At 62.5% G+C, this 54,935-nt stretch carries 59 protein-coding genes (1 of these 59 running past the window's edge); 18 read left to right on the top strand and 41 right to left on the bottom strand.

The annotated features are described in order from the left end of the window. The 5 genes from G113_RS01115 to G113_RS01135 form a co-directional block, all read right to left on the bottom strand. On the bottom strand, positions 1–967 hold a 967-nt coding region (locus G113_RS01115), incomplete at its 3' end, for a sulfate/molybdate ABC transporter ATP-binding protein (protein WP_005891744.1). A gap of 9 nt (positions 968–976) precedes the next feature. Further along, positions 977–1,876, bottom strand: a complete 900-nt coding sequence (gene cysW / locus G113_RS01120; RefSeq protein ID WP_005891747.1) for a sulfate ABC transporter permease subunit CysW — start codon at positions 1,874–1,876, stop codon at positions 977–979. Positions 1,877–1,976: 100 nt separating this feature from the next. After that, positions 1,977–2,816 carry a sulfate ABC transporter permease subunit CysT gene (gene cysT, locus G113_RS01125; protein ID WP_005891749.1) on the bottom strand — a complete coding sequence of 280 codons (840 nt, stop codon included), beginning with the start codon at positions 2,814–2,816 and terminating at the stop codon, positions 1,977–1,979. A 284-nt stretch (positions 2,817–3,100) separates the two neighbouring features. Next, positions 3,101–3,637, bottom strand: coding sequence for an RBBP9/YdeN family alpha/beta hydrolase (locus tag G113_RS01130; protein ID WP_005891752.1), 537 nt, complete (start codon positions 3,635–3,637; stop codon positions 3,101–3,103). A gap of 55 nt (positions 3,638–3,692) precedes the next feature. Next, on the bottom strand, positions 3,693–4,694 hold the full coding sequence (locus G113_RS01135; protein ID WP_005891755.1) for a sulfate ABC transporter substrate-binding protein: 1,002 nt from the start codon (positions 4,692–4,694) through the stop codon (positions 3,693–3,695). 223 nt (positions 4,695–4,917) lie between these two features. Between G113_RS01135 and G113_RS01140 the strand changes: the two genes are divergently transcribed. The 3 genes from G113_RS01140 to G113_RS01150 all read left to right on the top strand — a co-directional run bounded on the left by G113_RS01140 (position 4,918) and on the right by G113_RS01150 (position 7,350). Next, positions 4,918–6,168, top strand: coding sequence for an MgtC/SapB family protein (locus tag G113_RS01140; protein WP_040318801.1), 1,251 nt, complete (start codon positions 4,918–4,920; stop codon positions 6,166–6,168). Positions 6,169–6,317: 149 nt separating this feature from the next. Further along, a complete protein-coding gene (locus G113_RS01145) occupies positions 6,318–6,905 on the top strand; it encodes a sugar O-acetyltransferase (RefSeq protein ID WP_005891761.1) in 588 nt (195 codons plus the stop codon). Positions 6,906–7,011: 106 nt separating this feature from the next. Beyond that, entirely contained in the window at positions 7,012–7,350 is a 339-nt protein-coding gene (locus G113_RS01150; protein WP_005891767.1) for a DUF1294 domain-containing protein, read from the top strand. Positions 7,351–7,522: 172 nt separating this feature from the next. Here the strand turns inward: G113_RS01150 and ptsG are convergent, their stop codons facing one another. From ptsG to G113_RS01170, 4 genes are all read right to left on the bottom strand, one after another. Then, positions 7,523–8,977, bottom strand: a complete 1,455-nt coding sequence (gene ptsG / locus G113_RS01155; RefSeq protein WP_005891770.1) for a glucose-specific PTS transporter subunit IIBC — start codon at positions 8,975–8,977, stop codon at positions 7,523–7,525. A 109-nt stretch (positions 8,978–9,086) separates the two neighbouring features. Next, a complete protein-coding gene (locus tag G113_RS01160) occupies positions 9,087–10,334 on the bottom strand; it encodes an ABC transporter substrate-binding protein (protein ID WP_005891773.1) in 1,248 nt (415 codons plus the stop codon). Next, positions 10,327–11,769, bottom strand: coding sequence for a sensor histidine kinase (locus tag G113_RS01165; RefSeq protein ID WP_005891776.1), 1,443 nt, complete (start codon positions 11,767–11,769; stop codon positions 10,327–10,329). Before G113_RS01165 ends, G113_RS01160 begins: the two co-directional genes overlap by 8 nt. Continuing rightward, entirely contained in the window at positions 11,759–12,463 is a 705-nt protein-coding gene (locus G113_RS01170) for a response regulator (protein ID WP_005891778.1), read from the bottom strand. The genes G113_RS01165 and G113_RS01170 overlap by 11 nt, the downstream gene beginning before the upstream one ends. Positions 12,464–12,660: 197 nt before the next feature. On the opposite strand from G113_RS01170, the gene G113_RS01175 reads away from it, so the two are divergent. Next, on the top strand, positions 12,661–12,873 hold the full coding sequence (locus tag G113_RS01175) for a hypothetical protein (RefSeq protein WP_005891781.1): 213 nt from the start codon (positions 12,661–12,663) through the stop codon (positions 12,871–12,873). A 168-nt stretch (positions 12,874–13,041) separates the two neighbouring features. Here the strand turns inward: G113_RS01175 and G113_RS01180 are convergent, their stop codons facing one another. From G113_RS01180 to G113_RS01195, 4 genes are all read right to left on the bottom strand, one after another. Next, positions 13,042–13,674, bottom strand: a complete 633-nt coding sequence (locus G113_RS01180) for an FMN-binding negative transcriptional regulator (protein ID WP_005891783.1) — start codon at positions 13,672–13,674, stop codon at positions 13,042–13,044. A gap of 166 nt (positions 13,675–13,840) precedes the next feature. Then, the gene (locus G113_RS01185) at positions 13,841–14,425 is read right to left on the bottom strand and encodes a DUF4865 family protein (protein WP_236611694.1); all 585 of its coding nucleotides are present in this window, start codon (positions 14,423–14,425) and stop codon (positions 13,841–13,843) included. A 5-nt stretch (positions 14,426–14,430) separates the two neighbouring features. After that, complete coding sequence (locus tag G113_RS01190; RefSeq protein WP_005891788.1) at positions 14,431–14,823, bottom strand: tautomerase family protein; 393 nt, start codon at positions 14,821–14,823, stop codon at positions 14,431–14,433. Continuing rightward, the gene (locus tag G113_RS01195) at positions 14,814–15,140 is read right to left on the bottom strand and encodes a carboxymuconolactone decarboxylase family protein (RefSeq protein ID WP_005891792.1); all 327 of its coding nucleotides are present in this window, start codon (positions 15,138–15,140) and stop codon (positions 14,814–14,816) included. Before G113_RS01195 ends, G113_RS01190 begins: the two co-directional genes overlap by 10 nt. Before the next feature lie 96 nt (positions 15,141–15,236). Between G113_RS01195 and G113_RS01200 the strand changes: the two genes are divergently transcribed. Then, positions 15,237–16,130 (top strand): LysR substrate-binding domain-containing protein, encoded by an 894-nt coding sequence (locus G113_RS01200; RefSeq protein ID WP_005891795.1) that lies wholly within the window; start codon positions 15,237–15,239, stop codon positions 16,128–16,130. Between the two features lie 127 nt (positions 16,131–16,257). On the opposite strand, the gene argH is transcribed toward G113_RS01200, so the two are convergent. The 6 genes from argH to argC form a co-directional block, all read right to left on the bottom strand. Next, positions 16,258–17,643, bottom strand: coding sequence for an argininosuccinate lyase (gene argH, locus G113_RS01205; protein ID WP_005891798.1), 1,386 nt, complete (start codon positions 17,641–17,643; stop codon positions 16,258–16,260). A gap of 101 nt (positions 17,644–17,744) precedes the next feature. After that, positions 17,745–18,065, bottom strand: a complete 321-nt coding sequence (locus tag G113_RS01210) for a hypothetical protein (RefSeq protein ID WP_005891802.1) — start codon at positions 18,063–18,065, stop codon at positions 17,745–17,747. Positions 18,066–18,127: 62 nt separating this feature from the next. Beyond that, the gene (locus G113_RS01215; protein WP_005891804.1) at positions 18,128–19,363 is read right to left on the bottom strand and encodes an argininosuccinate synthase; all 1,236 of its coding nucleotides are present in this window, start codon (positions 19,361–19,363) and stop codon (positions 18,128–18,130) included. A 51-nt stretch (positions 19,364–19,414) separates the two neighbouring features. Further along, positions 19,415–20,326 (bottom strand): ornithine carbamoyltransferase, encoded by a 912-nt coding sequence (locus G113_RS01220; RefSeq protein ID WP_005891806.1) that lies wholly within the window; start codon positions 20,324–20,326, stop codon positions 19,415–19,417. A gap of 21 nt (positions 20,327–20,347) precedes the next feature. Continuing rightward, on the bottom strand, positions 20,348–21,127 hold the full coding sequence (gene argB / locus G113_RS01225) for an acetylglutamate kinase (RefSeq protein WP_005891808.1): 780 nt from the start codon (positions 21,125–21,127) through the stop codon (positions 20,348–20,350). 15 nt (positions 21,128–21,142) lie between these two features. After that, positions 21,143–22,150 (bottom strand): N-acetyl-gamma-glutamyl-phosphate reductase, encoded by a 1,008-nt coding sequence (gene argC, locus G113_RS01230; protein WP_005891810.1) that lies wholly within the window; start codon positions 22,148–22,150, stop codon positions 21,143–21,145. Positions 22,151–22,439: 289 nt separating this feature from the next. On the opposite strand from argC, the gene argE reads away from it, so the two are divergent. Together argE and ppc are read left to right on the top strand one after the other, a co-directional pair. Further along, positions 22,440–23,585, top strand: a complete 1,146-nt coding sequence (argE, locus tag G113_RS01235) for an acetylornithine deacetylase (protein WP_005891812.1) — start codon at positions 22,440–22,442, stop codon at positions 23,583–23,585. Between the two features lie 501 nt (positions 23,586–24,086). Continuing rightward, positions 24,087–26,720: a phosphoenolpyruvate carboxylase gene (gene ppc, locus G113_RS01240; protein WP_005891814.1), complete on the top strand. Its 2,634-nt coding sequence runs from the start codon at positions 24,087–24,089 to the stop codon at positions 26,718–26,720. Positions 26,721–26,804: 84 nt separating this feature from the next. Here ppc and G113_RS01245 read toward each other — a convergent pair whose 3' ends face one another. Beyond that, entirely contained in the window at positions 26,805–28,271 is a 1,467-nt protein-coding gene (locus G113_RS01245) for a sensor domain-containing diguanylate cyclase (protein ID WP_005891815.1), read from the bottom strand. Between the two features lie 190 nt (positions 28,272–28,461). Here G113_RS01245 and ybaK point away from each other — a divergent pair, with 190 nt between their 5' ends. After that, positions 28,462–28,932, top strand: a complete 471-nt coding sequence (ybaK, locus tag G113_RS01250; RefSeq protein WP_005891817.1) for a Cys-tRNA(Pro) deacylase — start codon at positions 28,462–28,464, stop codon at positions 28,930–28,932. A gap of 86 nt (positions 28,933–29,018) precedes the next feature. Here the strand turns inward: ybaK and G113_RS01255 are convergent, their stop codons facing one another. The 3 genes from G113_RS01255 to G113_RS01265 are packed head-to-tail and all read right to left on the bottom strand — an operon-like array spanning position 29,019 to position 30,662. Beyond that, positions 29,019–29,756 (bottom strand): GNAT family N-acetyltransferase, encoded by a 738-nt coding sequence (locus G113_RS01255; RefSeq protein ID WP_005891819.1) that lies wholly within the window; start codon positions 29,754–29,756, stop codon positions 29,019–29,021. Then, entirely contained in the window at positions 29,746–30,183 is a 438-nt protein-coding gene (locus tag G113_RS01260) for a rhodanese-like domain-containing protein (protein ID WP_005891821.1), read from the bottom strand. Before G113_RS01260 ends, G113_RS01255 begins: the two co-directional genes overlap by 11 nt. Then, entirely contained in the window at positions 30,180–30,662 is a 483-nt protein-coding gene (locus tag G113_RS01265) for an OsmC family protein (protein ID WP_005891824.1), read from the bottom strand. Before G113_RS01265 ends, G113_RS01260 begins: the two co-directional genes overlap by 4 nt. A gap of 135 nt (positions 30,663–30,797) precedes the next feature. On the opposite strand from G113_RS01265, the gene G113_RS21945 reads away from it, so the two are divergent. Beyond that, entirely contained in the window at positions 30,798–30,929 is a 132-nt protein-coding gene (locus G113_RS21945; RefSeq protein ID WP_269077619.1) for a hypothetical protein, read from the top strand. Beyond that, the gene (pdxR, locus tag G113_RS01275) at positions 30,926–32,368 is read left to right on the top strand and encodes a MocR-like pyridoxine biosynthesis transcription factor PdxR (protein WP_005891828.1); all 1,443 of its coding nucleotides are present in this window, start codon (positions 30,926–30,928) and stop codon (positions 32,366–32,368) included. Before G113_RS21945 ends, pdxR begins: the two co-directional genes overlap by 4 nt. Positions 32,369–32,470: 102 nt before the next feature. Here the strand turns inward: pdxR and G113_RS01280 are convergent, their stop codons facing one another. Then, complete coding sequence (locus tag G113_RS01280; RefSeq protein ID WP_005891830.1) at positions 32,471–33,352, bottom strand: LysR family transcriptional regulator; 882 nt, start codon at positions 33,350–33,352, stop codon at positions 32,471–32,473. A gap of 127 nt (positions 33,353–33,479) precedes the next feature. Between G113_RS01280 and G113_RS01285 the strand changes: the two genes are divergently transcribed. The 3 genes from G113_RS01285 to G113_RS01295 all read left to right on the top strand — a co-directional run bounded on the left by G113_RS01285 (position 33,480) and on the right by G113_RS01295 (position 35,537). Then, a complete protein-coding gene (locus G113_RS01285) occupies positions 33,480–33,875 on the top strand; it encodes a CidA/LrgA family protein (RefSeq protein ID WP_005891832.1) in 396 nt (131 codons plus the stop codon). After that, entirely contained in the window at positions 33,868–34,557 is a 690-nt protein-coding gene (locus G113_RS01290; RefSeq protein WP_005891834.1) for an LrgB family protein, read from the top strand. Before G113_RS01285 ends, G113_RS01290 begins: the two co-directional genes overlap by 8 nt. A gap of 65 nt (positions 34,558–34,622) precedes the next feature. Then, on the top strand, positions 34,623–35,537 hold the full coding sequence (locus G113_RS01295; RefSeq protein ID WP_005891836.1) for a hypothetical protein: 915 nt from the start codon (positions 34,623–34,625) through the stop codon (positions 35,535–35,537). A 46-nt stretch (positions 35,538–35,583) separates the two neighbouring features. Here G113_RS01295 and G113_RS01300 read toward each other — a convergent pair whose 3' ends face one another. Together G113_RS01300 and metB are read right to left on the bottom strand one after the other, a co-directional pair. Beyond that, positions 35,584–38,031, bottom strand: coding sequence for a bifunctional aspartate kinase/homoserine dehydrogenase II (locus G113_RS01300; protein ID WP_040318804.1), 2,448 nt, complete (start codon positions 38,029–38,031; stop codon positions 35,584–35,586). A 56-nt stretch (positions 38,032–38,087) separates the two neighbouring features. Further along, positions 38,088–39,251 carry a cystathionine gamma-synthase gene (metB, locus tag G113_RS01305; RefSeq protein ID WP_005891841.1) on the bottom strand — a complete coding sequence of 388 codons (1,164 nt, stop codon included), beginning with the start codon at positions 39,249–39,251 and terminating at the stop codon, positions 38,088–38,090. A gap of 172 nt (positions 39,252–39,423) precedes the next feature. On the opposite strand from metB, the gene metJ reads away from it, so the two are divergent. Further along, positions 39,424–39,747, top strand: coding sequence for a met regulon transcriptional regulator MetJ (gene metJ / locus G113_RS01310; RefSeq protein ID WP_005891844.1), 324 nt, complete (start codon positions 39,424–39,426; stop codon positions 39,745–39,747). A gap of 121 nt (positions 39,748–39,868) precedes the next feature. On the opposite strand, the gene G113_RS01315 is transcribed toward metJ, so the two are convergent. Beyond that, entirely contained in the window at positions 39,869–40,291 is a 423-nt protein-coding gene (locus G113_RS01315) for a DUF417 family protein (RefSeq protein WP_040318805.1), read from the bottom strand. Between the two features lie 32 nt (positions 40,292–40,323). Beyond that, positions 40,324–40,863 carry a carboxymuconolactone decarboxylase family protein gene (locus G113_RS01320; RefSeq protein ID WP_005891851.1) on the bottom strand — a complete coding sequence of 180 codons (540 nt, stop codon included), beginning with the start codon at positions 40,861–40,863 and terminating at the stop codon, positions 40,324–40,326. A 113-nt stretch (positions 40,864–40,976) separates the two neighbouring features. Between G113_RS01320 and G113_RS01325 the strand changes: the two genes are divergently transcribed. Then, a complete protein-coding gene (locus tag G113_RS01325; RefSeq protein ID WP_005891853.1) occupies positions 40,977–41,816 on the top strand; it encodes an AraC family transcriptional regulator in 840 nt (279 codons plus the stop codon). 85 nt (positions 41,817–41,901) lie between these two features. Here the strand turns inward: G113_RS01325 and cysQ are convergent, their stop codons facing one another. Both cysQ and nudE read right to left on the bottom strand, forming a co-directional pair. Continuing rightward, positions 41,902–42,720: a 3'(2'),5'-bisphosphate nucleotidase CysQ gene (gene cysQ, locus G113_RS01330; RefSeq protein WP_005891855.1), complete on the bottom strand. Its 819-nt coding sequence runs from the start codon at positions 42,718–42,720 to the stop codon at positions 41,902–41,904. 34 nt (positions 42,721–42,754) lie between these two features. Further along, on the bottom strand, positions 42,755–43,339 hold the full coding sequence (nudE, locus tag G113_RS01335) for an ADP compounds hydrolase NudE (protein ID WP_005891856.1): 585 nt from the start codon (positions 43,337–43,339) through the stop codon (positions 42,755–42,757). 107 nt (positions 43,340–43,446) lie between these two features. Between nudE and yrfG the strand changes: the two genes are divergently transcribed. Continuing rightward, positions 43,447–44,115: a GMP/IMP nucleotidase gene (yrfG, locus tag G113_RS01340; RefSeq protein WP_005891858.1), complete on the top strand. Its 669-nt coding sequence runs from the start codon at positions 43,447–43,449 to the stop codon at positions 44,113–44,115. Between the two features lie 41 nt (positions 44,116–44,156). Here yrfG and G113_RS01345 read toward each other — a convergent pair whose 3' ends face one another. Together G113_RS01345 and G113_RS01350 are read right to left on the bottom strand one after the other, a co-directional pair. Further along, positions 44,157–44,768: a LysE family translocator gene (locus tag G113_RS01345; RefSeq protein WP_005891860.1), complete on the bottom strand. Its 612-nt coding sequence runs from the start codon at positions 44,766–44,768 to the stop codon at positions 44,157–44,159. A 9-nt stretch (positions 44,769–44,777) separates the two neighbouring features. Continuing rightward, complete coding sequence (locus tag G113_RS01350) at positions 44,778–45,884, bottom strand: oxidoreductase (RefSeq protein WP_005891862.1); 1,107 nt, start codon at positions 45,882–45,884, stop codon at positions 44,778–44,780. A gap of 116 nt (positions 45,885–46,000) precedes the next feature. Here G113_RS01350 and G113_RS01355 point away from each other — a divergent pair, with 116 nt between their 5' ends. After that, entirely contained in the window at positions 46,001–46,906 is a 906-nt protein-coding gene (locus G113_RS01355; protein WP_005891864.1) for a LysR family transcriptional regulator, read from the top strand. Here the strand turns inward: G113_RS01355 and tyrS are convergent. Then, entirely contained in the window at positions 46,901–48,166 is a 1,266-nt protein-coding gene (gene tyrS, locus G113_RS01360; RefSeq protein ID WP_005891866.1) for a tyrosine--tRNA ligase, read from the bottom strand. The genes G113_RS01355 and tyrS overlap by 6 nt on opposite strands. A gap of 162 nt (positions 48,167–48,328) precedes the next feature. On the opposite strand from tyrS, the gene G113_RS01365 reads away from it, so the two are divergent. Further along, on the top strand, positions 48,329–49,150 hold the full coding sequence (locus G113_RS01365; protein ID WP_005891868.1) for a helix-turn-helix transcriptional regulator: 822 nt from the start codon (positions 48,329–48,331) through the stop codon (positions 49,148–49,150). Positions 49,151–49,210: 60 nt separating this feature from the next. On the opposite strand, the gene exeN is transcribed toward G113_RS01365, so the two are convergent. The 8 genes from exeN to exeG all read right to left on the bottom strand — a co-directional run. Beyond that, entirely contained in the window at positions 49,211–49,966 is a 756-nt protein-coding gene (exeN, locus tag G113_RS01370) for a GspN family type II secretion system protein ExeN (RefSeq protein ID WP_005891871.1), read from the bottom strand. Continuing rightward, on the bottom strand, positions 49,963–50,454 hold the full coding sequence (exeM, locus tag G113_RS01375; protein ID WP_005891874.1) for a GspM family type II secretion system protein ExeM: 492 nt from the start codon (positions 50,452–50,454) through the stop codon (positions 49,963–49,965). Before exeM ends, exeN begins: the two co-directional genes overlap by 4 nt. After that, on the bottom strand, positions 50,451–51,635 hold the full coding sequence (gene exeL / locus G113_RS01380) for a GspL family type II secretion system protein ExeL (RefSeq protein ID WP_005891877.1): 1,185 nt from the start codon (positions 51,633–51,635) through the stop codon (positions 50,451–50,453). Before exeL ends, exeM begins: the two co-directional genes overlap by 4 nt. Positions 51,636–51,723: 88 nt before the next feature. After that, positions 51,724–52,737: a GspK family T2SS minor pseudopilin variant ExeK gene (gene exeK / locus G113_RS01385; protein ID WP_169510544.1), complete on the bottom strand. Its 1,014-nt coding sequence runs from the start codon at positions 52,735–52,737 to the stop codon at positions 51,724–51,726. Then, positions 52,721–53,371, bottom strand: coding sequence for a GspJ family T2SS minor pseudopilin variant ExeJ (exeJ, locus tag G113_RS01390; protein WP_040318806.1), 651 nt, complete (start codon positions 53,369–53,371; stop codon positions 52,721–52,723). Before exeJ ends, exeK begins: the two co-directional genes overlap by 17 nt. Before the next feature lie 52 nt (positions 53,372–53,423). Beyond that, positions 53,424–53,822 (bottom strand): type II secretion system minor pseudopilin GspI, encoded by a 399-nt coding sequence (gspI, locus tag G113_RS01395; RefSeq protein ID WP_236611695.1) that lies wholly within the window; start codon positions 53,820–53,822, stop codon positions 53,424–53,426. Further along, on the bottom strand, positions 53,819–54,364 hold the full coding sequence (gene exeH / locus G113_RS01400) for a GspH family T2SS minor pseudopilin variant ExeH (protein WP_005891888.1): 546 nt from the start codon (positions 54,362–54,364) through the stop codon (positions 53,819–53,821). Before exeH ends, gspI begins: the two co-directional genes overlap by 4 nt. A 142-nt stretch (positions 54,365–54,506) precedes the next feature. Then, positions 54,507–54,935, bottom strand: the 3' portion of a protein-coding gene (gene exeG / locus G113_RS01405) for a GspG family T2SS major pseudopilin variant ExeG (RefSeq protein ID WP_005891890.1). Its footprint extends 3 nt past the window's final position; only the last 429 of its 432 coding nucleotides appear in the window; its start codon lies beyond the right edge, outside the window — the gene reads right to left on this strand; it ends in the stop codon at positions 54,507–54,509.

The following is a 54,935-nucleotide window of genomic DNA, read 5'->3' on the forward strand; positions in this document are numbered from 1 at the left end:
CTTCAAATAGTGCCCCATTTGTCTCTGCGCTGCCACGCAGTTCGACTCTGATACGCGGCCCCATGGGCAGCAGGCGACTAATGGTGGCCTCCACGCCGCCGTGGGCTTCGAGAGGATGCAGTTCCAGTTCGTGAGGACGCACATAGGCGATGGCCGCGCTCCCTTGGCTCAGATCGGCGCGCCCGCCAGCGAGCAACCGATCACCGACCCCAAAACCCTGGGCCGCCACCCTGCCGTGGAACAGGTTCACGCTGCCAAGGAAGCTGTGCACGAACGCACTGGCTGGCTTGTCATAGACCTCGACCGGCGTTCCTATCTGCTCTACTTTGCCGGCATTCATCAGCACCACCCGATCCGCCACCTCCAGCGCTTCCTCCTGATCGTGAGTGACAAACAGGCTGGTGACATGCAGCTCGTTATGCAGTTCGCGCAGCCAGCGACGCAACTCCTTGCGCACCTGGGCATCGAGGGCACCGAAGGGTTCATCCAGCAGCAGCACCTTGGGTTGCACCGCCAGGGCGCGCGCCAGGGCAACTCGCTGGCGCTGACCACCGGAGAGCTGAGTCGGATGTCTATCCGCCACATGGCTGAGCTGTACCAGATCCAGCAGCTCCCTGACCCGGGCACGGATGACCGGCTCGCCGGGGCGCTCGGCTCTGGGCTTCACCCTCAAGCCGAAGGCCACGTTCTCGAACACCGTCATATGGCGAAACAGGGCGTAGTGCTGAAACACAAAACCCACATTGCGCTCACGCACATGGAGGGAGCCTGCGTCTTCACCCCGGATCAAGATGCGGCCCGTATCCGCCTGTTCCAGCCCGGCGATGATGCGCAGCAAGGTGGTCTTGCCGCAGCCGGAGGGGCCAAGCAGGGCGACCAGTTCACCATCCTTGAAGTCGAGGTTGATGTCGCTGAGCGCCGCGTATTGATTGAAATGCTTGTTCAGCTGTTGCACTTGTATGCTCATGACGACCTCTTACGGCTTGCGATGGGATGATGGGGTCCGGCCACGCAGCCGGTTAAGCAGGGTCTCCCCCACCAGGGTGAAGATGCCAAACAGGGCGAGCAGGCTGGCGACTGCAAAGGCAGCGCCGGTCTGATACTCGTTGTAGAGGATCTCGATATGGAGCGGCAGAGTGTTGGTCTGGCCGCGGATGTGACCCGAAACCACAGAGACGGCACCAAACTCCCCCACGGCCCTGGCGGTACAGAGCAGCACGCCATACATCAGGCTCCAGCGAATGCCCGGCAGGGTGACGCGCCAGAACATCTGCAGACCGCTCGCCCCCAGCATGATGGCGGCTTCCTCCTCTTCCGGGCCACGGGCCTCCATCTGCGGCAGCAGCTCGCGCACCACGAAGGGCACTGTGATGAAGGTGGTCGCCAATATGATGCCAGGGGTGGCGAAGATGACCTTGATGTCGTGCTCACTCAACCAGTCACCAAACCAGCCCCGGCTGCCGAACAGCAGCACCAGCATGAGACCGGCGATCACAGGTGACACCGAGAACGGCAAGTCGATCAGGGTGATGAGCCACTGGCGCCCCGGGAAGCGAAAGCGCGCTATGGCCCAGGCCGCGGCCAGGCCGAACAAAACGTTGAGCGGCACTGAGCAGAGGGTCACCAGGGCGGTGAGGCCAAGGGCACTCAGGGCGTCGGGATCGCTGATGGCTTGCCAGAAGAAGGAGAACCCCGGGCGCAGCGCCTGGATAAAGATGGTGGCCAATGGCAGCAACAGCAGAACGGTGAACCAGCCCAATCCCAGGCTGACCAGCAGCCATTTGACCCAGTGCGGATCCCGGGTGGGGGATTGAGGTTTGTCTGCAACGCCCACCACGCTGGGGCTCGCATCCACGGCGATTACGGATGAATTCATACTCGGCTCCCTCCAATGTGAATCCAGTGCCAGAGCGGCAAGCTTGAACGGGACAACCACAGTGTCGCCCCGGACAGCATCAGCTTTATTGTCAATGGGTTCATGCCCGGTTCCCTCCGATGCGGGCCCAGCTCCAGGCTTGCAGCTGGTTAATCAGCAACAACATGACGAAAGAGATGAGCAGCATGACCAGGGCGATGGCGCTGGCCCCTGCATAGTCGTACTCCTCCAGGTGGCTCATGATCATCAAGGGGGCTATCTCGGAGACCATGGGCAGGTTGCCGGCGATGAAGATCACGGAGCCGTACTCGCCGACCCCGCGGGCAAACGCCAGGGCAAAGCCGGTGATCAGCGCCGGGATCAAGGTCGGCAGCAGCACGCGAGTGAAGGTCTGCCAGCGGTCGGCCCCCAGACTGGCTGCCGCCTCCTCCTGCTCAGCCTCGGTCTCGCGCAGCACGGGTTGCAAAGTACGCACCACGAATGGCAGACCGATAAAGGTAAGGGCTATCACTACCCCAGCCGGGTTGTAGGCGAGGGTGATATCAAGGGGGGCCAGGGCCTGGCCTATCCAGCCGTTGGGGGCGAAGATGGCGCACAGGGCGATGCCGGAGACTGCCGTCGGCATGGCGAAGGGCAGATCGATCAGGGCATCCACCAGACAGCGGCCCGGGAAGCGGTAGCGCACCAGCACCCACGCCAGGATCAGACCAAACAGACTGTTGAGCAGGGCGGCGGCGAAGGCGGCGAAAAAGCTCAACCGAAAGGAGGCGAGTACCCTGGGGGAGCTGATCACCTGCCAGAACTCGGCGGCGCTCATATGGTTGACCGCAAACAGCAACAGTGCGGCGATGGGCAAGAGGACCAGCAAGCCCAGATAGAGCAGGCTGAACCCGAGAGTGGTGCCAAGACCTGGCAGGACCGAGTAAGAACTAAAACGCATAACTAGTCCGTTTGTTATAAGTCGTTTTCGATAGGGTGATTCTGCGCACTCCAAGCCACACAACAAACTGCCAATAACGGCTTTGCTAAGCACTTTTTTGGCTAAGCGGCGCCCGCCCATAAAAAAGACCCGCACTGTCAGATGCGGGTCAGCAAGGAGCTTGCCAAGCACTATCAAAAATCTCCTGTCCAGGGGGCTATCCATGCCCACCGCTTTATCTCTCCTCTACCGAGAACAACGGTCACACCACGCTCAACGCCCTGCAAAAGGGGGGATCCCGGCACTCAAACCGTGTCGGCGACCAACTCGGCCCGGCGATAGAGCTCGCCGAGCAGTTGCAGACCGCTGGCCCACTCCCCATGCCCGGACTGGGCATTGAGGTGACCCACCTCGCCGGCATCAAACAGCGGCAATTGCCACTGTCGTCGCCAATATTCGGCGCGCTCGAAGCTCATCCAGGGATCGCTTCGACTCGCCACCAGCTGGGCGCAGACCCCGAGGGGCCCGGCCAGCAACTCATCTGCGATACCGAAACGACCGGGATCGGCAGGCGCTACCAGAAAGAGTGAGGCGACCTTGTCCGGCTGCAACTTGCTGGCACGGATAGCCGCCAGGGCACCGAAGGAGTGAGCCACCAGATGCGCCTTGCCACGCCGGCTCCTGAGCTTGCTCGCCAGCTTGGCGCTCCACACCGTCAGATCCGGCTTGTCCCAGGGCAACCCCATCATCCTCTGCCAATGGGGAAAGTCGTGATGCCAGCGGCTCTGCCAGTGATCCGGGCCGCTGTTGTGCAGGCCGGGGACCAGTAGGATCTTGTCCATCATGTCGCTCCTCCGTTTGCTCATCCCTTGCCATCAAGGCCGTACCGGCTGGTGTTCAACGGCCCGGCTGGTAAATCTGGTCGAACAAGCCGCCCTGGGCGAAGTGTTTCTGCTGCGCCTGGTCCCAATCCCCGGCCAGCTCCTTGACGGTAAACAGGGCCAATGTGGGGAACTGGGCCGCCGTTTCCTGCTGAGCCTTCGGCTGGCTAGGGCGGTAGTGATACTTGGCGATGATGCGCTGCCCTTCGTCGGAATAGAGGTAATCGAGATATGCCTGGGCCACCGCCGTTGTGTCATGTTTCCTGGCGACCTTGTCAACCACGGCCACCGGCGGTTCGGCCAGGATGGAGACGGAGGGCACGACCAATTCGAACTGGTCGCGGTTACCCGGCTGATCCAGCACCAGCAGCGCCTCGTTCTCCCAGGCAAGCAGCACATCCCCCAGACCCCGCTCGGTAAAGCTGGTGGTAGCACCGCGGGCGCCGGAATCCAGTACCTTGACGTTCTTGAACAGCTCGCCGACAAACTGCTTGGCCCCCTCCTCACTGCCCGTGCTCTTCAGGGCATAGCCCCAGGCGGCGAGGTAGTTCCAGCGCGCCCCACCCGAGGTATTGGGATTCGGGGTCACTATGCCGACATCGGACCGCACCAGATCGTCCCAGTCCTTGATCCGCTTGGGGTTCCCCTTGCGCACCAGGAAGACGATGGTGGAGGTGTAGGGCGCGGCGTTATTGGCGAGCCGACTCTGCCAGTCGGCGGCAATCAATCCCTCCTTGGCAATGGCATTGACGTCATAGGCCAGGGCCAGGGAGACCACGTCGGCCTCCAGCCCCTCGGTCACGGCGCGGGCTTGCTTGCCCGAGCCCCCATGAGATTGACTCACGACGACCTCATCCCCCGTCTTGGCCAGCCACTGCTTGGCGAAGGCGGCGTTGTATTCATGGAACAACTCCCGGGTTGGGTCGTAGGAGACATTGAGCAGCCGGATTTCGGCGGCCTGGGCCTGACTCAGTGTCAGCAAAGAGAAGAGGGCGAAGGCGGTCTTGGTTAACGTCATGGCGATACTCCTTTATCTGGGATAAGTGCAGCATGCCCAAGCTTTGTTATGCCAAGAACCAAGAAATTACGATTTGCTTATCTCATTTCCTCATATCAAATCCGCCCCCTCTCCCCCGGACTCTGTGAGCCAGGGCCCACGGCCAGGCATGAGCTTGTGCCATCCTGAACATGGGGAGATGGCACTCGCTGCCATCAGGGTTGCCGATGAGGAGGAGCTCACCATGTGGATCAATGCCCAGCCGGTCAATGCCGCCCTGGTCTCCCTGGCCATCGGCCTCATCATCGGGCTGGAGCGGGGCTGGCAGGTGCGTCAGCTCGGAGACAACCAGCGTATCGCTGGCATGCGAACCTATGGGCTCATCGGCTTGCTCGGCGGGGTCTGCGCCCTGTTGCTGCCCACCCTGGGCCCCTGGCTGGCGCTGCTCGGCCTGCTGGTGGTGCTGATGGGCTGCGCCCTCTCGGTCTGGCTGGCCCAACGCTGGCAGGGGGAGTTCGGTCTGACCAGCTCGGTGGCCATGGTGCTCACCTATCTGCTGGGACTGATGTCGGTGTTGCTGAGTCCGAGCGAGGCGGTGGCCTGCGCCGTGCTGGCGGCGCTGCTGATGGGGCTCAAGGGCAAGATCCAGCAGGGCATGCTGTTTCTGAGTGAGACGGAGTTTCATGCCACCTTGCGCTTCCTGCTCATCTCCCTGGTGCTGCTGCCCGTGCTGCCCAACCAGGAGATGGGCCCCCTCAATGCCTTCAACCCCTTCAAGATCTGGCTCATGGTGGTGGTGATCGCCGGCATCTCGTTTTCGGGTCACTTCGCGGTGCGTCTGCTCGGCACCCGTTCCGGTCTGGTGCTCACCAGCATGCTAGCCGGGCTCGCCTCCTCCACCGCTCTCACCCTGCAATTTGCCCGGCTCAATCGTGAACAAGCAGGGCTGGAACGACTGCTGGCCAGCGGCATACTGCTGGCCGGGGCCACCATGTGGCTGCGACTGCTGGTACTGGTGCTGCTCATTCACCGGGAACTGGCCCTGCACCTCGCGCCGCCCCTGCTGATCCTGGGGGCTGTCGTCTATGGCTTTGCGTTCTGGTACTGGCGCCAGCGGGAGGCGCCCCCGGATGATCCAGTTCAGCCCGAAACCCGCAATCCCCTCGATCTCGCCACCGCCGTCAAGTTCGGCCTGCTGCTGGCGCTGATTGGCTTTCTCGCCACCTTGCTGCAAAGCGAGGTCGGCCGATCCGGTATCTATCTGCTCGCCCTGGTCTCAGGTATCACGGACGTGGATGCCATCACCCTCTCCCTCGCCCAGCTGGCCAACAAGGAGCTGGCGCTGGAAGTCGCTGCCCGCGCCATACTGCTGGCTGGCCTGGTCAACTCCCTGGTCAAGGGCGTGCTGGCTCTGGTGATAGGTGGGCGCCGCCTGGGCCTCATGGTCTTGCTCGCCTATCTGATCTCTGCCTTGCTGATCCTGCCCCTGCTGTGAGGTGCCCCGCCTCCTCATTCTCCCTCGGCACGCCGGGACGTGGATCCCTGACGTGACCCCACCCCTGGCGTATACTCCCTGCCTTGCAGACTCAAGAGGACTTAGATTATGTGTGGCTGGAGCAAGGCTTTCCCGGGGGAGACAAGAGGATGAGCGACTGGGACAAGGTACTGGCCGGGGGGCCCCTCAATAGCCAGAGCAAGGAGATAGCCGACGATCGCATCCGTGGCCAGGCCCTGCTGGCACGACTCAATGCCACCCCGGCAGGAGAGAGCGACGCGCGCCAGCGCCTCTGTGGCGAGCTGTTTGGCCACTGCCCGCCCTCTTGCTGGATAAGCTCCCCCTTCATCTGTGAGTTTGGCCGCAACATCCATGTGGGTGAGCAGACCTTCTTCAACTTCAACGTCACCATTCTGGACGTCGGCGAGGTGCACATCGGCAAGCATGTCTTGCTGGCGCCGAATGTGCAGATCTATACGGCCACCCACAGCATGGATCATCTGGAGCGGCGCAACTGGACCGCCTACAACAAGCCGGTGCGCATCGGTGATGACTGCTGGATTGGCGGTGGCGCCATCATCTGCCCCGGGGTCACCATAGGCCCTCGCTCCATCATAGGAGCAGGCGCCGTGGTGACCCGCGACATTCCCGCTGACTCGCTGGCGGTGGGCAACCCCGCCAAAGTTATCCGCAAACTCAACCCGGGTGAGCCACGTCATCCGAAGGCCACTCAATGAACCAACCGAGTGACATCCCCCCACCCGGCCTCCTGACCGTGGGCAACCCCGCCAAAGTGATCCGCAAACTCAACCCGGATGAAATCCGGGATCCGGACTTGCTGTCATGATGGGGCTGGCCCTGATCCCGCTTGGCTGGGCCAGCTGGCTTGGCGTGCAGAGCGGCCTCTGGTGGCCCCTTGGCCTGATAGTGCTGATGAGCCTGCTGACCCTGGCCGCCTACGCCTGGGACAAGCGTCAGGCGGTGCGCGGTGGCTGGCGCATTCCCGAGGCCCGCCTGCATATGCTGGAGCTGTGCGGCGGCTGGCCCGGCGCCCTGCTCGCCCGCCACTGGCTGCGTCACAAGACCCAGAAGGGGAGTTACCGGCTCCGATTCTGGGCCATCGTCTGGGGCCAGTTGCTCTTGCTCGGGCTCTGGCTCAGTCGCCCGTTCTGGCAGGTCTGACCCATCACTTGCACCAAAAAGAGAGGGCCCCACCAGCGGTGGGGCCCTCTCTTTGTTGCGGACCTTTCCATGGGGCGGATCACACCGCCAATCACCTCCATCCCGCCCTTGATATGGCCTGAGCGACGAGCAATCACTGGCCCCGGCGTACATCACTTTGATCCTGAGGCGCTTACACCGCCATTGCCGCCGACATCTCGGTCTTGATGTTGTCGGAACGGGTGCCGAAGATGGCCTGCAAGTTGTTGCCTACCACCAGCACGTCGATGGCACCCAGGGCCTTGATGCGGGCAATATCGGCCAGCTTGATGTCGTGCAGAGTGACCCTTAGCCGGGTGATGCAGGCATCCAGGTGCTCTATGTTTGCCGCGCCCCCCATGGCCTCGACCAGATCCAGTGCCAGCTCGTCTTTCTCCTTGGCGTCCACTGCCTGCAAGGCCTCGCTCTCGCGCCCCGGCGTCTTGAGGTTGAACTTCAGGATGAAGAAGCGGAACAGGAAGAAGTAGAGCAGCGCCCAGAGCGGCCCGATGATCAGGAACCACCAGGTGTTGTGGGTCTGGGGCAGATTCAGGTAGAGGAAGAACTGCAGTGCGCCATGGGCAAAGTCGGTGCTGTGCACTATGCCCAGGTAGTTGGTCAGTGCGAAGGCGACCCCGGTCAGCAGGGTGTGAACCACATAGAGCATGGGCGCCACGAACAGGAAGGCGAACTCCACCGGCTCGGTGATTCCGGTCAGCCAGGAGGTGAAGGCCGCCGACAGCATGAGGCCGCCCACCAGCTTGCGTTTCTCGGACTTGGCGCAGCTATAGATGGCCAGGGCCGCGGCAGGCAGGGCCCACATGGAGTACATGTAGCCACCGGCCAGACCACCGGCATTGGGATCCCCCTTGAAGAAGCGCACCAGCTCCCCCGTTACCACTTCCCCGGTCTGCGGGTTGGTCCAGCTGCCCAGCTCGTTGAAGAAGAAGGCGTTCCAGATGTGGTGCAAACCGGTCGGGATCAGGGCGCGCTCGACCAGACCATAGATGCCGAAGGTGATCGATTTGTTCAAGGTGCCCAGGTAGGCGGTGAACTCGAAGATGGCGGAGCCAACCACGGGCCAGATGAAGCCAAGCATGACCCCGAGGAAGATGCCGCTAAAGCCGGTAATGATGGGCACGAAGCGCTTGCCGGCGAAGAAGCCCAGGTATTCGGGCAGCTTCAAGGTGTGGAAGCGGTTGAAGAAGTAGGCCGCCAGGGATCCCATCAAGATGCTGCCGAGGATCCCCATGTTGAGGGTGGGAATGCTCATCACCTCTGTGTTGGTCTCAAGGCCCCGCAACACCACCGTCTTGCCGAGGGCCGCGTTCATGGTGATGAAGCCCACCACGGCGGCCAGGGCGGCCGTGCCGTCATTGTTGCGGGCAAGGCCGATGGCGATGCCGATCAGGAAGAGGATCGGCATGTTGCCGAAGATCCAGTCCCCCGACACCATCAGCACGCTCCAGAAGGACTCCGGCAGGAAGAGGTGCCCCTGGGCACCAAAGTTGCCTATGCCCAGCATCAGGCCGGCGGCGGGCAGGGTCGCCACGGGTAGCATCAGACTGCGGCCGACCCGCTGCGCCTGGGAGAAAAACGATCCGGACATTGCTCAATTCCTTTTTGATGGTTGTCCGGAAGATGTTACCGGGTCGGCGCGGCCCGCGAGTATCAATAGGCTATGGGATTGTAATGAAACGGTTACAAAGCCGACTTATTCACCCCTTGGCGGAGGCCGTGCGTGCCACAGCGCCGAGGCGGCGGATCACCCCTTCCCGATCAAGATCCGGCTGGTTGAAGAAGCGATAGAGCTCGCTCTCGACCGCCTTCTGATAGAGGGGATGCAACGCCATGGAATCCGCCACGCTCGGCATCAGGTTGCCGGCGGCCTCAGCCCTGTCGTAGTCGATGCGCGACAACTGGGCACAGGGATTGAAATCGGCCAGGGAGAGATCCCGGCGCACCGGGATCGAGCCCTTGGCGCGGTTGAAGGCGAGCTGGAAATCCGGGCTGGCCAGCGCCCTGGCAATCCCGAGATGGTCTTTGGGCAGGTTGGCGTTGAACATCACGAAGCTGTCCATGTTGTAGACATAGAGCCCCTGGGTGCCAGGCGCCGGCAGGCACTGGATCTGCTCGGGCACGGCCACACCTCGGGCCAGCAGATCCCCCAGCACCCAGTCCCCCATCAACTGGAAGGCGGCCTTGCCCTCGGCAAGATCGGCGGTGGCCTGATCCCAGCTCTGCTGACTCAGGGTCGGCAACACCAGCTCGCTCAACTCGCGAAACCTGTCGAGGATCTGGCGACTGGTATCACTGCCAAGCGCTGTCGGGTCCAGCTCGACGAAGGCCCGTTGGTAGTACTCCTTGCCCCCCATCCCCAAGGCCAGACTCTCGAACAGCAGGGCCACCTGCCAGGGATCGTTGCCGAGTGCCAGCGGCTTGATGCCCTTGGCCTTGAGGGCCCGCAGCGCATCGAGAAAGCCGGGCCAGTCGGTGGGCGGCGCCATGTCGAGCCGGGCCAGCAGGGCGCGGTTGACCCACATCCAGTTGAGGCGATGGACATTGACCGGTATCCCCATGTAGTGGCCCTTTATCTTGTTTACTTGGGGAGCGACCCCCAGCAGTTGCTGATCCCAGTGCTGTTCGACTGCTACTTCATCCTGGGGCTGGATGAAACCGAGCAGAGTCCAGGAGGCGATGGCCTGCCCCTCAAGCTGGGCCAGGGCGGGGGGATTGCCGGCAATTGCCCTGGCCTGGAGCACCTCCATGGCACTGTTGCCCCCGCCCCCCAGGATGGCGGCGTTCTTGAGATCGATCCCGGCCCCTTGCAGTTGCGCGGTCACCACGTCAAACGCGGCCCGCTCCCCGGGGGAGGTCCACCAGTGCAGCATCTCCACCTGGCTGGCCAGGGCACAATGCAGCGGTAGGGCCGTCAACCAGGTCAGGGCACGCAAGGGATTAATCAAGATTGAGCTCCAGCACCAGGGTCAGACCATGGGGTTGATGATTGTGAAGATGAATGTCGCCGCCGTGGATGCGGGCAATATGACGGGCTATGGTGAGGCCGAGCCCGCTGCCGGGCAGGGCCCGGGTCGAGGCCACCCTGAAGTAGGGATCAAACACCCGCTCCATCAGCGCCGGACTGATGCCCGGCCCCTGATCACTGAATGCGATCCTCACCTTGTCCCCCTGGCGCGCCACCTGCACCGAGAGGCGCTCTCCGTACTTGATGCCGTTGTCTATGATGTTTTGCAGGCAGCGCTTGATGGCCAGAGGCTTGCCGACCAGCATCAGGCTGGGGGGACCCTTCAGCGTCATCCTGGGTTCGTCATGGTTGTAGAGCTCGCCACAGCGGCGCAGCATGCCCATCAGATCCAGCGCCTCTATCTCCTCGTGGATATGGGTCTCCTTCATGCACTGCAAGGCACCCTTCACCATCAGCTCCATCTCGTCCAGATGGGCTGCGAACTTGTCCCGCACCTCGGCATCATCCAGCATCTCGGTACGCAGCTTGAGGCAGGCCAGAGGGGTTTTCAGATCATGGGACATAGCGCTGAACAGCAGATCACGCTCATGCAGGTGGCTGCTGATGCGCCGCTGCATCTTGTTGAAGGCGTGGATGGCGGCGCGGGTCTCGCTGCTCCCCTCCTCCTGCACCTCGGGCACCTCCCGCTTGCTGTCGAGCAAGGTCGCGGCCCGCGCCAGGTTGCGGATGGGCCTTATCTCCTTGCGCACCACCCACCAGGTGGCAATCAGTATGATGAGCGCCGAGCCCAGCATGAAGCCGAGCTGATTCAGGGTGAAGAAGCGGGGATCCAGGCTGTCGTAAGGGGCGGGCAGTGCGGCCGCCAGATAGAACCAGGCGGTGGGCGACACGGCGATCTGTATCACCAGGATCGGCGGATTGAGCTCCCCCAGTGCCAGGCTGTAGTGGGCCCAGTTCAGGGGCAAGTCGTCGATGGGGAGCTCGGTGTTGAACACCCGCAGATCGGCACGATTGGTAAACTCGACCCGGGTGGTCACCTCGCTGCCCAGCTCCTGCTGCAGCACGCGCCGCACCTCGGTCACCATGTGCTCGCGGCGGGACGAACCCGAGATGGGGGTCACCGGCAGCGGGTGATTGTTGAGGGAGACGAAGAAGCGGGTGCCCCCCATGTTGCGCAGCTGCTCCAGCACCAGATGGCGGTAATCCTGGGGCAGCTTGCGAAAGAAGGCGATGGTGGAGGAGGCGCTCAGGGCCATGCTGCGCACCGTGCTGATCAAGCCCTGCTCCTGAGCCTGGTTGCTGTGGCGATACCAGAAATAACCGGCGCACAGCTCGGCGGCCAGGATGACGCACAGCAGGAACAGGCTGGTGCGGCTGGCCAGGGAGCGGGGCCCCCAGCCACGGCTAGGCCTCATAGACGGTCTCGGTCGCCAGCATGTAGCCCTTGTTGCGCACCGTCATGATCAGGGTACGATCCTTGTCATCCAGGGCCTGGCGCAGCCGGGAGACCTGTACGTCTATGCCCCGCTCGAACGGGTCGCTCTCCCTCCCCCAGATCTCCTGGGAGATGAGATCACGGCTGAGCAGCTCATTGGGGTGGCGAATGAAGAGGCCGAGCAGGGTGTAGTCGGCCCCCGACAGCTGACGCGGCGCCTCCCCCGCACGGGAGAGCTGACGGGTCACGCTGTCCAGGGTCCAGGGGCCGAAGCTGATGCGCCGGGCGGTCGCCGCCTGCTGAGTGAGACGGCTGCGCCGCAGCAGCGCCTTGATCCGGGCCAGCAGCTCCCGGGGATTGAAACTCTTGGTGAGGTAGTCATCCGCCCCTATCTCGAGCCCGGCGATGCGATCGGCATCCTCGGTCACGGCGGTCAGCATCATGATGGGTACGTTGGAGAGGCGGCGCAGCTGGGAGCAGAGGGTGAAGCCGTCATCCCCGGGCAGCATCACGTCCAGGATCACCAGATCCGGCATGCCCTGGCGCACCTGCTGCCACATGGCCTCGCCATCACAGGCGGTGCGTACCTCGAAACCGGCGCGGCCCAGATATTCGGTGAGGGTATCGGTCAGCGCCTGGCTGTCATCGACGATGAGAATGACTTTACTGTCCATGGCATTATCAATCTGGCTACGAAGATCGGCCTAACTTACCAGCACTGGCGCGCCAGGGTCGAGGCAATTGGCAGGCTTTTTGTAACCAAACTCTTACAAATCAGCCAAGATGGGATCCCCCGCTGGGCAAGACGGGGCTGGGCTGTCAAAATGGCCGGACTGACCCCGACCGGGGTCCTGCTGCCAGGGAGGCAAACATGAGTCTGTGGACCGCCATCGTCCTTATTGTCCTGATCAGCATGCTGTTCGGCTATCTCGGCAAGCGCGCCCGCTACCAGCTGGGAGATGCCCGCATCACGGATCGCCTCGGCAAGCAGGATCTCCTCATCAGGCAGTTGCAGGAGCGGGTCGCCAACCTGGAGGCCATCGTGCTGGAGCAGGAGAAGCGCCGTCCCTTCGAGGAGCTGTAACACCGAGGTGGCTGCCATGGCGCAAAGCGGGCGGCCTGCAGCAAGCTCGGGCGTGCGCGCAAGATGCCCGCCACTAGGCCAGATAGCAAACGGCCACCCGGGGTTGCCGCGTTAAGGAGAGGATCTCCGTCCTCCTCGCCGCTGGGCGAGGCGCTGAAATCCCCTAGGCTATCGGCCCCGGCTCGGCCCTTCCATGGCCCCGGCCAGGGCGTCGCAGCCCCGCTCGCGCAATGCAGTGATCGCTCCCAGCCTGTCCCCTTCCTCCTTGTTCTGGCTCAGCTTGAACTTGCCGACCAGCCGATCGATCTCGATCTCTATGCCCACCACAGCCGCCACCATGGCCTCCAGATAGTCGCGCGGCGCATCAGCCATCTTCCAGGGAACGGGCTCGGCAGCCTCATGGGTGCGGGTCAGGGTGGCGAGCAGGCGGCGCACGAAGCGGGCATCATCGTGAATACGAATTCGGCCGTGGGCATGGACCACGGCATAGTTCCAGGTGGGCACCTGCTTGTGGTGCGCCTGCTTGCTCGGATACCAGTTGGGGGAGATGTAGCCATCCGCAGCCTTGAAGATCACCAGCACCTCGTCACCATCCTGCACCTCCTGCCAGAGCGGGTTGTTGCGCGCCACATGGGCCCGCAAGACCCCATGCTCCCCCTCCCCGGCATCGAACTCGAACGGCAGATGGTTCGCATCCAGCCCCCGCTCACCACAGGTGATCAGGGCCCCCAGCGGATGGGCCAGGATCAGTTGGTGCAACGCCTCGGGATCGGTAACGGCGAAATGGGGTGGCAGGTACATGCAGGCTCCTTTATCCGGGGGGGTTGTCTGTACGAAACGCGTCGTGATACTCCCATGGGGGAGAGCATCATCTCGAGTTTGCCTGCCGAGCGCCACCGAAGAAAGCCTTGGCCGCCACCGACTTACGTGGCGGCACAGCACAAGAGAAGCCCCGCCGGATGAACTGTCATCGGGGCGCCCCGGGCATAGGGGCGGCCCCCAGGATAACTGCCGGGTGAAGGCCATCCACCTGTTCAGGATGAAGGGCCCCCCTGGCCAGATAGCCAATATGATACACATCGGCCCCTGCCGGTATCGCCTGTGGGAGTGACGCCAAGAGATCCACCTCCAGCCATTGCCAACGGGAAAGATCCCATCCGCTCAGCATGGCCCCGGTGTGCAGCTCGGCCAGGCTGCAATGCGGCGTAATGCGGGTGCGCCGCAAGATGGCCACCCTGGCCTGGTCAAGCGCCTCCATCTGCGGGGCTGACAGCAGATGCCAGGTCTCGATATGGGGCCAGCCAAACTGCTTGGTGAGCGCCGCAAAGCCCTCGCTGGCAAGGAAACTGTGCATCGCCCAGGCGCTTTGCCACACATAGAAGGGGGCATAGCGGTTCTCCCGGCATGGCAGCGCGACCTCGTCATGGCGGCCATAGAGATAGGCCTTGAACAGCAAGCCGGGGAAGCCGTCGAGTTTGGCGCCATTGCTGGCGATCCGCTGCTCGATCAGCGCCATGTCGTAGTCCGCCGGCAGGGTGAATCTGTAGTGCATGGCGATCATAAGCTCACCCCCTGCCGAAACATCAGACCCCGTCCGAAGCTCCACTCCTCACTGCCGTTTTGCTGGATCACCACCATAAGGTTGTCGGGATGGATGCCCAGCTCCGCATGCAGGCGCTCGGCAAGCCGCTCATAGAGCCGCTGCTTGACCACTGTACTGCGCGGCTTTCCCGCCAGGATCTGGAAGAGGATGAAGTCGCCGTCCCGGCGGCCGGTCTGATAATGGGGATGATAAACAAGCGCCTTGGCTGGCAAGGCCTCCAGGATCTGGAATTTGTCCTCCGGCGGTACATCAAACACCTCCACCAGGGTCTCATGATAGAGGTCGGAGAGCTGTTGCAGGCGCGCGTCACTCATCCCCTCGCGCAGAGTGATACGGGTCAGCGGCATGGGTGCGGCTCCTCACGGCTGGGCAGGTAGCTCACGGCGGTGACCGCCGCAGGCAATCCGGCGTAGAAAGCGAGATGGGTGAACAGCTCCTCCAACTGCTCCCGTGTCAGGCCGTTTTGCTGGGCAAACGCTATGTGCCACGGCAGCTGTTGCACCCGGCCCAGCGATGCCAGTATGGCCAGGGTGATCAGGCTGCGTTCGCGCGCAGACAATGCGGGCCGCTGCCAGATATCGCCAAACAGCGTCTCTTCCGCCAGCTGGGACAGTCTCGGCGCTGCCAGCGCCAGGTCGTCACGATCAAGAACAGGATGGGTCATGGCAATCTCCTTGGTTGGTGAAGCCACTCTCTATCACTGCTACAATTTTAAAAATCAAAACGTTTAAGACAAACAATCCCAATTATCAGGACAATCATGCAACCCCTTCCCCTGAACCTGGATCTCGATGCTCTGCGCAGTTATGTCCTTGGGCTGGACTGTGGCAGCTTTGCGCTGGCGGCGCAGCGGCTGTGCCGTTCCACCTCGGCGGTCAGCGCCCAGTTGAAAAAACTCGAACAGCAATGCGGTACCGAACTGGTTATGAAGAGGGGCCGCCACCTGGTCCCGACGGCCAGTGGCGAACGACTGCTGGGATATGCCAAACGGCTGCTTGAGCTCAATGACGAAGCCGTGCTTGTCCTGAAAGGGGAACTGCTGCAAGGGGAGATCAGGCTGGGGGTTCAGGAAGATTTTGGTGAATCCCTACTGCCGGCCGTGCTGGGCCCCCTCTGTCGCCTGCACCCCGCGCTTCGCATGACGACGCGCATCGATCGCAATGCGCAGCTGATGAAAGGGATCAGGGAGGGAACCCTCGACATGGCCCTGGCCTGGCAGCACCCGGAAGAGAGGATGGACGCCCATCTCATCGATTTGGTGTCACTCCAGTGGATTGCTCACCCGAACTGGGATCCGGCGCCCCTGCTGGCACGCGGAGAGCCCTTGCCCCTGGTGCTCTTTGATGCCCCCTGCCTGATGCGATCACGGGCCATCAAGGCTCTGGACGACGCAGGTATCCCGTGGCGCATCGCCTTCACCAGCCAGAGCTTGGGCGGGATCTGGGCGGCCTTGCAGGCAGGGCTCGGGATCACTGTGCGCTCTGCCATCGGTATGCCGGCCTCTCTCTCCCCCTTGGCCAATGTGCTGCCGTCGCCGGGCACGCTGGGGGTCGTACTGCTGGGAGCAGGCAATGGATCCGGTGAGGCCGGACGCCAGTTGCAAAGCCTGCTCACCCAGGCAGTACAGCAGGCCCATGCCACACACCAGGACTGAGGATGCAGCCTCATTTTCCTGGCATCTCCGCAGGCCATCTCCCTCCCCTTCATCATCAGGCAAACAAAAAACGGCAACCCCTGGGGTTGCCGTTTTGCTTTCTTATTCGAATGACAAGCCGGTGGGGTTAACCCGCTCGCTTGGCCAGCCACTGTTCGGCGGCGGTGAGGGCCGCATCTACCAGCTCGCGGGCAACGCCGCCCTTGGCGACCCGCTTGGCCAGGGTCGCTTCCAGCTCCAGGTTGGGATAGACATCCTCGCCAATGACGGGGCTGAAGCGCTGGAACTCAGGCAAAGAGAGTTCTTCCAGCGGTTTCTTCAACTTGATGGCCTGCACCACCACTTCACCGACGATATGGTGCGCCTCGCGGAAGGGGATACCCTTGGCGACCAGATAGTCCGCCAGCTCGGTGGCGTTGGCGTAGCCGCCCTGGGCGGCCGCCTTGGTGCGCTCGCCGTTCACTTTCAGATCGATCAGGACCAGGGCCGCCATGTCGAGGCAGTCATGCCAGGTGTCCAGGGCATCGAACAGCCCTTCCTTGTCTTCCTGCATGTCCTTGTTGTAGGCCAGCGGCAACGCCTTGAGGCTCATCAGCATGGCCATCTGGGCGCCGACTACCCGCCCTGTCTTGCCACGAATGAGCTCCAGCGCATCCGGGTTCTTCTTCTGGGGCATCAGGGAGGAACCCGAGGTGACCGCATCGGAGAGCTCGACGAAGCCCGCTTCGCCGGTGTTGTAGAAGATGAGGTCTTCGGCAAAGCGTGACAGGTGCGCCATGGAGAGGGACGCCACGTGCATCAGCTCCACCACGTGGTCCCTGTCCGACACCGAATCCAGGCTGTTGCGGGTCGCGCCGCTAAAACCCATGTCCAGTGCCAGCGCCTCGCGGTCGATGGCATAAGCGGTACCCGCCAGGGCGCCACAGCCAAGGGGGCTGGTGTCGAGCCGCTTGAGCGCATCCTGCAGGCGGGAATAGTCGCGATCCAGCATCTCCACATAGGCCAGCGCCCAGTGGGCGAAGGTGACCGGCTGGGCACGCTGCAAGTGGGTGTAGCCCGGCAGCACGGCAGCCTGATTGACACGGGCCGAAGCGACCAGCCCGGCTTGCAGAGCAGTGATGGAGGCGGCAAGCAGCTCCCCTTGCGCCTTGCACCAGAGTTTGAGATCGGTGGCGACCTGATCGTTGCGCGAGCGGCCAGTATGCAGCTTCTTGCCAAGATCGCCGACGGCGGCGATGAGCTGACTTTCGACCCAGGAGTGAATGTCCTCGGCATCGGAACTGAGGATCTGCTGGGGATCCCGCTGCACAGAGGCGAGCAGCACTTCCATCGCCTGTTGCAGTTTTCCTTGCTCGTCGGCGGTCAAGACACCGACCGTGACCAGAGCGCGGGCCCAGGCCATGGAGCCTTGAATGTCTTGCTCTGCCAGACGGTAGTCAAAGCGCAAGGAGTCATTGAATTGCTTGAACCGACTATCGGCTCCCTGACTGAAGCGTCCACCCCAAAGTGCCATACTGCTCTCCTTGAATGCGAAAAGCTCTTCTACCAGAAGAGCTCAAAATTCTTCCAATCAACATTGGTAACTAAGAAAACCATGTTCCGTAATCAACCATCCTAACCACTGCATTTGGCAGCTTCCAATGCTCGCAGCTGTGTCAGGCGATCACTCGCCTTTTGTCTTGCCTCAGTCTTAGCAATTCCATTGCCAATACCGAAATCGCCTAATGCACCAAGGACTGTCTTACCATCAAACTCACCAGTACGTTCAATCTCTGCCTGAATGCTACGAGTTTTGGCAATTTCCACGTTGATCGCCTGACAGTCAAATACAGCTGACTCTTCGGCACTAACCAAGGGGGCTTGAGGGTACTGCTTGGTTGCACATGCAGCGAGTAAAAACGTTGAGAATACAGCCATCCATAGCTTCATATTCATATCATTTCATCCTTGGTTTATTCAGCCAATCAGGATTATTCCTGATTGGCTGAGACACAGTATCAACCGTGGGTATGGTCACCGCCGACCGCCAGGTTCTGTTCTTTCAAGGCACGAATGCGGCTAGCCAGGGTGTAGAGACGGATGAAGCCTTCGGCATGGCTTTGGTCGTACACCTCGTCGGCGCCGAAGGTGGCGAAATCTTCGGAGTAGAGGCTGTTGGCGGAACGCTTCTGGGTCGCGTTCACCTGGCCCTTGTACATCTTCAGCACCACTTCGCCGTCCAAATCCTCGGCGATGGCGTTGGCGGAAGCCAGCACCGCCTTGCACAGCGGAGTGAACCAACGGCCGTCATAGACCAAGTGGGAGAACTCGGCGCCGAGCTTCTCACGCCAGGAGCGGGTTGGTTTGTCCAGCACCAGCTCTTCGATGGCGCGCAGGGCCGCCATCATGACGGTGCCGCCCGGCGTCTCGTAGCAACCACGGGACTTCATGCCCACCAGACGGTTCTCTGTGATGTCGATACGACCGACGCCATGTTTGCCGGCGCGCTCGTTCAAGGTCACCAGCACCTGATAGGGGCTCAGGGCCTGGTCGTCCACGGCCACGATCTCGCCCTGCTTGACGGTCAGCTTGACGTATTCCGGCTCGTTCGGTGCCTGCTCCGGGGAGACGGTCCACTGCCAGACGGCGTCGGACGGCTCGTTCCAGGTGCTCTCCAGCTCGCCACCCTCGGTGGAGATGTGCCAGGCGTTGGCATCGCGACTGTAAAGCTTCTTCAGGGTCGCCTTGCAGGGGATGTTGCGCGCTTCCAGATAGGCAAGCAGCTCTTCACGGGAACGCATGTCCCAGATGCGCCAGGGGGCGATCACTTTGAGCTGGGGAGCCAGCGCGGCCACGGCCCCTTCGAAACGAACCTGATCGTTGCCCTTGCCGGTGCAACCGTGGGCGATGGCGTCGGCCCCTTCGGCCTTGGCCACTTCCACCATGGCCTTGGCAATCACCGGACGGGCCATGGAGGTACCCAGCAGGTAAGTGCCTTCGTAGATGGCGCCTGTCTTCAGGGTCGGGTAGACGTACTCTTTGACGAACTCTTCCTTCAGGTCATAGACGATGCACTTGGTAGCACCTGAGGCCAGGGCCTTCTCTTCCACCCCTTCCAGGTCATCTTCACCCTGACCGACATCGGCCACGAAGGCGATGATCTCGGCGTTGTAGTGCTCTTTGAGCCAAGGAATGATGGCCGAGGTATCCAGTCCGCCCGAGTAAGTCAGTACTATCTTGTTGATTCCACTCATTTACTTCTCTCCATGATCAATCTTGAAAACATTAAAAACAGGGTCGGTCGCTCAGCTGTGGCCCATCAGGGTCAGCAAGATGGCGTTCTGGATATGCATCCGGTTTTCTGCCTCGTCCAGGATGAGGGAGGCGGGGCCATCCATCACTTCCGAGGTGATCTCCAGCTCCCGATGGGCCGGTTGGCAGTGCAGCACATGCTGGATACCGGTCCGGTCGAGCAGGGCCTGGTTGATCTGATAAGGCATGAAGATCTCTTTTACCTGCTCCATTGGGGTGTTGTCACCCATGGAGACCCAGGTATCGGTGTAGACAACATCGAAGCCCTCGATGTCGGCTACGTCGTCACTGATATGAATGGCCGCCCCGGACAGGGCCGCCAGCGCCTCTGCCTGCTTGAATATCTGGGTGTCCGGGCCATGGCCTTTCGGACAGATCAGGGTCACGTCCGTGCCGAGCGTCGCCCCCAGGAGCAGCAGGGAGTGACTGACGTTGTTGCCATCCCCCAGGTAGGCAAGCTTGACCTTGGACAGGTCGTCATAGTGTTCGGCGATGGTCATGAAATCGGCCAGCCCCTGACAGGGGTGGTAGAGGTTGCACAGGCTGTTGACCACGGGCACGGTCGCGTACTTTTGCAGGTCGACCAGGGTCTGGTGATCGAATACCCGGGCAACGATGGCATCACACCAACGGGACAGATTGGCAGCGAAATCCTGCACGGATTCGCGCTTGCCAAGCGCACCGTTTTGCTGATCCAGGTAGACGCTATGGCCACCCAGCTTGGCGATGCCGATGTCGAAGGTGACCCGGGTGCGCAGGGAGGGCTTCTCGAACAGGGTGACCACCGCCTTGCCCGCCAGGGCCTGGCCGTACTTTTTCGGATTTGCCTTGACCTGCTTGCCCAGAGCAATCAGGGCCAGGATCTGGGCCTTGTCGAGGTCGCTGTCTTTGAGCAGATGTTGCATCGAATCGTCCTTTTATCGCGCTTAGAGGGTTACCTGGGTGCCGATGGCGGCGCCGCCAAGCAGCTTGAGCAGCTGATCCGGGTAGCGCCAGCTGGCGACACAAACCGGCTGGCCCAGGGTTTCTGCTGCGTGCAGCGCGGCCTTCACCTTGACGGCCATGCCATCGGTGATGACACCCTTCTCCATCAGATCTTGAGCGGTGGCCTTGTCCAGCTGGGGAAGCAGTTTGCCCTTGCCATCCAGGATGCCGCTCACGTCCGACAGCATCACCAGATCCGCATCCAGTGTTTCTGCGATGGCGGTGGCGGCCTGATCCGCATTGACGTTCATCAGCTGGCCGTCCGCCGTGATGCCGATGGAGCTGATGACCGGCAGGAACTGCTGGGAGAGAATACCGTGCACCAGCGCCGGGTTGCCCGGTGAACAGTCACCGACCGCGCCGAGCTCAGGATCCAGCTGCACGACTTGGCACAGACCGCCATCAGCCAGGCAGAGCCCCACCGCCGGGATGCCGCAGGCGATGGCCTTGGCCATCATCTGCTTGTTGGCCGTACCGGCCAGCGCACCCGCGACAAAGGGGATCTGGTCGAATGGGGTCACCCGCAGGCCATGCTTCTTGGTGGAGGTGAGCCCCAGTCCCTTGAGCAGATCATCGACCAGGCAGCCACCGCCATGTACCAGCACCAGAGGTCTGTGCTGCTCGTCCAGGAAGGTCTTCAAGGTCGCGAACAGGGCGGTCAGGGCCTCATCGCTCTCGATCAGGGCACCACCCAACTTGATTACCAATGTCTGTTTGTTCATCTTCTCGATCCTTCCTTAAATCAGGCCGGTGGCCGGTTCAAAACCAAACTTGATGTTCACGCACTGAATAGCCTGAGAGGCCGCACCTTTGAGCAGGTTGTCGATGGCAGAGACCACCACCAGCATGTTGCCCTGCTGCTGCCAGGCCAGATCGCAATAAGGAGTGCTCGCCACACCACGGATGGAGGGCATCTGACCGGTGAGGCGCACCAGGGGCTTGCCTTCGTAGGCGGCGAGATAGGTTCTATCCACCTGCTCCGGGGTCACCCCCTCGGCCAGTTGCACATAGATGGTGGCCAGAATGCCACGCACATAGTTGCCAAGGTGTGGCTGGAACAGCACGCCCTTGCCGAGGTGATGGCTGATCTCCGGCTGATGTCTGTGAGTGAAGGTGCCATAAGGGCTCAGGCTCACTTCGCAGAAGCTGGTGTTGACCGATGCCTTGCGGCCGGCGCCAGAGACACCGGAGACCGCGTTTATGATGGGCTGCCAGTCCGCCTTGATGAGACCCGCCTGTTGCAGCGGCTTGAGGGCGCACAGGGAGGCGGTCGGGTAGCAGCCGGGCACGGCGATGAGCTGGGCGGCCGCAATGGCCTCGCTGTTCCACTCGGCCAGGCCGTAGGCAGCCTGTGCCAGCCACTGTTCATTGGCGTGGGTGAAGCCGTAGTAGTCCTGATAGAACTGTTGATCCTGCACCCGGAAGGCACCGGAGAGATCGAACACCGGCAGTCCCTTGGCCAGGAACTTGGGCGCCAGATCGGCACTCACCTCGTGGGCGGTGGCCAGCAGCACCAGATCGGCCTGGGTCAGGATCCGGGTCATGCCATCCTCATCCAGGGGCAGCAGCGGCTGATCCAGCTCGCCGACCCACTGGGGATGAAGAGAGGAGAAACGCTTGTGGGCGTCCTGGCTGCCAGCGGAGACATAGAGGCCGAACAGCTTGAGTTGGGGGTGGTTCTGCACCAGGGCGGCCAGCTCTGCTCCCGCGTAGCCACTGGCACCGACGATAACGGTGTTAAGCATTGATCAATTCCAAAATCTGAGGAGTGGGTTCACAGCATGATGCTGCATAAGGATTAAGAGGCCGTGAATCGCCTCTCCATTCTTGCGTAGCAAGTGTGCAACGAGCGGGTCAGCTCATGCGGAGGCAATTCAGGCGGGGTTGCGTCGTCGGTGATAGATCAGGTGACAGAACATTGACTTTCCCTTACAACTAGAGCCTTATCGATGAGCGCAAGAACAGAATATTCATTCACTCAGTTTGCATTTGTATTTTCTAACAGAAACCTTCCGAGGGTGCAAGGAGGAGCTAGTGGCCAATCAGGATTTTTTTTCACTTTATAAGAATATTATTGCAATACCCTCTATCAGCAGCACGGACCCCAAGTGGGATCAGAGCAATCAAGGGGTGATCAGGCTGCTGGCCGATTGGTTCGGCCAACTCGGTTTTCAGTGTGACGTGACCGCGTTGCCGGACTTGCCCGGCAAGTACAATCTGGTCGCCACCTATGGCCAGGGTGAGGGGGGGCTGCTGCTGGCAGGTCACACCGATACGGTGCCGTTCGACCAGGGCGCCTGGCGCAAGGATCCCTTCAAGGTGACAGAAGAGGGCAACCGCCTCTATGGCCTTGGTACCATCGACATGAAGGGCTTCTTCGCCTTTATCGTCGAGGCGCTCAAAGGCATCGATCTCAAGACCCTCAACAAGCCCCTGCGCATTCTGGCCACCGCCGATGAGGAGACCACCATGGCGGGGGCTCGCGCCATCGCCGCGGCCGCCGAGCTAAAACCCGACTATGCGGTGATAGGCGAACCCACGGGGCTGGTGCCCGTGGTAGCCCACAAGGGCCACATGTCCGAAGCCATTCGCATCACGGGTCGCAGCGGTCACAGCTCGGATCCCGCCAACGGCATCAACGCCCTGGAGATCATGCATCAGGCCATGGGGCAGGTATTGGCGCTGCAACGCAGCCTCAAGGATAAGTATGCAGATCACCGCTTCGCGGTGCCGCAACCTACCCTGAATCTGGGTTACATCCAGGGGGGCGATAGCCCGAATCGCATCTGCGGTTGCTGCGAGTTGCACATCGACATGCGCCCCACTCCCCAGGTCGGTCCGGATGAGTTGCTGGGCTTGCTCAAGGAGGCGCTCTCCCCCATAGAAATCCACCAACCCGGCTGCCTGCACCTGCAACACCTGCACGAGCCCATCCCCGCCTACGCCTGTGATGACAGCTCCCTGCTGGTGCGTGAAGCCGAACAGGCGAGTGGCAAGCGCGCCGAATCGGTCAACTACTGCACCGAGGCCCCCTTCATCCAGCAGCTCGGCTGCCAGACCATCGTAATGGGTCCTGGCCACATCGCCCAGGCACACCAGCCGGACGAATACCTGGATCTCTCTTTCGTCGAACCGACCAAGGCAGTGCTGCAACATCTGATCCGCCGCTTCTGCGTCTAGCAGATCCGATCGATGGGCCCCATCGACCCCGTGGTTGCTGCGTCTAACCGAGGCAACCAAGGAGGAAGGCCCGAGACAATGAATGGCATCTGACCCATCCCTTCTGCGTCTAGCAGATCCGATGATGGGCCCCGTCTGCCCCGTGGTTGCTGCGTCTAACCGACGCAGCCAAGGAGGAAGGCCCGAGGCGATGGATGTCATCGGATCCATCCCTTGTACGGCTAGCGATTCATTCGCAACAGGTGCAACCGAGCGCAGGGAGGCGCAACCGGATATGTAGGAAAGTTACATGACAACAAGCGGGGCAAAGGGACTCGGCCAAACCAGGGAACTATCGAAAATACATGTTCTTAATCGGCTTGTTATTTGACCTTGCGCAGACAATCTGGGTAGATTGTCCCCCTAAGATGACGGAGCATATGTTGTAATCGCACAACAATAAGTGGGGCAGCCCCATGCCGAGGAGCGGCGGCCGGGCACCAACAAAAATAAGGATGTGGAATGAACGATACTTACGCAGCGCTACGCGCCAATGTGGGCATGTTGGGCCAGTTGCTGGGCAAATCCATCAAGGACCATCAGGGCCAAGCCTTCCTCGACAAGATCGAGACCATTCGCCAACTGGCCAAGTCCTCTCGCAAAGGCAATGAGGCCGACAGAGAGCAACTGCTCGACACCCTGCGCAATCTCTCGGATGACGAACTGTTGCCGGTGGCCCGCGCCTTCAGCCAGTTCCTCAACCTGGCCAACGTGGCCGAACAGTTCCACACCATCTCCCGCCATTGCGAGGAGCATATCTGCACCCCGGATCCCCTGGAGGAGATGTTCGCCAAGCTCAAGGCCTCCAACCTCTCCCAGGAAGCCATCATCCAGGCGGTGCGCGAGCTCGATATCGACCTGGTGCTGACCGCACACCCGACCGAGGTGACCCGTCGCACCCTGATCCACAAGCATGTACAGCTCAACGACTGCCTGGAAGCCCTTGAACTCTCCGATCTGCTGCCCCGCGAGCGGGACAAGATCGAGAGTCGCATCGAACAGCTGGTCAATCAGGCCTGGCACACCAACGAGATCCGGGTGCAGCGTCCGACCCCGGTCGATGAGGCCAAATGGGGCTTCGCCGTGGTGGAAAACAGCCTCTGGCCCGCCATCCCCGAATTTATGCGCAACCTGGACGAGCGTCTGCAGCAGCACCTGGGTGTGCGCCTGCCCCTGGACGCCGCCCCGGTCAAGTTCACCTCCTGGATGGGCGGTGACCGTGACGGCAACCCCTTCGTCACCGCCAAGGTGACCGCCGAGGTGCTGGAGCTGGGCCGCTGGATGGCGGTGAGCCTCTTCTACAAAGACATCAAGGAGCTCACCTCAGAGCTCTCCATGTCCGATTGCACCGATGCCGTGCGCGAACGGGTTGGCGATCACGCCGAGCCTTACCGCGCCCTGGTGCGCGAGTTACGCGAGCAACTGCGCGAGACCCAGGATTTTCTCACCGCCAAGGTACAGAACCAGGCGAGCGAGAACCGGGATCTGATCAAGACCACGGCCCAGCTGCGCGAGCCGCTGGAGCTCTGCTATCACTCGCTGCACGCCTGCGGCATGGGCAACATCGCCGACGGCATGCTGCTGGACGTGCTGCGCAAGCTGGCCTGCTTTGGCATCCATCTGGTCAAACTCGATATCCGTCAGGATGGCGAGCGCCACGGTCAGGTCTTCTCCGAGCTGACCCGTTATCTGGGCATGGGCGACTACGCCGAGTGGAGCGAAGATGACAAGCAGGCCTTCCTGCTGAACGAGCTCAACTCGCGTCGCCCGCTGCTGCCCGCCGACTGGGAGCCGAGCGCAGAGACCAAGGAGACCATCGACACCTGCAAGGTGATCGCCGCCCATGATCCGGACGCCTTCGGCATCTACATCATCTCCATGGCCGGTGCCCCCTCGGACGTACTGGCGGTGCAACTCTTGCTCAAAGAAGCGGGTTGCAAGTTCCGCATGCCGGTTGCCCCTTTGTTCGAAACCCAGGAAGATCTGATGGCAGGCACTGCGGTAATGGATCGCCTGCTGTCGGTAGATTGGTACCGTGGTTACATCCAGGGCCGCCAATACGTGATGATCGGCTACTCGGATTCTGCCAAGGATGCGGGCATGATGGCCGCCGGCTGGGCCCAGTACGCCGCCATGGAGTCCCTGGTGGCCCTGGCCGAAACCAACAAGGTGCGGCTCACCCTGTTCCATGGCCGTGGCGGCACCGTCGGTCGTGGCGGCGCCCCAGCCCATCAAGCGATCCTCTCTCAACCACCGGGATCCCTGCGCGGCGGCCTGCGGGTCACCGAACAGGGCGAGATGATCCGCTTCAAGTTCGGCCTGCCGAAAGTCGCCATCAACAGTCTGAACCTCTATACCAGCGCCGTGCTGGAGGGCAACCTGCTGCCGCCGCCCAAGCCCAAAGAGAGCTGGCGCACCGTGATCGAGCAGGTGGCCGAGGCCTCTTGCGAACATTACCGCAGCATAGTGCGCGGCCACCCGGACTTCGTGCCCTACTTCCGCGCCGCCACCCCGGAGATGGAGCTCGGCAAGCTGCCGCTCGGCTCCCGTCCCGCCAAGCGCAAGCCCAATGGCGGCGTCGAGAGCCTGCGCGCCATTCCCTGGATCTTCGCCTGGACCCAGAACCGGCTGATGCTGCCGGCCTGGCTCGGTGCCCATGAGGGCCTGAAGCAAGCCATCGACAGTGGTCATCAGTCCGTGCTGGAAGAGATGAGCCGTCAATGGCCCTTCTTCCGCACTCGCCTCGAGATGCTGGAGATGGTGTTCCTCAAGGCCGATACCTGGCTGGCGGAGTACTATGACACCCGTCTGGTACCCGAAAGCCTCTGGCCGCTTGGCAAGCAGCTGCGCGCCGAGCTGGAGGCTGCCGCCGAGCTGGTGCTGGCCCTGCGTCCCCAGGGAGACTTGCTCGACGATCAACCCTGGATCAAGGAGTCCATCAAGCTGCGCAACCCCTACACGGATCCCCTCAACGTGTTGCAAGCCGAGCTGCTCAACCGCTCACGCAGCAATCCGGAATCCCTGCACGAGGAGATAGATCAAGCGCTGATGGTCACCATCGCCGGTATCGCCGCAGGCATGCGCAACACAGGTTGATTGGCGCAAGCCATCCATCTCCATCCATGACAAAGGGCGCCTCGGCGCCCTTTCTGTTTCGGGTAGTACATCATCCCCGCAGCGCTAGGCAATCCGGTTACGTCCCTGCCGCTTGGCATCATAGAGGCGCAGATCGACGCATTGCAGCCAGTCGTCCATGCAGTGGTAGCTCGGCTGATAAGGGGTAAGGCCCACGCTGATGGTGACGGCGATCGATTGATCATGATGTAAAAAAACGTGGTGCTCTATCTGCTGGCGGGTGCGATCCATGACCTCTTGGGCATCCTTGAGGGTAGCGCCGCGCAGCAGCATGATGAACTCCTCTCCGCCAAAGCGCGCCACCAGATCCTGGCTGCGCACCGCCTGCAACAGCAACTGAGCCAAGTCCTTTAGCACGGCATCTCCGGCCAGATGGCCATATTCATCGTTGATCTGCTTGAAGAGATCGATGTCGATCAGGGCCAGGCAGCACGCCTCTCTCTCCGCCGGGTGGTGCTGCAAGTGATCGAACAATATATTGGCCTGGATGAAGAAGCTGCTGCGGTTGGGTAATTTGGTAAGAAAGTCGTGCTCGGCATTGAAACGCAGCACCCGTTCCATCCGGTTGCGCTCGTCCTCCAGGTTACGTGCGTGGATCAGGGTGCCGAGGGTTGTGGTGAGGGGGTCGAGCAACGTGACCAGCGCTTCATCGAAGCCACCTGGTCGGTTAGCCAGGGCAATCATGCCGATAGCCTCGCCCTTGTGGCGGATCGGGATACCAAGGAAGCTGTCCAGATGGGGATGTCCAGGGGGCGAGACGCCGCGACTCGCCGGATGGCTCGGCAGATCGTTGCAGCACACCAGGGTGTTGTGAGTCACCACATGACCAAACAAGTTGTCTAGTTTGCTAAAAATGAGCCCGCCCCTATCCTGCCTCTGCTGCTCGTACCATGCATGGGTGGCCTCATTCCAGGAGACATTGGAGATGGAGGGAACATACAGGCTGAGCCGCTCTTCTTCGCACTGGACTATACCGATAAAGCCGTAATCACTCTGGCTCACGCTCAACAGCCGTTCGAAGACTGTATCGCAGGCGGAGGCGAGGTTGCGATCGAGCAGAAAGCTCTGATGGGCGACGACGATGATGTCAAACAGCTGGCTCTGCAGCTCGACTCGCTGTTCGGCCAGCACCTCAGAGGTAATATCGTGAGCCAGCTTGATCACCCCGAGCAGTGAGCCCACCTCGTCGCTGATCGGCATGTAGGTAGCATGGAGCCAGACGCTCCTGCCGCTGCGCATGATACGGCGACACTTGCCAGCGTAGATCTCTCCGCAAAGCACCCCCTGCCAGAAACTATCGTGCTCACCCTGCTGTTCGGGAGGAAGCAGAAGAGAGTGGGGCTGGCCAATCAGCTCCTCGGGGCTGTAGCCGAGAATGGCACAGAGCCGTGGATTGACCGACACCATGCAACCATTGAGGTCGAATTCGACAATGCCGTAGGCACGATCGAGGGCGGTTAATCGGGCGAGGATGTCATAGCGATCGGGAGGGCAGAGTGCTGGGATATTCATGACTACGATTCCTTTCGATAGTCTACATATCATTACAGCCAGCATAGCTATGCGGGATGCAGATCCCAGATCATAGGTGCGAACATTCAGTTACGCTAACCTCCGAAATCAGAAACGCTCCCCTGGTCACTTGTCATGCCACTCTCCTCGGCGCAAACTGTCTGACCTTGCCGAGGCTCGAGGAAATCCGATGACACCCGCTATCAACTTGCTGAAAAAGCTCAAGATCCCCCACAAGCTCTACCCCTATGAGTGCGACGCCCACGACGATTTTGGCAAGCATGCCGCGAGCCAGCTCGGCTTGCCGCAGGCCCAGGTGTTCAAGACCCTGCTCGCCCATCACGACAAGCAGGCGGTAGTGGCCATAGTGCCGTCATCGGGCCTGTGCAGCCTCAAGCAGCTCGCCAAGGCGGCGGGCCTCAAGAAGGTGGAGATGATGAAGCCTGCCGAGGCCGAGAAGCTGACCGGCTACAAGGTGGGGGGTATCAGCCCGCTGGCCCAGAAGAAGTTGCTGCCCACCGTGCTCGATGACTCCGCCCTGCAATTTGACGAGATCCTGGTGAGCGGCGGCAAACGCGGCCTTTCGGTCGGGGTGGCGCCGCAAGACATGCTGACCCTGATGAAATGGCTAGCCGCCCCTATCGGCGAGCACCATGATTAGGTCGCAGAGTAGATAGCAAAGAGGCCCCGACATCCGGGGCCTCTTTGGTTTTATCGGGTGTTGCCAGCGAGGGCACCGGCCGACGATCAGGGTATCTGGTCTGCCTGAGCGCGGCAGGCCGCCGTCAAGTCGGAGAGCCGCAGCCGCTGACCCCCGGCCCCATCGAAGTTGTCATTCGCCAGCCAGCGCGCAAAGCAGCCTTGCAGGGCGGGCCACTCCCTGTCGATCACCGAGAACCAGGCGGTATCGCGCGAACGACCCTTGTCGACCCTGGCCTGGCGGAAGGTGCCCTCGTAACGGAAACCGAGCCGCAGCGCTGCCTGGCGTGAAGGCAGGTTGAGATCGTTGCACTTCCACTCGTAGCGACGATAGCCCAGCTCAAAGGCCCGGCCCATTATCAATGCCATGGCGGCGGTCGAGAGGCGGGTGCGCTGCATGGCAGGGGAGAAGTGCAGCCAACCCACCTCAATGCTACCCGCAGCGGGGTCGATGCGCAGATAACTGGCGAGCCCCAGCGCCTTGCCGCTCGGCTCGTCGACAATGACATAAAACTGGGGATCGACCTTGGCTGCGCACTGCTGCAACCAGGCTCGCAGGGCAGACTCGTCCTCGAAGGGGCCGCTGGTGAGATAAGTCCACATGGCGCCATCATCAGCACTGAACGCCTGCCAAAGCGAACCGCCATGCTGCGCGGGATCCAGGGGCTCCAACCGGCAGCCCCAGCCACTCATGACCTGATGAGGGGGGAACTCGCCCCCCGTCCAATCCGGCACCACAGCGCCCAGGGGTTGATTGAATTCATTGGTAAAGTGGTTAGCAGCCACAGGCGATCCCTCCCTCTTGCAATACTCCGGCCTGGGCGCCGCTGGCGACCGCGAAGCCATCTTGACGCCACCAGTGCAGGCCACCGATCAGCTCCTTGACCTGAAACCCGAGCGCGGCCAGCTTGTAGGCCCCCTGAGTCGAGCCGTTACAGCCGATGCCGTCGCAGTAACAGACATAGACCTTGTCTCGCGCCAGCCCCTCGGTGGTGGCCGGGCTCATGGTGCTATGGGGAAAGGAGATGGCCCCCGGGATATGTGCCTTCCCATAATGCTCGGGGGAGCGGGTGTCGATGACGACGATGGCGGCTTCCCCGGCCAGCAGATCAGCGGCCAGATCGGCCGGATCGGTGCGATATTTCAGCTGGGCCTCGAAGAAGGTGTTGGCATCCGCCGGGCTGGCTACCCCTGTGCTCAAAACATGACTCATACGGACTCCTGATATAACGAGACGTCAGTGGTGACCTGGGTACTGACCGAGTTGGCGATGAAGCACTCTTCGTGGGCCTGATGATGGAGTTGCTCAAGCTCGGCCAGGCTGGGTTGGCGCTTACCGGCAAACGCCACCTGAGGGCGCAGGGTGACACGGGTAATCGACTGGCGGCCACGCTCGTCGGTCTCCATGATACCGACCGCCTTATCGCTGTAGTGTTCAACCAGATAGCGCTGCTTGGCCGCCAGCCAGAGAAACACCAGCATGTGGCAGCTGGACAGCGCCGCGACGAAGGCCTCCTCCGGATCGACATTTTCCGCCACCGAATAGGGCAAGGGCACCACGTGGGGAGATGATGAGGCGGGCACTCTGGCGCCGCCATCAAACGTCCACTCATGGGCCCGACTGTAACGCTGATCGACGAAGGGCTCGCAGGCACCCCGCCGCCAGCTGATGAAGGCACTGAACTCTGACATCCCGACTCCTTGAGGTTGATGAACTCCTTGCTCTGTTCCTCAAATGTAGCGATAAAATGGCCTTGCCACGCCGACCAATTTTGCCAATATGAACAGACCAATTTCGCGAGCGAACTGCCCACCCCGGAGGCCGTCATGAGCGCCCTGCCCACCCTGTTTGCCAACCAGCAGCGGAACGATCTGCCGCTGCACGAGCAGCTGGTACCTACATTGGGCTGCACCATCTCGGCCAGTAACTCTCCCCAGGCCATTCGGAGGCCATCATGAGTGCCCTGCCCACCCTGTTTGCCAACCAGCAGCAGAACGATCTGCCGCTGCACGAGCAGCTGGTACGTACATTGCGCGGCGCTATCCTGGCCGGTCATCTGCCTCAACACAGTCGCCTGCCCGCCAGCCGCATGCTGGCCAAGGATCTTGGCATCTCCCGCAGCACGGTGGAGCTGGCCTATGGCCGCCTGGAGGCAGAGGGCTATCTGGTGCGCAAGGTGGGGGCCGGCAGCTTCGTTGCCCTGGCGGCGGTGCGCCCCGTCCCCCGGCCGCCCCAGTCGGCGGCCGGGCTGTCGCGACGCGGTCAGGAGATGGCCGCTGGCGGCGCCTGTCACGACGCCCCCGAGGTCGGCGTCTCCTTTGCCTCCAGCCAGCCGGATCCACGGATCTTTCCTCAGGCGCTCTGGGGCCGCGTGATGCAGCAGCAGTGGCGCCAAGGTGCCAGTGACTGGATGAATTATGGGGATCCGCAAGGGCTGGCAGAGCTGCGAGCCGCCATCAGCAGTTATCTGGTGCAGTCACGCGGGGTGCAGTGCGAGCCGGATCAGATCCTGATCCTCACCAGCTCCCAGCAGGGTATCTTGCTGGCAACCCAGTTGCTCATCGACGCCGGCGACACCGTCTGGGTCGAAGATCCCGGTTATCCGGGAGCCAGAACCGCACTGGAGAGCGCCGCGGCCCGCATCCATCCGGTACCGGTGGACGAGGAGGGGCTCAACCCTGCGGGGGAGCGACCCAGGCCAAGTCTCATCTACTGCACCCCCGCCCACCAGTATCCCCTCGGCGTCCCCATGACTCTGGCGCGGCGGATGGCGCTGCTGCACGAGGCCGAGCGGCACGGGGCCTGGATTCTGGAAGACGATTACGATGGGGAGTATCAGTACGATCAGCGGCCGTTGCCCGCCCTGCAGGGGCTCGACAATCAGGGGCGAGTCATCTATGTGGGCACCTTCAGCAAGGTGCTGTTCGGCTCATTGCGACTCGCCTATCTGGTACTGCCGCGCCCCCTGATGGAGGCCTTCAGCCGGGCCCGCGCCGCCTTCGATGGCCACAGCAATCAGTTGCAACAGGCGGTCACGGCGGACTTTATCCGGGCTGGCCACTTCGCCACCCACCTGCGCCAGAGCCGCCTGCTCTACCAGAGCAGGCGGGATCTGCTGCTGGCCGAGCTGGCCGAACACTGCCCCCAGTTAACCCCCATTCACAGCGGTGCAGGCCTGCAATGCGCCGTGCTGCTGCCCCCGGGTGGCGAGGCCCGCTGGACCCAGGCCGCCAACGCCTTGGGGCTGGGCCTGCGTCCACTTAGCCAGTTCTACCTTGGCGAGCCCAGGCTGGAAGGCTGGTTGCTCGGCTTTGGCAGTCTCGACAACCAGACCCTGCGCCAGCTCTGTCGTCGGCTCGGGGCATTGATGCGCATTGAAGCGTCGATCTCAGGCTGATGGGCAGCAAAACCAAGGTGGCCCCCGACGGCCTTGGTAACACCGAGGACGGGCGGCGGATGACGAGAGTTCGTGCCCTGCCCGCAGCGCTCAAATACCGGCTTACTCTGCCTGCAACTCGCGGCAGAGGGCCAACCAGGCTTCGGCGCTGCGTGACAGATATCGGCCCTGAGGCCAGATCACTCCGAGTTGCCAGCTCAATTCGGGGAACAGCGGCCTGAGCAGCAGCCCTTCCGGGTTCAAACGGCGACAGATAGGTTCGGGCAAAAAGGCGACCCCCATGCCGCTGCGCACCATGGCGGTGAGAAAATCCCACTGGCTGCTCCGGGCCGCCACCAGGGTGCTGAACCCCGCATCCTGACAGGCCTGCTCGATGCGATCGCTCAGGGTAAAGGCCTGGGTGTAGAGCAGCAGCGGCTCGTCACGCAGATCCGGGAAGTTGACGCAGGCCCGCTCGCGCCAGTGCGGTTTTGCCGGCAACACCACCTGGATGGGATAGCTGGCCAGCTCCAGGGCGTTGAGTGCCCCCGACTCCCGCGTCGGCAGCATGGTGATGGCCAGATCCAGCTCTCCCTCCAAGACGGCCTGCTCGATGCGCCGTCCGCCATATTCCACGATAGACAGCTCGATGGCCGGGTAGCGCTGGCGATAAGTGCGGATCAGATCGGCATAGACATGACCCACCATGGGGGGCATCCCCAGGGCTAGGCGGCCGCCCTTGAGGCTCTGGAGATCCGCCAGCTCGGTTTCCAGTTGCAGCATCTGCGTCAATATCTCCTGGGCACGGGTGAAGAGCACCTGACCGCTGTCGGTCAGGGTAAAACGGCGACCCTCCCGGTTGAGCAGAGGCTGACCGAGCTCCTCTTCCAGGCTGCGGATCATCTTGCTGATGGTTGGCTGGGTGACGAACAGGCGCTCCGAGGCACGGGTGAAGCTCTGCTCACGCACCAGTTCGACGAAGTAACGCAGGGCACGGATATCCATGGGCTCTCTTCCTGGGGGCTAAGGTCACATCATGCCAATTTGGCATGAATTTGATAATTTAAATTCATTTTTTGCAGGTTTAGCCTGACGGTAGACTGAAAGCCTTCTTACCGAATGGCCCTCTCTCATGCCTCTGCCCGTCTGGTTTATCACCCCCTTGCAGGTCGCCCTGCTGGCCGCCATCTGGTGGCTCGCCGATGGCGCCGTGCGCCTGTTTCATCTGCCGCTGCCCGCCAATCTCACCGGCATGCTGGCCCTGCTCGCCCTGATCCTGCTCGGCGTCGTCAAGACCCGCTGGTTTAGCGCAGGATCTCGCTGGCTGCTGGCCGAGATGCTGCTGTTCTTCGTGCCCGCCGTGGTGGCTCTGGTCAACTATCAGGCGTTGCTGCTCAATCAGGGGCTGCGCATCCTGCTGGTGATAAGCCTCAGCACTGTGCTGGTACTCGGCACCACGGCCCTGGTGGTGGACAGGGTTTATCGGCTCGAACTCAAACTGGCCCGCCGGGCGCGTCGCCATGACTAGCCAAGCCCTGAGCCTGCTCTGCCTGGCCCTCACCCTGCTGTTTTACTACCTCAGCAAGTGGCTCTATGGTCGGGTGCGCATCCTGCCCCTGATGCCCCTGCTGCTGGCCCCGGCACTGCTGGTCGCCCTGGTGCTGCTCTGCCACATCCCCTATGAGACCTATATGGCCGACAGCCACTGGCTGCTCTGGCTGCTGGGTCCGGCCACGGTCGCCTTCGCCATCCCCGTCTATGAAAATCAGGCCCTGATGCGCAAGCACTGGTTGTCGCTCTCCCTCGGGGTACTTGCCTCCGTGGTGATGGCGGTGGGCAGCTCCGTGCTGCTGGCACGCTGGTTGGGCCTCTCGGATATGCTGCAACGCAGCCTGGCCATGCGTTCCATCACTACCCCCTTCGCCGTCGAGGCGAGCAAGCGCGTCGGTGGCCAGAGCGACCTGACCGCCCTGTTCGTGGTACTGACTGGGGTGATCGGCATGGCGGTGGGTGATCTGGTTCTGCGCCGTCTCGCCATCCGCAGCAAGCTCGGCAAGGGGGCCGGGTTTGGTGCATCGGCCCATGGGGCGGGCACGGCCCGAGCCTATCAGATGGGCAATGAGGAGGGAGTCGTTGCCAGCATGGTGATGATGATAGCGGGCATGGTGACTGTGCTGCTCGCCCCCCTGCTCGGCCAACTGTTGTGGTGATCCCAGGCTGATCCCGGCTCCCTGTCCGGTTACACTGGGGTCATGCGAGCGGATCAGGAAGCGACATGACCTCAACGAACAGGCGAGCACTGTGCCGGGCACTGCTCTGCGCCCTCATGCTGGCAGGGCCCCAGGCCGGGGCCGCCACCCTCTTCACCCATGTCAGTCCCGAGAGTCCTCAGGATCAGCGCACCCGCTACGAGCAGGATCTGCTGCGCCTGGCGCTGGAAGAGACCCGGGCAGACTTTGGGGAGTACCAACTGGCCCAGGCGCCGTCCATGAACCGGACCCGGCTGCTCCAGCAACTGGCACAGAACAGCTACACCAACCTGATCGCCTCTCATGCCTGGCTGAATCCGAGCGAACACCCTCATCTCGGCCACGTTCGCTTCCCCATCACCCTGGGCATACTCAGTTACCGGGTCTGCTTCGTCAACGAGGGGCGCGAGGCCGACTTTGCCCAGGTCCGTACCCTGGTGGCGCTGCGCACCTTTCGTCAGGTACAGGGGCGGGGCTGGCAGGACGCACTTGTGCTCAAGCGCGCCGGCATGCAGGTGCTGGAGGTGGATGGCTACGAGCGTCTGTTCAAACTGGTGGCCAGGGGGCGAGCCGATCTCTTCTGCCGGGGGGCGGGAGAGGTATATCAGGAGTGGCAACGGCGCCACACCATGCCGGGTCTGGCCCTGGATGACCAGATCGTCATCTCGTACCCCAACCCCCACCTCTTCTACAGCCACGAGGCCAATGGCGCCGCCCTGGCCCGAGTACAGACCGGACTGGAGCGCGCCTGGCGCAAGGGCTCCTTGCAGCGTCTCTGGCGTCAGCATTTTCAACCCGCCTTGGCGCTGGTGCAGCTGAAGCGGCGCCATGCGCTGGTGCTAACCAACCCCTACCTAGAGGGGATCGACTTCGACTATCAAGCCTACTTTCATCAGATGCTCGGGGAGGCGATCACCTCGCCCCCCAGGGATCTGGAATAACGGAAAGGGCGCCATAAGGCGCCCTTTTACTGTTCCTTTCCCGGCCTCACAGCTCGGCGCAGATTTGCCAGAGGTCGTACTGGATGGCGCCGGCGGTCACCTCACGCCCTGCCCCCGGCCCCTGGATGACCAGCGGGTTGGTGCGGTAGCTGTCGCTCTCTATGGCAAAGACATTGTCGCAAGGCAGCAGATTGGCGAAAGGATGGTGCGGCTCAAGGGTCTCCAGTCCGACGCGCGCCTTGCCGCCCTGCTCGAAGCGGGCCACGAAACGCAGCACCTTGCCAACCCGGCGAGCCCCCTCAAAGGCCGTCTGGAGCGGGCCATCCAGCTCGCCCAGTCTGTCCATGAACTCCTCGACCGACAGCTTGCGCAGGGCCGCAGGCACCAGGTTTTCCAGCTCGATATCGGCGGAATCCAGCTCGAAGCCCGCCTCCCGCGCCAGAATGAGCAGCTTGCGGCGCACATCCTGGCCGGAGAGATCCTCGCGAGGATCCGGCTCGGTCAACCCCTGCTGCCAGGCGTCGTCCACCAGCTCGGAGAAGGGGCGACTACCGTCATATTGCTGGAACAGCCAGCTCAGGGTACCGGAGAAGATGCCGGAGACGCCCTGGATGCGATCGCCGCTCTGACGCAGCATCTGGATGCTGGACTGGATGGGCAAACCGGCACCGACGGTGGCGTTGTAGCGCCACTGCACCTGATGGTCGCGGCAGCTCTGTTTGATGCGCTGGTAGAACTCGCTCTCGGCGGCACCGGCGAACTTGTTGGCGGCGATGATGTGGCAGCCGAGCTGGGCAAAGTCCGGGTAGTAACGGCTCACCGTCTCGCTGGCGGTGAGATCGAGCGCGATCAGGCTGTCAAAGCCGTGCTGCTCCAGCTGGGTCAGCAACTCTGGCCAGATGAGCGGGCTGGGCTCGAAGTGCTTCTGCACCTTGATGGGATCCAGCCCCTCCTCATCCAGCAGGCCGCCCTGGGAGTTGAAGACCCCGTACAGGGTGAGCGCCACGTTCAGCTCGCTCTCGAGACGAGCCTTCTCGCGGCCATAGAGGTTGAGCCACTGGCTGCCGATGTTGCCCTTGCCAAACAGCACCAGACCGACCCGGGCCGGGCGGCTGAACAAGGCACTGTGCAGGGCTATCATCAAGGGCTCGAGCACCACCTGACGCAGCACAGCCACCAGGCTCAATCCATCCTTGGCGACCTGAACGAACTCCTGGGGCTGATCCGCCAGCAACTGATAGAAGCGGTGGCACTGCTCGGCGTTGTCCGTCACCCCCGATCCCACCAGGGCAACCAGGCTGTAACCCTCTTTCTGGATAAGACCGGTGAAGCCACCCTGCAGCTGGAAATCGCGCAGCAGATCGTAGGCGCCGACCGCCACCTCCAGGGTATAGGCAAGGCGCAACACCCGCCTGTCCGGCTGGCGTTGCAGGGTGAGCGGGCTGAGTCGATATCGTGCCAGGTGGGCCTCTATGGTCTTGACCGCCTGCTCAAAGTCGCCCTGGGGCAACACCTTGAGTTCGATCAGGGCAATCTGATCCACCGAGCTGACGATACGAGCCCCGTTGCTGCGCGGTGCACGGCGCAAGATGTGGGTACAGCCCTCGTCGGGGTTGTAGCTGCATCTCAGGGTGAGACGCTGGCGGCTGTCCGCCACCGGCTGCAGGGTGCGCGAGTGCAGCACAGAGGATCCCAGGCGAGCCAGTTCGTTGGCTTCGGCCAGACTGAGCCGCTCCAGCAGGCGCGCCTCCTTGACCCGGCGCGGATCCGCGCTGTAAACCCCGGCCACATCGCTCCAGATGGTGGTGGAATCCCCATCCGCCAGCAGGGCCAAGAGGCTGGCACTGTAATCTGAACCATTGCGACCGAGCAGCAGGGAGCGCCCCTCCATGTCGGCGGCGATGAAACCTGTCACCACGACACGACCGCTATGCTCGGCAAGGCGCGCCTTGAGCAGCTCGCTGGAGAGCGCCTCGTCCACCTTGACCAGGGCACCGTCCTCGGCACGCAGGAAGCTGCGGGCATCCAGCCAGATGGCGGGCTCGCCCCGGCTGGTAAGCAGCGCGGCCAGGAGCCGTGCCGACCAGACCTCCCCAAAGGCGAGCAGGCCATTGCGCTCGAAGCGATCGAACTGGCCCTCCAGGATCTGGCCCAGACTGCCGAGGTCACCGTTGAGCTGGGTGGTCAGGCTCTGGTGCAGCTCGCCCTCCAGCAAGCCATCGATCAAGCCCTGCTGATAGGCACGCAGGGCGTTGAGCGCCTCACCGGCCGCCTCGTCCCCCGCCTCGGCCAGCTCAACCAGCTGGATCAGGCGGTTGGTGGTCTTGCCCGCAGCCGACACCACGATCAGCTCGCTGCCATTGCCCTGCTGCTCGACGATGGCCGCGACCCTGCGGTAACAGACGGGATCGGCCAGGCTGCTGCCGCCAAACTTGTGTACTTGCCGATGTTGTACGCTGACCGTCACCTCGGCCTCCTTGACCTCTGCATTCATCTTGATCTCATCCCCAACGGTCAATTCGCTCCCTGATCTTTCTTGATAATGCTGGTTCATGACGCCACCTGACCGGCAATGGTCAGGGCCTGGGCCAAGTCGGCGACCAGATCCTCGCCATGCTCTATGCCGACCGAGATCCGCAAAAGCTGGGGACTGATCCCCGCCGCCTGCTGGGCCTCGTCGCTCATGGCCCTGTGGGTCATGCTGGCCGGATGGGCCACCAGACTCTCTACCCCACCGAGGGACTCGGCCACCGAGAAGTAGTTGAGGGCGCCGAGGAAGGCACGCAGACCCGCCTCGTCGCAGTCGAGCTCGAAGCTCAGCATGGCACCGAAACCGGACTGCTGGCGACGGGCTATCTCATGGCCAGGATGAGTCGGCAAGCTGGGGTGGTAGATGGTCTTCACCAGAGGCTGAGTCTGCAAGAAGGCCAGTATGCTCTGGGTGTTCTCCTGATGGGTGCGCAGACGGGGCCCCAGGGTGCGCAGACCCCGCAGGGTCAAATAGGAATCGAAGGCGCCACTGGTCAACCCCAGACAGTTGGCCCACCACAGCAGGCTGTCGGCCAGCGCCTGCTCCTTGGCGATGGCTACGCCCCCTACGACGTCCGAGTGGCCATTGATGTATTTGGTGGTGGAGTGCACCACCAGATCTGCGCCAAGCGCCAGGGGTTGCTGCAACAGCGGAGAGAGGAAGGTGTTGTCCACCGCCACCAGGGCGCCCACGGCGTGGGAAGCCTCGCAGATGGCCGTCACGTCCACGACCCGCAGCAACGGGTTGGAGGGCGTCTCCACCCAGACTAGCTTGGGCCCCTCGGCCAGGGCGGCGGCCAACGCCCGCTCATCGCCCTGATCGACGAACTTGACCCGATAGTTGCCCTTGGCGGCCAGAAATTCGAACAGGCGCCAGGTGCCGCCATAACAGTCATGGGGGGCAATCAACAGATCCCCCACCTGCAACAGAGCCTGGGTTATCAGATGGATGGCCCCCATGCCGGTGCCGGTCACCACGGCGCCCGCCCCCCCTTCCAGGGCGGCCAGCGCGTCCGCCAGATTGCCACGGGTCGGGTTGCCGGAGCGGGCATAATCATATTGACGGGGTACGCCGAAGTCGGCAAAGGTGTAATTGCTGGAGAGATAGATGGGCGGCACTACGGCACCATGCTGGGTATCTGTCTCTATGCCGGTGCGTACCGTCAGGGTTGCCTTGTGGGTCATCTCTCTCTCCTCATCCTTGTGCGAGTCCATCCTCGCCATTGCACAAGACATTACGCCACCCAAATAAAGCCGTCAACACTTCTAGACGTCTAAATGGCTTTGCTGTTGGATTGCCATTGATTTCCTTAAGGGTTAAAATCCGCGCTCAAGGCCAAATGAGAACAGGTGAATCATGGGTACAGAGTGGAACGGCGACTACGTCAGCCCTTATGCGGAACACGGTAAGAAGAGTGAACAGGTCAAGAAGATTACCGTCTCGATCCCGCTCAAGGTGTTGAAGGTGTTGACCGATGAGCGCACCCGTCGCCAGGTGAACAACCTGCGCCATGCGACAAACAGCGAACTGCTCTGCGAGGCCTTTCTCCATGCGTTCACCGGCCAGCCACTGCCCGGCGACGACGATTTGCGCAAGGATCACCCGGACAGCGTCCCGGCTGAGGCCCGCGCTATCATGGAAGCCCTTGGCAAAGAGATTGAAGATTACGACGCCGAGTGAGTCATCACTCAGGGGCAGTAAAAACGCGGCTTTAATCAGCCGCGTTTTTTATTGTCTCTGTGCCGATAGCAGACAAAAAAGCGCCCCATCCTGGAGCGCAAACAGTAGGTGAAACATCAAGTCAGGCCGCGCGGCTGCGGCTCATGGCGGTCAGGGACACCCCGAGAAACACCACATCCTTGAACAGGAAAAAATTGATCACGGGGACACCATCCACCCACTTCCAGACCCCGGGCAGGGTGAACAGGAAGCTCAAGGTCACCAGAAAGATAAGGCTGGCGGCGGCGCCCGCATAGAGACCAAGCGGGGGATAACGCAGGGAGAGCACCAGGCCAAGCGCCACCAGCAATTCCGCGATACCGATCAGGTTGGAGACTCCTTGCACCGACCAGATGCCATAGAGCCAGCTCATCAAGGGGTGGCTGGCCACCATGGGACGGATTGCCTGCGCCTCGGTCGGGGTGAACTTGAACACGCCGATCCAGATCAGGGTCGCCACCACACCAAACAGCGCAACCAGATAACCCGCATCCGCCCGGGTCAGCGGGGCGGCGCGCGTCAACAAAGCGGCCCGGTTCATGGCCTCACCGCCACGGCGGGGAAGTCTATCTCTGTGCCCGCCACATGATTGCTGTAGTTGGTGAGGGTGTTGAGGGCGACCTGACCCAGCACTTCAATGAGCAGCTCATCATCGACCCCGGCGACTCTGGCCTCTTGCAGCTGGGTATCATCGATGACACCGCGCTGGCGCACCACCAGGATTGCCAGGGTGATCAACGCCTGATCCAGCGGATTTTCAGCCTCACCCAGCCGCGCATCACGGATCTGCTCCGGGGAGAAACCAGCCTTCTTGGCACCCAGCACATGGGCACTCAGGCAATATTGACAGGCATTGACCTGACCTATGGCCAAGGCCAGCAACTCCCGCTGACGGGCATCGAGCCGCCCTTGGCCCAGGGCCTCGGCGAAGGCCAGATAGGCTTTGAACACCGCAGGGGAGTGCGCCAGCGTGGAGAACAGATTGGGCACCATGCCGAGTTTACCCTTGATGGCAGTGAGCGTGTCGGCGGTGGCCGGCTTGGCCTCGGCGAGGGTCAGGGGATTGATACGTACCATGAAAATCTTCCTCTCGTGTTAATGAACTAGCTGGTCAACGAGAGTGAGTATTTCAAAAAGCATGATACGATTTATTACCAATAGTCCAAAAAAGATCACTCATCGTCTCAATCATGGATTCCTTGTCGGCACTGCTTCATCAATATGCCCCCCGGGCGCAGATCTTCTACGCAGGCAGCCTGTGTGGCCGGGCCGACTATGAGGGCTCGGACGCTGGCGGTCATCTCCACCTGCTGCGGGCGGGCACGCTCAGACTACGCAGTGATGGGGAGGTGCCGCTCATCCTCGTCGAGCCAAGCCTGATCTTGTTTCCCGGGGGCAGCAGCCACCGAATGCAGAGTCGGCTAGACTGCGATCTGGTCTGCGCCAACGTCCGCTTCGGGCGCACCAATGCCAATCCTCTGGTGGCAGCGCTGCCCCGTCGGCTCGTCATTCCTCTGGCCAGCGCCCCCGGCCTGGCTCCGGTGCTGGAACTGCTATTTCAGGAGGCGAGCCAGCCCGGCTATGGCCAGAGCCAGGCCCTGGATCGGCTGTTGGATCTGCTGCTCATTCTGGTACTGCGCCATGTACTCGATGCCGGACTCTATCGCGGAGGTGTCTTGGCGGGACTGGCCGATGTCCGGCTGGGCAAGGCGATCATTGCCATGCAGCAACAACCTGAGCACCCCTGGACGCTGCAAGGGCTGGCTGCGCTGGTGGGCATGTCCCGCGCCCGTTTCGCCGCCCACTTCCATCAGGTAATAGGCAAGACGCCACTGGTTTATCTGACCGAGTGGCGGCTGGCCCTGGCCCAGCAGCGCCTTCTGACGGGGGAGCCCCTCAAGCTGGTTGCCCCCGGGGTAGGTTATGGCAGTACCGCCACCCTGACCCGAGCCTTCGCCAAGCAGTGCGGATTGACCCCCAGTCAATGGTTGCACCAGCAGAAAACCGCCGCAGAACCACCCCTTGATTGATGGCAGGCGAACTCCTCCGCGCTGACGATCTCAATAAAAACGGCGACCTGAGGGTCGCCGTTGTTCATGCCGATGCAAGGTGCAGTTAGTCGCGGTGTAGCACTATCTGGGTCCAAGCCAGACGAGGATCCCCCATCACGATAAAGTCGGGATTGCCAAGGGACTCGGTCTCGTTATAGCTCAGCGGCTGCAGTGCCAGACTGAGAATACGCCCCCCAGCCGCCTCGACGATGCACTGAGCCGCTGCGGTGTCCCACTCGCCGGTAGGGCCGAGTCGCACATAACAGTCGGCCGCCCCCTCGGCCACCAGGCAGGATTTGAGGGAGCTGGAACCCAGCGGCACCAGATCATAGTGGATGGCGGGGTTGAGACGACGAGTCAGACTCACCTGCTGCTGACGGCGGCTGATGGCGATCACCAGGGAGCTGGGGAGATCATGTTCATGATGCTGGGCGCGAATGGGCTTGCTCTCGCCATTTGCCTCCTTGAAGGCACCATGACCACGCACCGCCCAGTAGAGCAGATCCGCCTCGGGGGCATAGATGACGCCGAGCACGGGCACATTGTCCCGCACCAGGGCTATCAGGGTGGCGAAGTCACCACTGCCGGCGATAAATTCCCCCGTGCCATCCAGAGGATCCACCAGCCAATACTGCCGCCAGTTGGATCGCTGGCTGAAGGGGACATCCGCCGCCTCCTCGGTCAACACGGGGATATGGGGGGTGAGTGCCGCAAGCGCCTGCTTGAGGTAAGCATCCGCGGCGAGATCGGCACTGGTGACCGGGGTCGCATCCTCCTTCAGCTCGCGCTCAAACTGACCGCCTTGATAGATGTCGTGAAGGATACGCCCCGCTTCGCGGGCTATCTCCTTGACCCCGGGAACCCAGCTCAGTAGTTCCTGCATCTTGTCATCCTCTGTGTCACTCGCCGCTCTGGCTTTATTTTTCCTGCTCTGCCAACCACTTGATGGTCAACAGCAGGGCGCTGATGCTACGTGATTCGGTGAAGTCCTCCCGCTCGAGCAGTGCGTCGATGCGATTGAGGGGCCAGGGGATCACCTCCAGGGGCTCAGGCTCGTCACCGACCCGCTGCTCGGGGAAGAGATCCCGGGCCAGCAATATGTCCATCTTGCTGGCGAAATAGCCGGGGGCCAGGGAGACCTGCTTGAGGGGGATCAGGCTGTTGGCACCAAAGCCCGCCTCCTCCATCAACTCGCGATTCCCCGCGGTCAGGGCATCCTCACCGGGATCGATCAGACCCTTGGGGAAGCCCAGCTCATAACTGTGGGTGCCAGCGGCATATTCGCGGATCAGCAGCAGGGTGTCTGCATCGAGCATGGGCACCACCATGACGGCGCCCCGGTTACCGCCCCGCATCCGCTCAAAAACTCGCTCCTCGCCGTTGGAAAACTTGAGGTGCAGGGATTCCACCTTGAACAGGCGGCTTTCGGCCACGATTTCAGCCTTGATGATGTCGGGTTTGCGCTTGTTGGGATCCATAGCCGGGCCACTGGCGAGAGTCATGACTCAAGAGTAAACGAGTCGCAAGACGAACACCACGGGCCAAGGCCGGGAAAGCGACGCTAAAAATCCGTTATAATGCCGCCCCCTTTTCAGCAGTGAGACAACCCATGCCGACCCAGCTACCCTGGCACCAGATAGATACAGTCCTGCTCGACATGGATGGCACCCTGATCGATCTCCATTTTGACAGTCATCTCTGGCAACAGCTGGTGCCCGAGCGTTACGCCGAGCGGCTCGAACTGCCGCTGGCCGAGGCCAAGGCGCGGATAGATACCTGCTATCACGCCGTCAGCGGCACCCTCGACTGGTACTGTGTGGACTACTGGAGCCAGACCCTGGGGCTGGATATTCGCGCCCTCAAGCAGGAGATCCTGGAGAAGATCCAGTGGCGACCCAACGCCATCCCCTTCCTGACCGAGTTGCGGGCGGCGGGCAAGCAGCTGGTGCTGTTTACCAATGCCCACCCCGCCAGCCTCTCGGTCAAGGAGGCCCGGCTCGGCCTCGCCAGTCATCTGGATCTGATGGTGAGCACCCACGAACTGGGCTGGTCGAAGGAGAGCCAGTACTGCTGGCAGGCGCTGGCCGAACGGTTGGCATTCGATCCCGCTCGTACCCTGTTTGTCGATGACAGCGAGCGTATCTTGCAGGCAGCCGCCGACTTTGGCATCGGCTATCAGCTCGCCATCCAGAACCCGGACAGCCAGCAACGGCCACAGCAGATCATCCGCTTCCCGGCCATACATGACTACGCCGAGCTGCTGCCGCTGAGTCGTTGAGCCGCCCACGACAACGCCCTCTCACGGAGGGCGTTGTCGCATCAGGTCAGCAGCCAGTAGAGGGCGATCCCCATCATTAGCAGAGAGGATATCCGCCCCAGCAGATCCCCCCGCCCCTGGGTCTGCAGCAGCCGATCCGCTCTCTGCCCACCGTAGGCGTAGAGCAGCAGGTTGACGCATTCGATCAGGATAATGAGGGTGACGAACAGCAGGGTCTGCAACCCGGCAGAGAGGGCCGGGCTGATGAAGGGCGGCAGCAGGGTCATCATGAAGAGCCAGGATTTGGGATTGGATATGGCCACGGTAAAACCCCGCAGCAGCAGACTCAGGCGCCCGCTATCCACCTGACTGGTCGCCGCCTTCTGCCCGCCGCCGCGCCAGCCAGTGATCCCCATCCACAGCAGGTAGAGAGCCCCCAGATACTTGAAACCCTGTAGCAGCGCCGGTTGCTCGGCCAGCACCCGGGTGTAGCCGAGCAGGGCAGTGAGGGCGATCAGCCCCACCCCGGCCAGCTCGCCCCCGATCACCCAGAGGGTGCGGCGCACTCCCAGGCTGGCGCCGAAGCTCATGGCCAACATCATGCACAGTCCGGGTGAGACGGAGATGAGAAAGAAAGTGGGGATGAACATCAGCAACAGGGTCCATTCGCTCATGATGCCCCCTTATGCTGCATCATGCGGGGCCAGTACACCCATGCCAGCAAGGTAGCCGAGCGCGCTCGCCGTGAAACCGACCTCCTCGAGCCGTGTCGCCGTAAACGGGGCCTGGAGCAGAGGCAAGCCGCGGCTCACCTTGGTCATCCAGTCCGGGTTACCGAGGGCCGCCGTGCCTACCGCCACCAGGTCGGCGCCGCCAGCCAAAGCCAGCTGGGCTGAGGTGGCATCGCGAATACTGCCTGCCACCATGAGCGGCACTCGTCCCGCCAGCCCGGCCTGCACCGCCCCCAGCAGCGATCCTCCGTCCGGATCCCCATTCACCGCCTTGAAGCTGTCCCCCATGGAGAAGTGCAGGTAGTCGATCTCCTCGTCTGCCAGCAAGTGCGCCACCGCCAGCTGATGGGGCAACTCGATACCCTGAATATGGGCATAGCTCTCGGGGGAGAGACGCACCCCGACCAGGAAGGCACGCGGCAGGCTGGCGCGAATGCCCCTGATAATCTCGACCAGGATCCGCGCCCGGTTGGGCAGAGTGCCTCCCCAGCGATCGGTGCGTTGGTTGTGCAGCGGATTGAGGAAATTGCAGAGCAGGAAGTTGTGGGCCGCGTGCAGCTCGACCCCGTGCAGACCGGCGGCCTGGGCCCGCTCGGCGGCGCGCACGAAGGCCTCGACAACGGCCAGGATCCCCTCCTCGGTCAGCGCCCTGACCCCGCGTGGATAGCGCCCGCCTGGTGCAACTTCGCCGGGGCCCACCGGAGCCCCCTCGTTGAGTTCGGGCAGGGCACGCACTCCGCCATGGTGCAGTTGCACCACAGCCAGCGTCCCCGCCTGCGTGACGCGGGTGGCAAGGGTGGTGAAGGCCTGCTGCTGGGCATCGGTCATCAGGGCCGGTTGTCCGGCCCAGCAACGTCCGCCGGGTTGCACCTGGGTGGCGGCGGCGATGAGCAGGCCGAAGCCGCCGCGGGCGCAGCGCACCAACCAGTCGAGCTCGGCCTGGCCGGGATCTCCCCCGGCGCCGCTCATGTTGTGGGTCAGGGGGGCCAGCACGGCACGGTTCTTGAGCCACAGGCCGGCCCGTTCGAAGTGGAAGCTGTCGTTCAGCGCCTTGTTCATTGCCTTCTCCTAGGATCGCAATCGGATGGCTGCCACTATATCCCCCCACCTTTGGGATATAATCCATTTCAAAAGAAACACATTCATTCCCAACAAGACACAATAAGTGAGTCCCCATGAGCAACCACAAGCTCGACACCCTCTACCTGATGCGCCTGCTGATCGCCATCGTCCGCTGTGGCTCTTTCGCCGCCGCCGCCACCCACCTTGGTATCACCCCAAGCAAGGCCTCCAAGGATCTTCGCCACCTCGAGCAGCACCTCGGTAGCGAACTGCTGAGCCGCACCACACGCCGGGTGCAACTAACCGACGCAGGCGAGCTCGCCTACCGCCAGGCCGACCAGATGATCGCCCTGCACGAGCAGTTGCTGGATGGCCTGCAACGCCGCCGCTCGGCCCTGTGCGGCGAGCTGCGCATCACGGCGCCGGATCTCTGGGGCGAGGTGGTGCTGACCCCGGTGCTACTGCGCTTTCGAGCCAGCCATCCGGAGGTGCGCCTCATCGCCGACTTCAGCAATCACCCCGCCGACCTGCTGCGCGACAACCTGCACGTGGCGTTTCGCAGCACCGAGCTGAGCGCCGAACCCTACCTGGCGCGCCCTATCGGTCCGGACGAGCTGGTGCTGTGCGCAAGTGCCGCCTACCTGGAGGCCCACCCGCCCCTGGCCACTCCTCAGGGTCTGCACCAGCACAGCCTCATCACCCGCAGCCAGGAGTACAGCCGCCACGAGCGCTGGACCCTGCTGGATCAGGGGCGCGAGATCCCCCTCGAGGTGGTGGGTGAACTTGCCTTCAGCAGCAAGAGGGCGATCCACGAGGCGATGCGCCAGGGCCTGGGGATCGCCCGTCTTCCCCGCTACTTGCTGGCGGGCGAGCTGGCCGATGGGACGGTGCGCGAGGTACTGCCCGCCTACCGCCCCAAGGGGTCCCACTTCTACGCCCTCTACACCCAGCGCCGGGCCGAGTCTGCCCTGGTCGGCCACTTCCTCGACTACGTCATCGGCGAGCTGACCGCCTCATGAGCAGATCACCAGCTGGTACTGCTTCTTACCCCGGCGCAGCAGCAGGTAGCGGCCAAACAGCCGCTCGCCTGCGCTCAGCCGCTCATCTCGTTTGAGCACGCCATTGAGGCTGATGGCCCCCGCCGCCAGCAGCTCGCGGGCGATGCGCCTGGAATTCGCCAGACCGCACTCCACCAGCAGGGTCACCAGATCCGTTTCACCCTCGCTGCGGCTGCTCGGCATGCCATCTTGCGCCAGCTGGGCGAGATCGCTCTCGCCGAGGCGAGCCACGTCGCCGCGAAACAGCAGCTCACCGATGCGTTGCACCGCCGCCAGCGCCCTCTTGCCATGCACCAGTTCGGTCAGCTCGTTTGCCAACACCTGCTGGGCCTGCTTGCGCCCCTGCCGCTGGGCATCTTCCGCCTCCAGTGCATCAATCTCGCTCAGCGACATAAAGCTGTAGTAGCGCAGGAAGTGGTAGACATCCTCGTCCGCGGTGCCGAGCCAGAACTGATGGAAGGCGTAGGGCGAGGTGAGCGCAGGATCGAGCCAGATTGCGCCGCCTTCGGTCTTGCCGAACTTGGTGCCGTCCGCCTTGGTGATAAGGGGCAGGGTCATGCCATGGACCTGGGTCTGATGGAGGCGGCGGGTCAGATCCATGCCACTGGTGATATTGCCCCACTGGTCGTTGCCGCCAATCTGCAGGGTGCAGCCGAGCCGCTGGTTGAGCACCGCAAAATCGTAGGATTGCAGCAGGGCGTAGGAGAACTCGGTGAAGGAGATGCCCTGATCCGGGCGGGCGAGGCGCTGGCGTACCGATTCACGGGCCAGCATGGCGTTGACCGAGAAGTGCTTGCCGATATCCCGCAAAAAATCGAGGGCGGACATCTGCCCCATCCAGTCGCCATTGTTGACCAGTTGCGGTGCCGACAGGCCCTCATCGGCCGGCAGCAGCGCCCTGATCTGGGCCGACAGGCTGGCCACCCAACCCTGCACGGTATCGGCACTGTTGAGGCTGCGCTCGGTTGCTTTGAAGCTGGGATCGCCGATAAGGCCGGTTGCCCCGCCCACCAGTGCCACTGGGGTATGACCCGCCAGCTGGAAGCGGCGCAGCATCAAGAGTGGCACCAGATGACCGATATGCAGGCTGCCGGCGGTGGGATCGAACCCGCAGTAGAGGGTGCGCGCCGTGGCGAGGTGGGAGGCCAGGGCCGCCGGATCGGAATGCTGGGCCACCAGGCCGCGCTCGGTCAGCTCATCAAGCAGGTGGGGGTTGATCATGGGGGTTCTCCAACAGCAGGGGGAAAAGCCGTCATCCTCGCCGTTCTGGCCGATGGCGAATATGTCCCCTAAGGGACAGTTTTGTCACTCTCGTGCTAGCATCCCGCCATAGTGGGGAGCAGCTCCCCTCCACCGGGAACCCACCACCATGACTCAACGACCATGACCCAGCCATTCCCCACAGATGCCTTGACCCGCAGCATGACCGAGGTGGTCGATGCCCTGCACAGCAGCGCCTTTGCGGCGACCCTGGTGCGGCTGATCCAGCAGCAGGTGGCGTTTGATTGCGCCCTGCTGCTCGGGGTGGGGCAGCGCCCCGTCTACCTCTACGACAACCTCAACCATCAGCGGGCCCTGCTGTTTGATCGCTACCTCACCAGCCACTTCAGTCAGGATCCCTTCATGCTGGCGCTGGATCAGGGGCTGGGGGCCGGGGTCTGGACCCTGGCGCAGGTCTCCCAGGGGCGGCTCGATCCCGAATATCGCCACCACTTCTATCAGGCCACCGGCTGGCAGGAGGAGGTGGGACTGATCCTGCCAGTGCGCGGCGGACTCACCCTGATGCTGTTTCTCGGCCGCCTGGACAAGCGCAGCCCTCTCAGTCGTGACGAGCTGGCCAGGCTGGAGGCGATCTTTCCGCTGGTGCATTCGCTGTGTCGTCAGCAGTGGCGGCAGGAGACGCCGCTGCTGGCCCAGAGCAGCGCGCAGCCGGACAGCGCCAGCCTCAAGAGTGCTGTGGAACAGGCGATGGCAAGCGTGGGGGGTGACAGGCTCACCCGCCGGGAGCGGCAGGTGGCGGAGCTATTGCTGCAAGGGCTGGATACCGAGGCCATCGCCACGGCCCTCGGGATTGGCGGCGGCACTGTGAAGAATCACCGCAAGCACCTCTACGCCAAGCTGCGGCTCGGCTCGCGCGCCGAACTGTTCAGCTTCTTTCTCAATCACCTCATCGCGGCCCCAGACGGCGGCGAACCGACGGCCTGATCAGCCCCATAACGAAACACCCCGCCGAGGCGGGGTGTTGTCTATCCGTGCGGCCGCGGGTTAGATCCGGCCCTGATAACGCAGCGGGAAGCGACCTTGACTGTCTGGCTGACCGAGGTAGGGCAACCCCTGTTTCATCTGATCCGGCAACTCAGGGCCCGGCTTGAGGCTGCCCTGGAACAGGTACTGGCGATTGGCCTGCAACTCCAGCTTGCCCAGCACCTGCACCGCCTCAGAGCCCTGTTTGAGCTCGGCCACCAGCCGGGAGTCGAGGCAGGTCAGCTTGAGCTCTGGATCCCCCAGTTTCAGCTTACCTGCCGGGGTATCGGCCTCGGCATCATACCAATAGAGGTTGCCATAAAGGCTATCGCACCAGGGCTTGCCCTGACTGAATTCATCAAGCTTGAGCTGCAACTGGCCCGTCGCCGTGACCGGGAAGGGCAGGCGCATAGGCAAGCGGCTCAGTAACCAGGGAGCGGGGGCGTTGAGGGTCAGATCGCGGCCAAAGACGGCACCGCCCCAGCCCACCACGCCCTGGCCGTTGAGGCCATCCCGCTCGCCAAAACGCACCGCCAGTTCGGGAGCAAAGCGCAGCAGCGACCAACCATTGAGATCCCAACGCAACCGGGTCACAGACTCGCTGGCATATTGCAGACGAGCCACTTCCCCCTGCCAGAGGGTGCCACTCACCCCTTCCAGTTTGACCATGGGCGGCAACGGCAGATGACGAACCATCAGGCTGGCGGGCACGCTGGTCAGCAAGAAGCCCAGCCAGGCCAGCATGAAGACGACGACTATCCAGATCTTGCGTTTCATTGCGGGCGACTCACCTGTAAGCGTCTCACCTTGACCATGCCTGCGGGCAACTGCTCGCGGGCCACCTCTATCACCTTGACCTGGACGCCATATCGGTCCGACAGCTCAGCCAGCCACATCAAGAGCCCATCGAAGGGAACCGCGTCTATCCATACCTGCAGCTCCTGACCTTGGGGTTGCAGCCGGGTGATCTTGATCTTGTGATTGAAGGCGGTACGGTTGACCACCCCATCCAGCGTCCCCCCCAGCTCGATGTTGCGGCCGCTGCCCGCCTGGGCAGCCAGGACTCGCTCGCCCTTCTCTTTCAGCCAGACCAGGGTCTGCTGCTGGTTCTTCACCTGCCGCTCCCGCTCCGCAATGCGACTGTCGAGGGGCTGCCAAACCAGCCAATAGAAGAGACCTATGGTCAGCAGGGTGCCGCCAATTGCTAGCAGTCGCTGCTCCCGGGCGCTGATGCCGCGCCACCAGAGTTCAAACCTTGCCATCATGATGATTTACCCTTGAGCACCAGTGCCCCCTCGACTCGGCCTTTCGTGCTACGCACCTCGCCCTGTTGCACCTCGAAACGCTTGCCCGCCAACTCCCGGAATCGTTCCATCTCGGTAAAACCGGGAGCCGTGACTTGCAGCCTCAGCTCTCCCCGCTCCACATCAAAGCGCAGCACCTCGGGCTTGAGTCCCGGAACTTCGGCAAAGGTGGGGGCCAGCTCGGTCAAAAACAGCAAGACGCCACTTTGGGACGCCCCACCCAGCAACCTCAGATGCTGCTCAACCTGGCTGCGTACATTCACGATCCGGGTCTCTCCCGGGAAGATGCGGGTATAGACCTCGCGGATCTCGGCCTTGAGCGCCTTGTCCTGGCTATCGAGTTGATAGAGTGCCAGGCCTCGCTGTCCCAGGGTGACCAGCAACAAGGCCACCGCCACCACCACCACCTTGCGCCACTGCAACCAGTGGCGGCTGTACTCGGTCTGTGGCCGGAAAGCCCCCTGCAACAGGTTCACCTGACCGCGCAGCGCCTCCCGGGCCAGCAGCAGCATGGGCAGCTCGGGATCGGCCTCCAGCCAGTTGGCTCCCGCCAGTGCCGGGGGCGGCGTATGGCTGTGGATGGTGACAGGCTCGAGCTGAGTGCTCAGCAACAGGCCGAGCAAGACTTCGTCTGCCACCAACCCCTGGTGAGGCCCCTGGCGCAGCAGCCAGACCTTGCCCAGTTGCAGCGCCGACCAGCCATCACTGGCCTGCGGCAAGGCCAGCACGTCCGGCAGCAGTTGCAGGCTCTTGAGCCCTGCCGCCTCGAGCCAACCGAGCCAGCGCAGCATCTGCTGGTTGTCCACCGCCATCAGATCCACCTCCTGACCCTGATGGGCCAGCACGACCAGATGCAGGGACTCCACATCGGAGGCTATCTGCTCTTCGAGCAGATAGGGCAGGGCCGCCGCCGACTGGCGGTTGTACTTGCCCGGCAGCCGCACTCGCCGGAAGATAACGGCGCTGCCCGGCACCAGGGCGACCACGGGACGGCCACCGGCCCGCTCACGCAGTTCATGCAGTTCATGGGCCGAGACCAGGGTCCCGGAGGCGATGATCTCCTCCTCTCCCTTCGACCAGACCAGCCACTCGACCGGCTCTTCCTGGGTTATCCCCAGACGGATGACCAGACTCTCGTTCAATACAGCTTCTCCTTGGTCAGGGCCGAGTCCTGTCGACGGCTGACCCTTGATATGGACAGCGAGATGCCGTCGCGCGTCGAGGCGAGCGTCACTCAGCCCCCCCATTGACCCGCCGCAGCACCACCGCCTTGTTGTCTTTACTGCGCTGGAAGTAGGTCTCCAGCCTGGCCCGGGTGTCAGCCACCTCGGCCAGCAGATAGGCCACAAAGTAATCGCTCTTGACGTCTATCGCCTCATTCAGCCCCTTGATGCCGGAGCCTGCCGCCAGTGCAGGCAGGCTCGTCATCTCCTCTTTGCTTTGCCACCCTTTCTTGGGGCGATCATTGAGCACTCCCTTGGCATCATCCACACCGATCTTTCCCAGGTAGAGTGCCGCCAGCAGTTCGGACTGCTCTGGGGCTATGGTATTGATGTTCACCAGCAACTTGTCGTTTGGCAGGGCGCAGACATAGGGTGCCAGCCTGGCATACAGCTTGCCGCTGACCCCACGCACGGCACGCAGCTCATCCACCCCCAGCATCTTCTGGTTGGCGGGCAGATAGGGCTGACTCAACCCTTCATAATATGCATCTTCGGCGCCATAGCTGGAGACCAGCACCGTATCGCTGTCGGTCCAGTCACGTACCGCATCCGTCAGCTGGGTCGCCTCGTATTCGTCAACCTCGAGCAGGGTCAACAGGGTGTGGAACACCTTGACGGGATAAGGCTGGTTGGCCAGATCGTCCCCATTGCCCCCCTGTTGCGCCACGCTCAGGCTGTTGAGGTTGAAGCAGCTTTGCAGGTCGCGTACCTCTCCCTTGAGAGTGCCATCCTCGACCGGAAACACCACATCCTTGCGGGCCCAGTACTGGCCAAGGCTGACCACCTTGGGGTCATCCTTGAAGTCCTGGGCCAGGATCTTGCTGACCAGCGCCTCGGTGGAGATGGCATACCACCAGGCCTGTTTGCCGCTGCTGAGGTTGGCCGTGCGCCTGAGCTCAAGCTGCAAGCGACCACTCATGTTGCTGGCGATGATCACCATCACCGAGAGGATCAGCAACACCACCAGCAATGCCATGCCCCGGCCTCTTCCCGGCCCGGCGCCCTTATTGTGTCGGTGCATCTTCGAGCCTCTGGCCGCCGGCCCCAATCAGAAACTGGCGGCGTATGGTGCCGTAATCATCCAGATCCAGCTCAACCGCCAGTCCCTCAGGCAGACGCGCCTCCTGGGTCCACTCCGACTTCCAGCCCCCCTCGCTGTAGAAAAAGAGGCGCAGTCCCGTCACCCGGTCGAGCAGGGCCTGCACCCTGGGCTCGGTGCCTATCACGGGATCCGGATAGAGGTAGCTGAGTCGCTCCAACTGGTTATCCTTGAGCCGCCAGCCGACTCGTTGCAGGCCAGATCGCGGCAAGATGCCATCCGGATTGAGCCAGCCGCCCCGAATGAAGGCCATGCCCCAGTCGTCACTCTGCTGGCCAAACTGGCTAGCCGCCAGCAGCACCCGGTTGTTTTCGCCCTGGATGCGACCGGTGCGCGGCACCATCTGGCTCACGTCCCGCTCCAGCAGATCGAAGGCCCGCTGCAATTGGGCCAAGCGCACCTCTTTCTTCTTGGCCACCTCATCGCTGGTGAGCACCCCCTGCAACACCTGATAGGCGCCCAGACTCAGGCCTGCGAAGATGGCGATCGCCACCAGCATCTCGAGCAAGGTGAAGCCCCCCTGCCACCCTCGCGACCTCTGCGGCGCTACTGGCATCCTCGAGGTGCCAGGCAAGGTAAGCCAGGGAGCGGCGCGGCCGGGGGAGCGGTTATCGGCTGACATAGGTTCGCATCATGGTCACGGGACTTTCGGATTTGGGGGCGGTGCGCACTTCCAGATCCAGTGCCTTGAAATTACTGTCGGCGGTGGCGACACCGTGATGACGCCAATACCAGCGCTGCCCCGCCATCTCCTCATCACCCTCGACCCAGCCTTCGCTCGGCCAGGTGCCCTCGAGTCGCTGCTGGACCAGCTGGTTCTGGGCAACCCAGGTCGCCAGGGTTTTCTGCTCCAGATAACTGAGCCCGGCAAGGTGCTCGCTAGCCGCCTTCATCACTGCCAGCCCGGCGATGGCAAAGACCACCAGGGCCACCATCACCTCGAGCAGCGTCATGCCCCTCGCCCGGCGAGGCCCACCATGGCGCAAAGCCACGCGCGGGGTCCTCATTGCTCCTCCTCGGGCCGATCGCTATCCAGGGTAAGGTTGCCAAACTCATCGGCCCACACCACACGGAAGTAACGCTCCTCATCGACCAGCTGACTGAAGGTCAGCACGAAGGGGGTCAACTCGTCACCGGGAAAGATAAACACCTGGGGGCTGGCCACCTTGTCCCCCTCCCCTCGCTCATCTTCATCCGGCTGCCAGGCCAACCCGCCCAGTTCGACGCCGAGCTGGATATCCTCAGGCAGTTGCACCGGCCCCAGCACCTTGTCATCACTCAAGGCCTTCCAGCTGCGATCTTTCCCTTGGCGCACCATGAATTGCCAGCCGTGATCGTCGAGCCGCAACCCCAGCAGGCGACCATCCATCACCGCCTGCTCCTGGGCCTGTTGTAATACGGCCATGAAGCGACGCGCCTGTTTGTCCAGCTCGCGATCCCCCTTGGCGCCCCCCATGCTGAGGGTGACGGCGGTGGCCACCAATCCCATCAACATGGCGACCAGCAGCACCTCCAACAGGGTGAAGCCTGCCTGACGACGAGCCCTCATTGAGCCCACCCTGTCAGGGGGACAACAATGGACAGCGGCCCCATCAGCGCTGGCAGCTGCTGCCAGATGAAAATGCAGGCATGGCGCCCCAAGAGGTGACTCATGGCTGTCGGTCGAGGCGAGAGACGCGGCGAGTCGGCACTTACTGGAAGTCCTTCAGATTCCAGTTGCCGATGTCGTCGTCGGTACCCGCTTCGCCATCTTGCCCCATGGAGAAGACGTCGAGTTTGCCGAATTGACCCGGGCTGAGCAGCTGATAAGGGTTGCTCCAGGGATCTTGTGGCAGGCGCTTGATATAGCCCCCATCCCGGTAGCTGCGCGGTTCCGGGGCCGAAGTCGGTTTGTTGACCAGGGCATCCAGCCCCTGCTCCGTGGTCGGGTAGCGATTGTTGTCCAGCTTGTACATGTCGAGGGCGTTTTCCAGCGCCACTATGTCGGAAACCGCCTTCTGCTGATCGGCTTTCTCCTTGTTCCCCATCAAGTTGGGCACCACCAGGCTGGCCAGTATCCCCAGGATGACGATGACCACCATGACTTCCAGCAGGGTGAAACCCGATTGACGACGCTTATC

The sequence above is a fragment of the Aeromonas molluscorum 848 genome, assembly GCF_000388115.1.
Taxonomy (GTDB): domain Bacteria; phylum Pseudomonadota; class Gammaproteobacteria; order Enterobacterales; family Aeromonadaceae; genus Aeromonas; species Aeromonas molluscorum.

Bases quoted from the DNA above. Each gene is read 5' to 3' on its own strand.
- cysW (WP_005891747.1), bottom strand. From the start codon at position 1,876: ATGAATTCATCCGTAATCGCCGTGGATGCGAGCCCCAGCGTGGTGGGC.
- cysT (WP_005891749.1), bottom strand. From the start codon at position 2,816: ATGCGTTTTAGTTCTTACTCGGTCCTGCCAGGTCTTGGCACCACTCTC.
- G113_RS01130 (WP_005891752.1), bottom strand. From the start codon at position 3,637: ATGGACAAGATCCTACTGGTCCCCGGCCTGCACAACAGCGGCCCGGAT.
- G113_RS01135 (WP_005891755.1), bottom strand. From the start codon at position 4,694: ATGACGTTAACCAAGACCGCCTTCGCCCTCTTCTCTTTGCTGACACTG.
- G113_RS01140 (WP_040318801.1), top strand. From the start codon at position 4,918: ATGTGGATCAATGCCCAGCCGGTCAATGCCGCCCTGGTCTCCCTGGCC.
- G113_RS01145 (WP_005891761.1), top strand. From the start codon at position 6,318: ATGAGCGACTGGGACAAGGTACTGGCCGGGGGGCCCCTCAATAGCCAG.
- G113_RS01150 (WP_005891767.1), top strand. From the start codon at position 7,012: ATGATGGGGCTGGCCCTGATCCCGCTTGGCTGGGCCAGCTGGCTTGGC.
- ptsG (WP_005891770.1), bottom strand. From the start codon at position 8,977: ATGTCCGGATCGTTTTTCTCCCAGGCGCAGCGGGTCGGCCGCAGTCTG.
- G113_RS01165 (WP_005891776.1), bottom strand. From the start codon at position 11,769: ATGAGGCCTAGCCGTGGCTGGGGGCCCCGCTCCCTGGCCAGCCGCACC.
- G113_RS01170 (WP_005891778.1), bottom strand. From the start codon at position 12,463: ATGGACAGTAAAGTCATTCTCATCGTCGATGACAGCCAGGCGCTGACC.
- G113_RS01175 (WP_005891781.1), top strand. From the start codon at position 12,661: ATGAGTCTGTGGACCGCCATCGTCCTTATTGTCCTGATCAGCATGCTG.
- G113_RS01180 (WP_005891783.1), bottom strand. From the start codon at position 13,674: ATGTACCTGCCACCCCATTTCGCCGTTACCGATCCCGAGGCGTTGCAC.
- G113_RS01185 (WP_236611694.1), bottom strand. From the start codon at position 14,425: ATGCACTACAGATTCACCCTGCCGGCGGACTACGACATGGCGCTGATC.
- G113_RS01190 (WP_005891788.1), bottom strand. From the start codon at position 14,823: ATGCCGCTGACCCGTATCACTCTGCGCGAGGGGATGAGTGACGCGCGC.
- G113_RS01195 (WP_005891792.1), bottom strand. From the start codon at position 15,140: ATGACCCATCCTGTTCTTGATCGTGACGACCTGGCGCTGGCAGCGCCG.
- G113_RS01200 (WP_005891795.1), top strand. From the start codon at position 15,237: ATGCAACCCCTTCCCCTGAACCTGGATCTCGATGCTCTGCGCAGTTAT.
- argH (WP_005891798.1), bottom strand. From the start codon at position 17,643: ATGGCACTTTGGGGTGGACGCTTCAGTCAGGGAGCCGATAGTCGGTTC.
- G113_RS01210 (WP_005891802.1), bottom strand. From the start codon at position 18,065: ATGAATATGAAGCTATGGATGGCTGTATTCTCAACGTTTTTACTCGCT.
- G113_RS01215 (WP_005891804.1), bottom strand. From the start codon at position 19,363: ATGAGTGGAATCAACAAGATAGTACTGACTTACTCGGGCGGACTGGAT.
- G113_RS01220 (WP_005891806.1), bottom strand. From the start codon at position 20,326: ATGCAACATCTGCTCAAAGACAGCGACCTCGACAAGGCCCAGATCCTG.
- argB (WP_005891808.1), bottom strand. From the start codon at position 21,127: ATGAACAAACAGACATTGGTAATCAAGTTGGGTGGTGCCCTGATCGAG.
- argC (WP_005891810.1), bottom strand. From the start codon at position 22,150: ATGCTTAACACCGTTATCGTCGGTGCCAGTGGCTACGCGGGAGCAGAG.
- ppc (WP_005891814.1), top strand. From the start codon at position 24,087: ATGAACGATACTTACGCAGCGCTACGCGCCAATGTGGGCATGTTGGGC.
- G113_RS01245 (WP_005891815.1), bottom strand. From the start codon at position 28,271: ATGAATATCCCAGCACTCTGCCCTCCCGATCGCTATGACATCCTCGCC.
- ybaK (WP_005891817.1), top strand. From the start codon at position 28,462: ATGACACCCGCTATCAACTTGCTGAAAAAGCTCAAGATCCCCCACAAG.
- G113_RS01260 (WP_005891821.1), bottom strand. From the start codon at position 30,183: ATGAGTCATGTTTTGAGCACAGGGGTAGCCAGCCCGGCGGATGCCAAC.
- G113_RS01265 (WP_005891824.1), bottom strand. From the start codon at position 30,662: ATGTCAGAGTTCAGTGCCTTCATCAGCTGGCGGCGGGGTGCCTGCGAG.
- G113_RS21945 (WP_269077619.1), top strand. From the start codon at position 30,798: ATGAGCGCCCTGCCCACCCTGTTTGCCAACCAGCAGCGGAACGATCTG.
- pdxR (WP_005891828.1), top strand. From the start codon at position 30,926: ATGAGTGCCCTGCCCACCCTGTTTGCCAACCAGCAGCAGAACGATCTG.
- G113_RS01280 (WP_005891830.1), bottom strand. From the start codon at position 33,352: ATGGATATCCGTGCCCTGCGTTACTTCGTCGAACTGGTGCGTGAGCAG.
- G113_RS01285 (WP_005891832.1), top strand. From the start codon at position 33,480: ATGCCTCTGCCCGTCTGGTTTATCACCCCCTTGCAGGTCGCCCTGCTG.
- G113_RS01290 (WP_005891834.1), top strand. From the start codon at position 33,868: ATGACTAGCCAAGCCCTGAGCCTGCTCTGCCTGGCCCTCACCCTGCTG.
- G113_RS01295 (WP_005891836.1), top strand. From the start codon at position 34,623: ATGACCTCAACGAACAGGCGAGCACTGTGCCGGGCACTGCTCTGCGCC.
- G113_RS01300 (WP_040318804.1), bottom strand. From the start codon at position 38,031: ATGAATGCAGAGGTCAAGGAGGCCGAGGTGACGGTCAGCGTACAACAT.
- metB (WP_005891841.1), bottom strand. From the start codon at position 39,251: ATGACCCACAAGGCAACCCTGACGGTACGCACCGGCATAGAGACAGAT.
- metJ (WP_005891844.1), top strand. From the start codon at position 39,424: ATGGGTACAGAGTGGAACGGCGACTACGTCAGCCCTTATGCGGAACAC.
- G113_RS01320 (WP_005891851.1), bottom strand. From the start codon at position 40,863: ATGGTACGTATCAATCCCCTGACCCTCGCCGAGGCCAAGCCGGCCACC.
- G113_RS01325 (WP_005891853.1), top strand. From the start codon at position 40,977: ATGGATTCCTTGTCGGCACTGCTTCATCAATATGCCCCCCGGGCGCAG.
- cysQ (WP_005891855.1), bottom strand. From the start codon at position 42,720: ATGCAGGAACTACTGAGCTGGGTTCCCGGGGTCAAGGAGATAGCCCGC.
- nudE (WP_005891856.1), bottom strand. From the start codon at position 43,339: ATGACTCTCGCCAGTGGCCCGGCTATGGATCCCAACAAGCGCAAACCC.
- yrfG (WP_005891858.1), top strand. From the start codon at position 43,447: ATGCCGACCCAGCTACCCTGGCACCAGATAGATACAGTCCTGCTCGAC.
- G113_RS01345 (WP_005891860.1), bottom strand. From the start codon at position 44,768: ATGAGCGAATGGACCCTGTTGCTGATGTTCATCCCCACTTTCTTTCTC.
- G113_RS01350 (WP_005891862.1), bottom strand. From the start codon at position 45,884: ATGAACAAGGCGCTGAACGACAGCTTCCACTTCGAACGGGCCGGCCTG.
- G113_RS01355 (WP_005891864.1), top strand. From the start codon at position 46,001: ATGAGCAACCACAAGCTCGACACCCTCTACCTGATGCGCCTGCTGATC.
- tyrS (WP_005891866.1), bottom strand. From the start codon at position 48,166: ATGATCAACCCCCACCTGCTTGATGAGCTGACCGAGCGCGGCCTGGTG.
- G113_RS01365 (WP_005891868.1), top strand. From the start codon at position 48,329: ATGACCCAGCCATTCCCCACAGATGCCTTGACCCGCAGCATGACCGAG.
- exeN (WP_005891871.1), bottom strand. From the start codon at position 49,966: ATGAAACGCAAGATCTGGATAGTCGTCGTCTTCATGCTGGCCTGGCTG.
- exeM (WP_005891874.1), bottom strand. From the start codon at position 50,454: ATGATGGCAAGGTTTGAACTCTGGTGGCGCGGCATCAGCGCCCGGGAG.
- exeK (WP_169510544.1), bottom strand. From the start codon at position 52,737: ATGCACCGACACAATAAGGGCGCCGGGCCGGGAAGAGGCCGGGGCATG.
- exeJ (WP_040318806.1), bottom strand. From the start codon at position 53,371: ATGCCAGTAGCGCCGCAGAGGTCGCGAGGGTGGCAGGGGGGCTTCACC.
- gspI (WP_236611695.1), bottom strand. From the start codon at position 53,822: ATGAGGACCCCGCGCGTGGCTTTGCGCCATGGTGGGCCTCGCCGGGCG.
- exeH (WP_005891888.1), bottom strand. From the start codon at position 54,364: ATGAGGGCTCGTCGTCAGGCAGGCTTCACCCTGTTGGAGGTGCTGCTG.